Raw genomic sequence first — 57,671 nt, forward strand, 5'->3', positions numbered from 1 at the left:
CGATCTGCAGATTCACCGAGGGTTGCTGTCGATTTCCGGTGAGCGCCGGCCGGCGCGCAGCGCACAGGAGGGCAATTGCTCGGTGTACGCCAACGAGCGTTTTTCCGGACGGTTCAAGCGTACCGTGAGCCTCAATGATCAGGTCGATACCGACAAGGTCGAAGCTCACTGTTGCGACGGTGTTCTGCGCATTTCGCTACCGCGGCGCGAAGCGCTGCAGCCCAAGCGCATAGCCATTCAGTAACAGCAACGGTTTGAAGGAGGAATCACCATGAACGACAAGCAAGCGGTCGTGCGCGGCGAAACTGAAACCCAAACACTGCTGCCGCGTGTCGATGTATTTGAAGACGAAAACGGAATCCAACTGTTTGCGGACCTACCGGGCGTGCCCAAGGACCATCTCGTGGTCAATGTGGACGGTGACACGCTTGTGCTGGAAGGGGAGATCATGCCGCAGTTGAGCGAACAGTTGGAGGCCGTCTACGCAGAGGTCCAGCTGTCGCGATTCAGGCGAGCCTTCACCTTGAGCTCCGAACTGGACACGACCCGGATCGACGCTGAGCTACGGGACGGCGTGCTGAACGTGCGCGTTCCCAAACATGCACATGCCCAGCCGCGCAAGATCGTCGTGAAAAGCGAGTAGGGCCTTGAGCGTGTGGAGGGCGACCCATGGACAAACTAGCTGAACTCAAACATGGCCTGGAGGAAACCTGGCATTCGCTGGGCGAGGGCTGGCGTCAGCTTCGCGATCGCACCAGCGAGGCCCTGACGCGCTTCACGCCTGTCAACCGGAGCAGGAACGTCTCGGAGGATGCTACTTCAGCACCGGCACTTGCCTCGAACTGGGGATTGCTGGCCGGCGATCTTTACGAGGATGGCGACCAGGTCGTCATTCGCCTCGAGGTGCCCGGAATGGTGAAGGAGGATCTGAATCTGGAAGTGCGGGGCGATGCCTTGATCATTCGCGGTGAAAAACGCATCGAGCAGGAGCAGGGCAATGGGCGTTATCGCGTCCGGCAGTGCACCTTCGGCAGTTTCCGCCGCGCCTTCCAGCTTCCCGCTCCGGTCATTGCCGAGAAGGCCAGAGCCATATGCAGCAACGGTGTGCTGCGTGTCGAACTGCCCAAGGAAGAGCGTGCGCGTGGCCGGCGCATCGAGGTTCGCTCGGGTTGATACTGCCACTGCATGTTCTTTGCGCAGACAAGGTACAACCCTCGTCGCCTGAACTACCCGCCCGCGAAAACCTCGCGGGCGGGTAGTACTTCGGTTGCTCAACGGGAAGAACGGTAGCCGCTCCCCCCTGCAATGGACATTGCACTTCTCTGTCGAGCTGAGGCGCCCAGCGATAATTCATCCGGATTTTTTCCCATAACCGGTCCTGCCAGGGCTGAAGGTCGAGACTATGTCCGCTGAAGGCAACGCAGGACTTTTGTTGGGTGTTATCACTTTGCTCACCGCCGCCGTGGTGGCCGTGCCGCTGCTCAAGCGCATCGGGTTCGGCTCAGTGATGGGCTACCTGTTGGCAGGGATGATGATCGGACCCTTCGGGCTGCAACTGATCAATGACCCCCACACCATCATTGATGTGGGCGAGTTGGGTGTGGTGATGTTTCTTTTCGTGATTGGCCTGGAGCTCAAACCCTCGCATCTATGGGACCTGCGTGGGCAGATCTTTGGGCTGGGCAGCCTGCAGGTGGTGATCTGTGCCGTTCTGCTCACCGTCGTCGGCAAGGCCTTTGGTTTCCCTTGGCAGGTGTCATTCGTCTGCGCGGCCGGTTTTGTGCTCACATCCACGGCGATTGTCATGCAAGTTCTCTCGGAGCGGGGTGACTTGAACGAGCCGAGGGGCCAACGCATCGTCTCCATTCTGCTGTTTGAAGACCTGTTGATAGTGCCGTTGCTGGCGGTGGTGGCATTTCTGGCACCTACTGCATCGGTGCCCGAATCCAGCTCCCCCCTGTGGCAGCGCATGGCGACCGCAGCGCTGTCCCTGAGCGCACTGGTGGTCATCGGGTTGTGGTTGCTCAACCCTCTGTTTCGGGTATTGGCCCAAGCCAGGGCGCGCGAGGTGATGACTGCTGCCGCGCTGCTGGTGGTGCTGGGAGCAGCGCTGCTGATGGAAATCGGCGGCCTGTCAATGGCGATGGGCGCGTTCGTTGCCGGTGTGCTGCTGTCGGAGTCCACCTTCCGCCACCAGCTTGAGGCTGACATAGAACCGTTTCGCGGGTTGTTGCTGGGGCTGTTTTTCCTCGGCGTCGGCATGGCGCTGGATCTGCACGTGGTGGCCGCGAACTGGCTGCTGATCACCTCTGGCGTGCTGGCGCTGATGATGGTCAAGGCGCTGTGTATCTATGGGGTCGCGCGCCTCGCGAAAAGCCAGCATGGTGATGCGCTGGACCGCGCCGTGCTGATGGCGCAGGGTGGTGAATTTGCGTTCGTGCTGTTTGCCGAAGCGCTGAAACTCAAGGTCGTCAGTGCCGAAATCAACGCCAACATGACGGCTATCGTGGTGTTGTCCATGGCCGTTACGCCGGTCAACCTTCTATTGTACAAGCGCTTCGCGCGGCCCCGGGCGGTTTCCATGGCCGGTGTGGAGCCGGCACAGAATCTCCAAGGCCATATCCTGATCATAGGGTTTGGTCGTGTCGGCCAGATCGCTTGCCAGGCACCACTCGCTCATGGCGCCAAGCTTTCGATCATCGACATGGACCCGGAGGTGATCCGCGCCGTCGAGCCTTATGGTTTCAAGGTCTATTACGGTGATGGTGCCCGGCACGACCTGTTGCATGCTGCCGGGGCCCATCACGCCCGTACCATCATTGTGTGCGTGAATGACAAGAAGGCCGCGACACGCATCGTCGAAAGCACGCGGCACTATTGCCCGCAGGTGAAGGTGCTGGTGCGCGCCTTTGACCGCGAGCACGCGTTGGAGCTGGTCAAGCACGACGCCGACTACATCGTGCGGGAAACCTTTGAATCCGCCTTGCTGCTTGGCCACCAGGCCGTGCTGACCCTGGGTGCCTCAGCGCACGAAGCCGACGCGGTGACCGACGAGGTGCGCACCCGCGATGCTGAACGTTTTGCCCTGGAAACATCCGGGGGGCTATTTGCCGGGCGAGCGTTGGTCCTGGGAAATATCGATCGCATTGATCCGCCGAAGCCTGAAGCACGGGATGCTCATTGAGCATGAAAACCTGACGGCAATACGCAAACTCACGCTATCGCAGGCACGCACACAACTGCGGGCGATTATTTTCTGCCGCTTCGTGGGCGATGTGTAGTTTCCTGGATGGCGAGACAGATTAAATCTTCATGGGATGCGGGGATTGCACATTAAACATTGCCCTTGCCCTGGTGATTATCAATGGCCTCGATGAAATTCTTGATCAACGGCGACTGCTGATTTTTTCGCCAGACGAAATAGATATCGCTTGAATCCAAGCTCGGCACATGATCGGCCTGAAAGGTATCTGCCTGGCTCGCGAAACGGTCGATATAACTCTCTGGCACGCAAGCAAAGCCAATTTCCTGTGCGATGCAGGCAAAAATACTGGGATACGATTCGATTTCCAGTATCGCCCGAGGCTGGATGCCGCTGCGTTCTAGCCAGTTATCGACCTGTTGCCTGTAGTGACAGGTGCGACCGAATACATACAGTTCGAGCCCAGCCAGGTCTTCCGGGGTGGGCGAGGAAAAGGCCTTCGGTACAACTCTCAACAAGCGCTCACGGAACGCTAAGCGGCTTTCAAGCAAAGGATGCTCGATGGGGCCATCAGTGAGGATCAAATCAAGCTCGCCATCCATCAACAGCCGCTCCAGGAGTAGCGAGTGCTCCGGACGGATGTGCAGTTCTACCCCCGGCGCCTCAAGGCGGTACCGTACCAGAAGCGGAGGGAGATGATTGGCCAGCGCTACGTCAAGCGCCCCAACGCGAAGCACGCCAGGCATGGAATCGGTTGAAAACAGCGAGCGTGTTTCAGCTGCCAGGTCGAGGAGCTGTTTGGCTTTGCGGTAGACCAGCCTACCTTCGGGGGTGACAAGTAACCGGTTATTTTCGCGGTTGAACAAGACGACGCCGAGCTGAGTTTCTAGTTCTCGCAGTCTTGCTGTGATGTTCGAGGGCACGCAATGCAGCTGTGCAGCTGCTGCGGCTATCGTACCGTGCTCTACGACAGCGCAAAAAAAACCAAGCTGTGAAAGCTTCAAGATGCTCTCCTTTTGTGATGGTATAGCTCACATCTGATCACTTTTAGTGATGCGTGTGTCAGCTTAACATTGCCCGGGCAAACGCATCCAATCACCTCGACAGCCTAGCCTCATGGGCTTGCGGTGGTAGGGCCTGGATGCACGGACTTTCGTCGTTGTCGGGGAAAGCCTTCTAGGAAATGTTGGCCTTGCGAAGGGCTGAAGCTGCAGCGGAGAATCGATGCGCATACTACATACCATGCTACGTGTGGTGGATCTGGATAAAACCATTCACTTCTACACTAAAGTGCTCGGCATGAGCCTCTTGAGACGCAAAGACTATCCGGAGGGCAAATTCACCCTTGCTTTCCTCGGATATGGCCTGGAGACAGAAACTGCTGTTCTGGAGCTGACGCGAAATTGGGGACAAGATAGCTATGAGATTGGCGATGCTTACGGGCATGTAGCTATCGAGGTTGAGGATGCAGAAGCTGTGTGCAGCCGTGCTGCTATCATGGGATATCGTGTTCCTCGACCAGCAGGTCTCATGAAACATGGACGCACAATAATCGCGTTCATTGAAGATCCCAACGGGTACAAGGTCGAGCTGATACAAAAAGGCACGCAATTCGACTGATCAAGCGAGGGAAGGCGCGAGGCAGGGCCTGGAGTGGCGAAAGTGCTTTTGTGCTCTTTACCGAAGCTCGGTCTTCAAGGCCCTGAACTCATCATAGCTGTTGGCCGTACAGGTCGGATTGCTTGTCCGGCGCCGCTCGCACAGGGAGCTAAACTTTAGAATATCGATGTAAATCCGCAACTGATTCGCACCGTGGAGCCCTCTGGTCTCAAGGTCCATCACGGTGATGGTGACCGCTCTGACACATTGAGCGGTTCATACACGATGCCGACTACCTAGGGCGGGAAACCTTTAATCCGCACTGTAGCTCGACCGTCAAGCCGTGCTGACGCTGGGCGCGTTGGGGGTCGAAACCGACGCGGTGCGCATACGCGATACCTAATGAAGTGGCGAAGGTGTCCGTTGTCATAGGACAAACCCAGGTATCTTTCAGCACCCTCATCCAGGTTCTGATGTAAGTAGGAGGGCGCATGTTCACTCCGAGTTCCATTCCCTATCAGCGACAACCGGGCTTTCAGCGCACTTACCGTCAAGGTCGGTTGAGCCTGGGCCTTTTCCTCCCCCTCGAAGCCTTTAGCGGTGATATGCCGAGTATGGCTGGCCAGGTGAGCCTGGCCCAAAGAGCCGAAAAGCTAGGTTTCGCTGCCCTTTGGTTTCGCGATGTACCGTTACGTGACCCTAGTTTCGGTGATACCGGTCAGGTCTTCGATCCTTGGGTCTACCTGGGTTTCATGGCGGCACACACGCATTCGATTGCGCTGGGTACCGCCTCGGTCATCCTGCCAATCCGCAACCCTCTTCACACCGCGAAGGCGGCCACCAGTGTAGATCAACTCAGTGGTGGCCGCCTGTTATTAGGCGTGGCTTCCGGGGACCGACCTGTAGAGTTTCCCGCATTCGGTGTAGATCCGGAGCAGCGTGACAGAATGTTCCGCGAATACCTAGAGGTATTTCGCCAGGTTCAGCGCAGCAGTTTCGTGCCTTTGACCTGGTCCGGCGGCACGCTTGAGGGCTGCGATCTGATTCCCAAGCCGACCACAGCGGAAATTCCATTCTTCGTCACCGGTCATAGCCGCCAGACGCTGGATTGGATTGCCCGCTGCAGTCATGGCTGGATCAGTTATCCGCGTGCGCCGAAGACTCAGCAACTGATTGTCGAGAACTGGCGCACTGCAGTGCATACCGAATGTGGTGAGCTGTTCAAACCCTTCACCCAGTCGCTATACATCGACTTGACGGACAACTCGCAGATACCCCCTCGACCGATCCACCTCGGCTATCAATTAGGGCGATATCATCTGATCTCACTGCTGCAACACTTACAGGAGATCGGCGTCAACCATGTGATCATCAACTTGAAGTACGGGCAACGCCCCGCTGGCGAGGTCCTCGAGGAGCTCGGTCAGTTCGTTCTGCCTGACTTCATCCTGTCTACGTGAGGCGGCACGGGGCACGAATGCTACGCCCCGAGCTTTCTATCCGGTCACCGCGCCGGGCGCGAGACGGCGATATGGCCGCCGCCACACCCGGTGACCAATACCTAGTGAAAGAAGGCCAGGGTACGAACTTCGATACTTTCGCGTGGCGGGGCTCCCGGCGGCGTATGGGGGAGCTGGAAGGCGGCATGGGGGGTGAAGCGGGCACGGCCGTCGTGACGCGAGTCATAACCCTTGATCAGCAAGACTTCGTCACGGCGCATCTCCGGAAAATAGTACCAGCGCTGGTGAGTATTGTAGGCGAGGTGATAAATTTCCCCGATGCGATCCGGATAGACCAAGTCGGTAGCCAGCAGATCATTGGGGTCGAGCGTCGAGGCGTCCAGCACCGCCAACGGCGAGCGCTTGACAGGGCCGCTTATCGGGCGCCAGACGTTGATCTGAGCGACTGACATCGCTGCCATTGCGGCGGCTTGTTCCGCGCCCAGTACTTCCCGGATACGCTCAGGCCCCGAGTGTTCGGTGTAGTCATTGTGCACACGGCTGGCTGGGCCGCGAAAATCCCGCCGTTCGGCGTCACTGCGCCTGGTGTGGTCGAAGATCACGACCCGGCTCGCGCCCGTCAATTGCTTGATCAAGGCCTTTATCTCGTCATAGTAGACCTTTACTACCGAGGTATCGTCGTAGAGATCGTCTACCACCGTCTCTCGCCGGTGGAGTTCAAACCCCTGCTTGTCCAGTGAAAGGCTGTCGGCTAACGGACGTCCGTTTTGTATCTTGACTTCGCGCTCCTCCTGCTCGGCAAAGTAGTGAGCCTCACTGTCACCGGTCAAAGCCTCGGTATGTATATAGGGCTTTGCATTTTGCCTGACCAGGTAGGTGAGTTTCGTGAGAACGCTATCGGGCATATCAATTGTGCATTTCAAGTAATACCTCCCGTTCTGCTGGCCGTACTCGGCGTGGTGGCGCTGTGGCGGCGATGTGGCTGGCATGTAGGCTCGCTCTCAATCATATGCCCTCGAACAGACGCATTAAATGCCCTCCAGGCGCAAGCCCTCCAAGAGTGACAAGTGGCTATCCACAACTTTGCTGTCAGCAGGAGAAAGCTTGGAATCTGCAAGAGGCGGATACTTGCCCAGGCCTTCCCCCGTTTCGTGAGTCGAAAGGATGGCACCACTGCTGTTCACGTACATGCCGTGTAGCATGACCTGCGTGTCTGCGGCGGAAGCTTCGTTAGCACCCATTTTCAATGGTTTGCCCAATTGACAGCGCGTGTTCCAGTCAGGTGCGTGCTGATTAGCCCCGGCCCTGCAAATGGTGGATCTCACCATGAACGACATATGCCGCCATGGGGGGGGCCGTCGAGCACCAGCAGGTCGGCCTGCTTACCTGGCTCGAGCGTGCAGACTGGTATGGGTGCCAGCGGTGCAGTAGATCACTGGGGCAGGGATCAAAGCTGCAATGGCGCTCGGCGCCTGCGGTGCGCAGCTTGGCACAGCCTTTATCCTCTGCCCTGAGACATCCGCAAACGCTGCCTACCGGGAAGCAATGAAAAGCCATCGCGCCTATCACACCCAGGTTACCAGTGTGATTTCTGGGCGACCTGCCCGGGGCATGGTCAATCGGAACTTCACGGATCTACCTTCGGATCACGCCTCTATACCGGCATAGGCATCACTTTCGAATCCTTATCGAGGCGAGATAAATGAACTGCTTAACAAGGGACTATAGCGGCATATTGCTCTGCTGACCCGCCAGAGCGAAGAAGAAGCCCAGACGAACCGGACCTGTGGCATTAGAACGGGGCTGCCTAATGGATGCCATACCAGACTGGGGGAACAGGGCACACGTGGTTTCCCGATGACACGTCATCCTCTCTCTCGAATTCTGCTGGAAGCGGGGAGCGGTGCAGTTTGGTGCGAGAGTCTAGGCAAAGTGAAAAAAATCTCAGGGTAAGTGAAAAGCCACGGACTTTCTTTCCGACGCTGGCTTCCCGGCTCCGGTTCCCTGATTTAATATACTCGACAGTATAAATATTCGATGCGCTCGTCGCGAAAGGATTCATCATGTTGCGTCATGCCTTGTGCCTCGCTCTGCCTGCCGCTGCCGCGTTGTTGCTGGCCGCCTGCGGGCAGCAAGCCGCCCCGCCCACTGCCCCTCGCCCTGCGCTGGTGGTCCAGCCGCAGCCGGCCCAAGCCTCAGCCGACAGCTACCCTGGCGAGGTGCGAGCGCGTTTCGAGCCGGAGCTGGCGTTCCGCATCGCTGGCAAGGTCAGCAAACGCCTGGTCGAGGAGGGGCAGCGGGTAAAGGCCGATCAGCCACTGGCAGAGCTCGACCCCCAGGATGTGCGCCTGCAACTTGAGGCCAACCGCGCCCAGTTGGCGGCCGCCGAGGCAAACCTGGCGCTGGTCCGCGCCGAGCGTGACCGCTACCGCACGTTGCTGGATCGGCAGATGGTCAGCCATTCCCTGTACGACAACGCCGAGAACCTCTACCGGGCCGGGCTCGCGCGCCTCAAGCAGGCCAAAGCCGAATTCGACGTGGCTGGCAACCAGGCCGGCTACGCCGTGTTGCGGGCGCCCCAGGCCGGCGTGATCGCCAAGCGTCAGGTCGAGGTCGGCCAGGTGGTGGCTGCCGGGCAGACGGTGTTCACACTGGCGGCCGACGGTGAGCGCGAAGTCGTCATCGGCGTGCCGGAGCAGCAGTTCGCCCGCTTCGCCGTTGGCCAGCAGGTCAGTGTCGAGCTGTGGTCGCGGGGCAATGAGCGCTTTGAGGGCCGTATCCGGGAGTTGTCGCCTGCAGCCGACCCCCGTTCACGTACCTTCGCCGCACGCATCGCCTTCAACTCGGCCAAGGTGCCTGCCGACCTTGGGCAGAGCGCACGGGTATTCATTGCCCATGACGGGCTGATCCCACTGGCTGTACCTCTCTCGGCGGTCACCGCGGAAAACGGCCAGGCGTACGTCTGGCGGGTCAACCAGGACCGTCGCCTGGAGCGTGCCGCCGTGCGCCTGGGGCCTTATGGCAGTGACACTGTTCCCGTACTCGAAGGCCTGAACCCTGGCGACTGGGTGGTGGCCGCCGGCGGCCACGTGCTGCGCGAGGGGCAGGAGGTGCGGCCGGTAGACCGTACCAACCGTGTGGTGAACCTGACGGCCAAGGAGTAAGTCCCGATGGGTTTCAACCTTTCCGCCTGGGCGCTGCGCAATCGCCAGATCGTACTGTTCCTGATGATCCTGCTGGCTGCCATTGGCGCCATGTCTTACACCAAGCTGGGGCAGAGCGAGGATCCGCCCTTTACTTTCAAGGCCATGGTCATCCGTACCCTGTGGCCGGGGGCAACGGCCGAGGAAGTGTCGCGCCAGGTGACCGAGCGCATCGAGAAGAAGCTGATGGAAACCGGCGAGTACGAGAGGATCGTCTCGTTCTCGCGCCCCGGCGAATCGCAAGTGACCTTCATGGCCCGGGACTCGCTGCATTCCAAGGACATCCCCGAACTGTGGTACCAGATCCGCAAGAAGGTCGCGGATATCCGCCACACTCTGCCCCCGGAAATCCAGGGGCCGTTCTTCAATGACGAGTTCGGTACCACCTTCGGCAATATTTATGCGCTCACCGGTAGCGGCTTCGACTACGCCGTGCTCAAGGACTATGCAGATCGCATCCAGATCCAGTTGCAACGTGTCAAGGACGTGGGCAAGGTCGAACTGATCGGCCTGCAGGACGAGAAAATCTGGATCGAGCTGTCCAACCTCAAGCTGGCCACTCTGGGCGTGCCGCTGGAGGCCGTACAGCAAGCGCTGCGCGAGCAGAACGCGGTGAGCACCGCCGGCTTTTTCGAAACCCCCAGCGAGCGTCTGCAACTGCGCGTCAGTGGGCAGTTCGACAGTGTCGAGCAGATTCGTCAGTTCCCCATCCGGGTAGGGGATCGCACCTTCCGTATCGGCGATGTCGCCGAGGTGTACCGGGGCTTCAATGACCCTCCCGCGCCGCGCATGCGCTTCATGGGTGAAGACGCGATCGGCCTGGCCGTGTCGATGAAGGATGGCGGCGACATCCTGGTGCTGGGCAAGGCACTGGAAGGTGAGTTCGAACGCTTGGCGCGCAACCTGCCGGCCGGCATGCAGCTGCGCAAAGTCTCCGATCAGCCGGCTGCGGTCAAGGCGGGCGTGGGCGAGTTCGTCCAGGTGCTGGTCGAGGCGCTGGTCATCGTGCTGTTGGTGAGCTTCTTCTCGCTTGGGCTGCGTACCGGCTTGGTGGTGGCCCTGGCTATACCCCTGGTGCTGGCGATGACGTTTGCCGCCATGCACTATTTCGGTATCGGCCTGCACAAGATCTCGCTGGGCGCGCTGGTGCTGGCCCTGGGCCTGCTGGTGGACGACGCGATCATTGCCGTGGAAATGATGGCGATCAAGATGGAGCAGGGCTTCGACCGGTTCAAGGCTGCCAGTTACGCCTGGACCAGCACGGCTTTTCCGATGCTGACCGGTACGCTGATTACCGCTGCCGGCTTTCTGCCGATTGCCACCGCAGCGTCCAGTACGGGTGAGTACACCCGCTCTATCTTCCAGGTGGTGACCATTGCGCTGCTCACCTCGTGGGTGGTGGCCGTGGTGTTCGTGCCTTACCTGGGCGAACGGTTGCTGCCGGACCTGGCCAAGCTGCATGCCGCCCGTCATGACGGTAACGGGCATGCGCCGGACCCCTATGCCACGCCGTTCTACCAGCGTGTGCGACGTGTAGTGGAGTGGTGCGTGCGGCGGCGCAAGACGGTGATCCTGCTGACCATCGCAGCCTTTTTCGGCAGCATTGCGTTGTTCCGCTTCGTGCCGCAGCAGTTCTTCCCGGCGTCCGGCCGCCCAGAACTGATGGTCGACCTCAAACTGGCCGAGGGCGCGTCGCTGAGCAATACCACCGAGCGGGTCAAGCAGCTCGAGGCCCTGCTCAAACAGCAGGATGGCATCGACAACTATGTGGCCTACGTAGGCACCGGGTCGCCGCGTTTTTATCTGCCATTGGACCAGCAACTGCCCGCCGCCAGCTTCGCCCAGTTCGTCGTGCTGGCCACGTCCCTGGAGGAGCGCGAGCGCTTGCGCAGTTGGCTGATCGACACGGTGGACCAGCAATTCCCCGACCTGCGCGCCCGCGTCACCCGCCTGGAGAACGGCCCGCCCGTGGGCTACCCGGTGCAGTTCAGGGTCACGGGCGAGCATATCGAGAAGGTGCGCGCCCTGGCCCGCGAGGTGGCGGACAAAGTGCGTGAAAACCCCCATGTGGTGAACGTGCACCTGGACTGGGAAGAGCCAAGCAAGGCGGTGTTCCTGGCGATCGACCAGGACCGTGCGCGTGCACTTGGCGTAAGTACCGCGCACCTGTCGAGCTTTTTGCGCAGCTCGCTCACCGGCACCACGGTGAGCCAGTACCGGGAGGACAACGAGCTGATCGAGATTCTCCTGCGTGGCACGCAGAAGGAGCGTGGCGAACTGGGCAACCTCGGCAGCCTGGCGTTGCCCACCGACAACGGCCAGAGCGTGGCGCTGTCGCAGGTAGCGACCCTGGATTATGGCTTCGAGGAAGGCATCATCTGGCACCGTAACCGCTTGCCGACGGTGACGGTACGCGGCGACATCTATGACAAGGAGCAGCCGGCGACCCTGGTCAAGCAGATTGCTCCGACCTTGCAGGCAATCAAGGACAAGCTGCCGGATGGCTACCTGCTGGAAGTGGGCGGCACCGTCGAGGACTCCGAGCGCGGGCAGAAGTCGGTGAACGCTGGCATGCCGCTGTTCATCGTCGTGGTGCTCAGCTTGTTGATGATCCAGCTGCGCAGCTTCTCGCGCACGGTGATGGTGTTCCTCACGGCACCACTGGGGCTGATCGGCGTGACCTTGTTCCTGCTGGTGTTCCGCCAGCCGTTCGGCTTCGTCGCCATGCTTGGCACCATTGCCCTGGCGGGCATGATCATGCGCAACTCGGTGATCCTGGTGGACCAGATCGAACAGGACATCGCTTCGGGACTGGACCGTTGGCAGGCCATCATCGAGGCCACGGTGCGGCGCTTCCGGCCGATCGTGCTGACGGCGCTGGCGGCAGTGCTGGCGATGATCCCGCTGTCGCGCAGCGTGTTCTACGGGCCGATGGCGGTGGCGATCATGGGCGGGTTGATCGTTGCCACGGTGCTGACCCTGTTGTTCCTGCCGGCACTGTATGCGGCGTGGTTCAGGGTGAAGAAGGGCTGAAGGCTGCGGGGGAGGGCATAGCCCTCCCTTCGCAGGTCACAGGGCGCCAAATACCTTCTTGGCCAGGCTGGTAGCTGCCTGTGCGGGGTTCTGGCGAATGCTCTGTTCTTGTTTGGCGATCATTTCGAACAGGCCGTCGAGGGCTTTTTCGGTCACATAGCTCTCGACATTGGCACTCTTGGCATCGCCCAGGCCCAGGGCTGACGCCTGGCCGGCAAAGGCGTTGTACTGTTGAACCACGCCCACCTTGTCGGTCGCGGCCTTGACGATGGGCAGGAACTTGGCGCGGATCTTCTCGCGGCTGCTCTTGTTCAGGTATTGGGTGGCTGAATCATCGCCCCCGCTGAGGATGCCCTTGGCATCGGTCACGCTCATGTTCTTCACCGCATCGACCAGGATCGCCTGGGCTTGCGGCACCGCCGCTTCCGCGGCCTTGTTCATGCTGTCTTCCAGGGCCGTGACCTGGTCACCTTTGCCGAACATCTTCATGGCCTTGGCGGCCTTGCCGAGGTTGCCTGGCAGTTCGATGCGCACATCCGGGTTGTTGCTGAAACCACCTGGGGTGCTCAATTGCTTGACGGCGACCTGTGCACCTTGGGTGAGCGCATCTTTCAGGCCGCCGGTGGCGTCCTTCTGGGTCAGGTCGCCCAGTGACAGGGCCAGGGCGCTGGCGGACAGCAGCAGGCCGGCGCACAGGACGGTGAAGCGCAGGGAGGAGCGAATCATGAAAGGGTCCCTTTCAACAGAAGTAGGCGGATATCAGCGTACGGGATCGACTTTGATCCGTACCGGCTGGGCGTCGCTGCCATCGAGCTCGACGCCGTGGTGTTCGGTGTTGATGAACAGCAGCTTGCCGCCCAGTTCGATGCGCGCGCTGACCGCGTAGCGGTGGCCGGGCTTGACTTGGGCGGGGTCGTAGGTGAGGTGGAACGGCAGCGGTACGTTGCCTTTGACCGGGCCGGCCTGGCGCGCCAGGGTGACGGCGGGGGCGTCCATCAGCGATACATCCTGCAGTTCCACGCTCAAGGTGGCGGCGGGCGGCAGGGCGATGCGCTGAAGGTAGAAGACTTCGCCATCCAGGCTGGCCTGGGGCGGCGGGGTGTGGGTGGAACAGGCTGCGAGCAGGGATGCGCACCACAGCATTACGAGCTTTTTCATGGAATCTCCGTAGTCCTTGGGGTTGGCTTGTGGCCAACCCCAAGGACTTTAACGGATTTTCCCGGGCAGGTGGTCAACCCATGAGGTTGCCGCCGTGGAGACCTTCAGTGACCGAATGGACCTTCTCGACCTCAACCTGATAGGTGCCTACGCCTGGTTTCAGCATGTAGTTCGTGGTGTTGATGTACACCAGTTGCCCATCATTCTCGATGCGCGCTTCGATGGCATATTCGTGTTTCTGGTTGATCTGGCTCCAGTCAAAGGGCAGCGGCAGGGTGATCGGAAAGCCGCTTCCCCAGCGCAGATCGAGTTCGGTAACAGGGGTGGACGGCGCATCTGCTCGCGAAACATCAGCCAAGCTCAATTTGACGAGGGCTGCTGCCGGCGGGGTGGTGGAGTCCGAGCAGGTGATTTCGACAGTCAACGATTTGATCTGAGGCATATTGATAGTCCTTGAAAGGGATGTGGGGTGCAGCGAATCGATGTTGATCCCTTTCAAGGACCGGGCGCAGGCTGAAAATCTACCCCTGCACGATGTCCACCGGCTCATCACGGTGCAGCGCCACCTGGCGGATCGACAGGCGCAGCTCGGCTGACAGCACGCGCTTGGCCACGCCCTCGGCCAGCTCTCCCAGCTTGTCGTGATAGCCCAGTTTGCCATTGCCGTCCGGGCGCAACACGCCCTGCTCGACCAGGGTCTGGATGAAGTGGCGGAACAGGGTCTTGTCGAAGAACTCCGGGGCATTGAGACCGTGCAGGATCGACAGGCGTTGAGCCATCATCACGCACAGGTCTTCGAGTTCTTCCGCGCTGAGGGTGTTCTGCCCACTGTTGAGCAGCAGCGAAGTGGCCATGTAGAAGCGTTGCAAGGTCTGGGTGATGGAGCGGGCCAGCAGGGTCAGCAGGACGAATTGGCGCGAACTCGGCGCAGGGCGAATGTAGCTGTCTTGCTCCTGGCGTAGCAGCCCCTGTTCGACCAACGCGGCCAGCCACTGGTCGATCACCTCGTCCAGTTGCTCGGGTGACCAGCGCAGGAACAGCTCGGCCTGCAGGTACGGATACAACGCGTGTACATACTGCCCGAGCAGGTCACGGTTCATCCGTGAGCTGCTGTGGAAGAAGCTTGCCAGTAACGCCGGCAAGGCAAAGATGTGCAGGACGTTGTTGCGGTAATAAGTCATCAGCACCGCATTGGCTTCATCCAGGTAGAGGATGCGGCCCAGGGCGTCTTTCTGCTCCGCCAGCAGGTTCATGCCCCTGACGTGCTCGATCAGCGCCTGGCCGTCACCCTCGGGCAGGGTGGTGTGCTGCGAATAGGGGACCTTGCGCAACAGGGCCAGGTACAGGTCCAGCACCCGGGTCAGGGCACTTTCGTCCAGTGCCAGGCGGCTGGTGGAGAGCAACGCCAGGGCCACCAGGTTGACCGGGTTGACCGCTGCAGCCTCGTTGAGGTGGCGGGCCACGGTTTCACCCAGGCGGGTGGTGGTCTCGTTCAGCCAGGCGGGACGGAACTGCGGGCCAAGTGCCTGCTCACGCCAGCCGGGTTGCTGTTGGTCGAGAAAGCCGGCCAGGCGAATGGGTTCGCCGAAGTTCACGTAGACCTGACCGAAACGCTGCTTCAGCGCGCCGATGACCTTGAAGATGTCGAAGATCGACTCCTTCTTCTTGCTGGCGCCACGCAGCTCACCCAGGTAGGTGCGGCCTTCCAGGACCCGTTCGTAGCCGATGTACACCGGCACGAAGACGATCGGTGTGCGCGATGAGCGCAGGAAGCTGCGCAAGGTGATCGCCAGCATCCCCGTGCGTGGTTGCAGCATGCGCCCGGTGCGCGAGCGCCCGCCCTCGACGAAGTACTCGACCGGGAACCCCTTGGTGAACAGGGTGTGCAGGTATTCGTTGAACACTGCGGTGTACAGCGGGTTGCCCTTGAAGGTGCGGCGCATGAAGAAGGCGCCGCCGCGGCGTAGCAAGCCGCCGATCACTGGCATGTTGAGGTTGATGCCGGCCGCGATGTGCGGTGGCGTCAGGCCGTTGCGAAACAGCAGGTACGACAGCAGCAGGTAGTCGATGTGGCTGCGATGGCAGGGTACATAGATGACTTCGTGGCCCGGTGCGATGCCCTGCACCTGCTCGATGTGGTTGACCTTGATACCGTCGTAGATCTTGTTCCAGAACCAGCTGAGCACCACTTCCAGAAAGCGGATCGCGGTGTAGGTGTAGTCCGAGGCGATCTCGTTGCCGTAGCGCAGGGCCTGTGCTTCAGCCTTGGCCAGGGGAATGTTTTCCCGTTGGGCTTGTTCGCTGATGGCCTGGCGTACCAGTGGCGCGTGGACCAGGCCTTTGACCAGATTGCGCCGGTGCGAGATGTCCGGGCCGATCACCGCAGTCTTGAGGTTGCGAAAGTGCACGCGCATCAGGCGTTGGGCCATGCGCACGGTGCGTTCATGGCCTTTGTTGTGCTGCACCAGCTCACGCACCTGGATAGGCGCCGAGAACTGCACGCGGGTCTTGCGCCCCAGTATCAGGATGGTCAGCAGCCGGCGCAGGCGCCCGGTTACCGCCCAACTGTCAGCGAAGAGCAATTTCCACGGGCTCGATTCGCTGGCAGGCGTCTGGCCCCAGAACACACTGACCGGGATGATCTGTGCGTCTTCTTCGGCATGCTGGCTGACTGCTGCAATCACCCGCTCAAGGGTGGGGGGCGCGCCGCGCTTGTCGTGGCGGCCGAGCCAGTCCGGGTCGGGCGTGAGGTAGAAGAACCCGGCCGGCTCGTGCAGCGTGCCCACCGCTACCGGCAGTACCGGGCGCGGCAGCCCCGCCTTGGTGCACTCATGGTCGAGTACGGCCAGGTCGGTGAGCGATGGCGAGGGCAGGGCATAGAACACCGGGCGGCTGCGGTCGAGCTGCAGGCTCATGGCGGACTGGTTGATGGTCTCGGAGCGCACCCACAGGTACAACAGGCGACGCAGAGCGCCGAAGATCAGGCGGCGCAGGGGAGAACGGGTCATGGGGTGTGTGCCCTGGGTGTGATGTTCAGTGAATGTGCAAACGGTTAGTCTGCCGTATCTGCGTAAGTTCAGCAAAATCCTGCAAAGGGCGCGGCGGTCATGAAAATTATTTGTTCTGTGGCATATACTCGGCCTGCCACTTGCAGGATATTTCGGCAAGCGGCGTCGGCACGGGGAGGAAACCCTGTGTCTACAAGGCGATCTTCACAATAAAAATCCGGAGTAGTTCAGATGTCGTCTCGTGAGACTGGGAATGTAAAGTGGTTCAACGATGCCAAGGGCTTTGGCTTCATTCAGCGCGAAGGTGGTGCGGATGTATTCGTCCATTATCGGGCGATCCGCGGTGAGGGGCATCGTACCCTGGTCGAAGGGCAGCGGGTCGAGTACTCCTGCGTGCAGGGCCAGAAAGGCCTGCAAGCCGAGGACGTCGTAGGGCTCTGAGTCCTGCGCTTCGAGCCTCAAGCTTCAAGCTTCAAGCTGCAAGTTGACCGTGTAACTTGCAGCCTGATGCGAACCCTTTTGTAGCGTGCTGCTCACGAGGTACGCCAGGTGATCTCCTCTTCACCGTCGGCGCTGATGCGGATCCAGCGATCGGCATCTTCCTCGCCATCTTCCTCGACCCAGCCACCTGGCGCGCAGCGCACTTCCACGCCCAGTGCGGCGAATGCGGCGCGGGCGCAGGCGACGTCATCGTCCCATGGCGTCTGGTCGCTTTCCAGGTAAAGGCTGTTCCATTTCCCTACAGCCTTGGGTAACCAGGTGACCGGAATGTTACCGGCCTTGCATTTGAAGGTCTGGCCTTTCTGCTGCCATTCGCTGCAGGGGCCAATGGCTTCGCCGAGCCATTGGGCAATCTGCTTGTGGTCGACGTCAGCGTCCTTCAGGTAGATCTCGATATCAGGTTGGCGCATAAGGGCTCCAGGTGTGCTCAGTCTTGGCGCACGAAATAGTCATAACGCATCGAAACCGTGACGTCGAAGGGCTCGGGCTGGTCTATCACCCGCGCACGTTTCTCGGCACTGGCGCGCCAGCCGTGTGGGGTCATGGCCAGCAGGTCGGCACGGGCCTTGGGGGCCGCCAGGCTCAGCCGGAACTCAAGGGTTTCGCTGTGGGTATGGGCCATGCCCTGGGGGGCCAGGGCCAGGTGTTTGTCGTCGGCATAAGGGCGTACTTCATCGTAGAGCACTTCGCGCAATTCCATCAGGTGGCCGCTGGTCGGGCCCACCCGCATCAGGCCGCCACCCGGGCTCAGCAGGCGCTGGGCCTCGGCCCAGTCCAGCGGGCTGAACACGCTGGCGATGAACTGGCAACTGGCATCGGCCATGGGGACGCGGGCCATGCTGGCGACCATCCAGGTGACCGAAGGGTCGCGGCGGCAGGCACGTTTGACGGCCTCCCGCGAGATGTCCAGGGCGTAGCCGCCAGCCTGTGGCAGAGCCTGGGCGAGTTGCGCGGTGTAATAGCCTTCGCCGCAGCCGATGTCCAGCCAGACGCCGGGCTGGCGCTCGGCGGCCAGTTCAGCCAGGCGACGGGCCACGGGCGCGTAATGGCCAGCATCGAGGAAGTCCCGGCGCGCTTCGACCATGGCCTGATTGTCGCCAGGGTCACGGCTGTTCTTGTGCTGCACAGGCAGCAGGTTCAGGTAACCCTGGCGGGCACGGTCGAAGCGGTGGCCGGCCGGGCACACCACACCGTTGTCGAGCCGCGTCAGTGACGCCTGGCAAATAGGGCAGGCGAGCATCAGGCGAGCAACCGCACCAGGGTCTGGTAGTAGATCTCGGTCAGCAGGTCGAGGTCGCTGGCCAGGATGCGTTCGTCGACCTGGTGGATGGTTGCATTGACCGGGCCCAGTTCGACGACCTGGGTGCCCATGGTGGCGATGAACCGGCCATCGGACGTGCCCCCGCTGGTGGACGGCTGAGTATCACGGCCGGTGACCCCCTTGATGCTGGCCGAAACGGCATCGAGCAGTTCACCGGGCTCGGTGAGGAATGGCAGGCCCGAAAGCGCCCAGTCGATCGACCAGTCCAGTTCATGCTTGTCGAGGATTGCCGAGACTCGCGCCTGCAGGCCTTCGACCGTCGACTCGGTGGAGAAGCGGAAATTGAACAGCGCGGTCAGATCACCCGGCACCACATTGGTGGCGCCGGTACCGGAATTGAGGTTGGAGATCTGGAAACTGGTCGGTGGGAAGAACGCGTTGCCTTCATCCCAGTGTTCGGCGGCCAGCTCCGCCAGTGCTGGTGCGGCCAGGTGGATCGGGTTGCGTGCCAGGTGCGGGTAGGCCACATGGCCTTGTTTGCCGCGCACGGTCAGTTTGGCGCCAAGCGAGCCACGACGGCCGTTCTTGACCACGTCACCGAGCAGGCTGGTGCTCGACGGCTCGCCGACGATGCACCAGTCCAGGCGCTCGTTGCGCGCGATCAGGCGCTCGACCACAGCCTTGGTGCCATGGTGTGCCGGGCCCTCTTCATCGCTGGTGATCAGGAACGCGACCCTGCCGCGGTGGTTCGGGTAGTCCTGCACGAACCGCTCACTGGCGACCACCATGGAGGCCAGGCTGCCCTTCATGTCGGCAGCGCCACGCCCGCAGAGCATGCCATCGGCATCGATCAGTGCCTCGAACGGCTCATGCTGCCACTGCTGTACCGGGCCGGTAGGGACCACATCGGTGTGGCCGGCGAAGCACAGCACCGGCCCGTCCTGGTGACCATGGGTGGCCCAGAAGTTGTCGACGTCTTCGATGCGCATCGGTTCGAGCTGGAAGCCCACGGCGCCCAAGCGGTTCATCATCTGCGCCTGGCAATCGGCGTCGACAGGGGTGACCGAGGGACGACGGATCAGGTCGCAGGCCAGTTGGAGGGTGGGCGAGAGCTCGGCTGGGGCCGTCATGGGGAACTCCGGGGCAAGGCAAGGCGGAAAAACGAGGGGCGTTATCTTATATCAAACAAGGTTTGTCGGCACGGTGCTTTGGGCCGCTGCGCGGCCCCGCGATGCTCAAGCCTCTTGAGGCTCGGCCATTGTGTGCTCGGGCTTGGGCAGCGACGACAGCAGTGCCATTACCAGCGCCGCCAGGTAGGGCAGTGACTGCACCAGCAGCATCGCGACCCAGAAGCGCATGTCCGAGCTCGGCAACCCTTGCACCAGGTAGATCCCGGCTGCCGCTCCCCACAGCAGCAGCATGATGAACAGTTCTTCGCGCGCTTCGGAAATCGCGACCAGCAGCCCATGGCTGTCGGCATTCTTCGGCGTGCGGAAGAACGGCATGCTGCTGGTGAAGAACCCGTACAGCACCGCCTTGGCGATGGTGTGCGACAGTGCCAGCCCCGCCAGGGCCGCTGCGAATGCGTCCTTGAGGTTGACCCCGACCGCCCGGCGGTAAAGGAAGATGATTTTGGCGACCTTGAAGAAGAACAGCGCCAGTGGCGGGATGGCGAAGATCATCAGGGGGGGATCGACCCGGTGCGGCACGATGATCATCGCCGCCGACCAGAGCAGGGCACCGACCGTGAAGAAGATGTTCATGCCATCGGCGACCCAGGGTAGCCAGCCGGCCAGGAAATGATAGCGCTGGCCACGGGTCAGCTCGCTGCCCTTGCCGCGCAGCAGGGCGGCGGCGTGGTGCTTGATGATCTGGATGGCGCCATAGGCCCAGCGGAAACGCTGCTTCTTGAAGTCGATGAAGGTGTCGGGCATCAGGCCCTTGCCATAGCTGTTGTGGGCGTAGGCAGCCGACAGGCCTTTCTCGAACACCCGCAGGCCCAGTTCGGCGTCTTCGCAGATGCACCATTCGGCCCAGCCCAGTTCTTCCAGCACGGTGCGCCGGGTCATGGTCATGGTGCCGTGCTGAATGATCGCGTCACGGTCGTTACGGGTGACCATGCCAATGTGGAAGAAGCCTTTGTACTCGCTGTAGCAAAGCTTCTTGAAAGCGCTCTCATGCTGGTCGCGGTAGTCCTGGGGCGACTGCACTACGGCGATCTTCGGGTCGGCGAAATGCGGCACCATGTGCTTGAGCCAGTTGCGGTCCACGCAGTAGTCCGAGTCGATCACTGCGATCACTTCGGCATCCTTGGCGGTGTGCGGCAGCAGGTAGTTCAGCGCACCGCCCTTGAACCCGGCCAACGGCGCGACGTGGAAGAACTTGAAGCGCTCGCCGAGCTTTTCGCAATGGGCCTTGAGCGGCTCCCAAACGGCTGGATCCTTGGTGTTGTTATCGATCACCAGCACTTCGTAGTCCGGGTAATCCAGGGCGGCCAGGGCGTCGAGCGTCTGTTTGACCATCTCGGGCGGTTCGTTGTAGCACGGTACATGCACCGAGACCTTGGGCCGGTAGGCGCTGTCGCCCTGCACCGGCAGAAACTCCCGGCGACGTTTGTGAATCCACACCGCCTCGGCCAACTCGTGCGCCTCGGTCAATAGCACGATGAACACGCCGAGCGCGCCCAGCGCCAGCAGCACGCCGACAGTCAGGCTGAACCAGGTGCTGTATTGCTGGCTGTAGTCGTAACCGATCCACACCAGCACTGACCCACAGAGGAAGGTGATGAAGGTGAGGAACGTTCGCCCGCGTTGGCGCAAGGCCGAGCCGTCGATCAGCAATATGGTCAGGGCGATCATCGCCAACACCACCGAGGCGACCGCCAGCGCACGCCATTGCGGTATCGCCACCACCGGCCCTTCAAAATTGAATTTTTGCTGGCGTTGGGCATTGAATACGCCCCAGTAGGCGCCCACCGAGCCCTCGTCACTGGCTTTCCAGGGTTGGTCGTAGGCTTCGATGACGAAATAGTTGTAGCCGCGGCGGTTGAGGGTGTTGACCAGCGTGCGCAGGTAGATGGCCTGGTCGGCCTGGGTAGCGTCGGCGCCGCCGCGCATGCGGCCGTTGCTCGGCCAGCCGACTTCCGAGAGCAGCAATGGCTTGCGCGGGAATTGTTGTTTCAGCTCACGGGCCCGATCCAGGACGAACTCCACGGAATCCTTCATGGGCACGAACTCCCAGTAGGGCAGGATGTGCGCGGCGATCAGGTCGACATGCTTGGCCAGTTCCGGGTGTTCCTTCCAGATGTGCCACTGTTCACTGGTGGTGACCGGCACCTTGACTGCGGCTCGCACCCGGTCGAGGTACTGGATCAAGGCTTCGGGCGTGACTTCTTCGCGAAACAGCGCTTCGTTGCCGACCACCACGCGAACCACACTGCGCGAGGTGTTGGCCAGTTCGATGGCGGTGGCGATCTCTCGCTCGTTGCGCTCCAGGTCCGGGCTGATCCAGATGCCCAGGGTGACGCGCAGCCCAAGCTCTTCAGCCAGGCGCGGGATATCGGCCTGGGTGCCTTCGACGGTATAGATACGGATGCTGTCGGTCAGCTTGCTCATCTGCTCCAGGTCTTGGCGCAGCTCGGCGTCGCTTGGGTATTGGCCTTTTTGCGGGCTTTCCCCCAGGCGAAATGGCGAGTACGAGAAACCTGATATCTGCTCAGGCCAGGCCGGCGCAGAAACCGGCCGATTGACCAGCGCCCAGAACCCGGTGAACAGTGCGGCGATGGCCAGGACAATCACCAGGTTCAAGCCGAATTTGCGAGATGACATTGTCGTCCATATCTGTCGAGGTAGTAGGACATTAAAGCAGGATCAGTAGGTGTTTTCCTAACGATAGAGGTCATCGGCGCTGCTGGCCTATAATGCGCGCCGTTTTGGCGGTATGAGCTTCGGGGTACGAACATGAGCACAGAAGATCCACGCTTTGCCGGCGTTGGCCGGCTGTACGGCGACGAAGGGCTGCAACGCCTGAACCAGGCCCACGTGGCGGTCGTCGGTATCGGCGGGGTGGGCTCCTGGGTGGCCGAGGCGCTGGCGCGCAGTGGCGTGGGTGAGATCACCTTGTTCGATCTGGATGATGTCTGTGTCAGCAACACCAACCGCCAGGCCCATGCCCTGGAAGGGCAGGTGGGGCGCCCCAAGGTCGAGGTGATGGCCGAGCGTCTGCGTGCGATCAACCCGGCCTGCACAGTGCATGCGGTGGCTGACTTCGTCACCCGCGACACCATGGCTGAGTACATCACCGAGCAGCTCGATTGCGTCGTCGACTGCATTGACAGCGTGATGGCCAAGGCGGCGCTCATTGCCTGGTGCCGGCGGCGCAAGATCGCGATCGTCACCACCGGTGGCGCAGGTGGGCAGATCGACCCCACACAGATTCAGATCGGCGACCTCAACAAGACCTTCAACGACCCGCTGGCATCGCGGGTACGTTCGACCCTGCGGCGTGACTACAACTTTTCGCGCAACGTCAGCCGCAATTACGGGGTGCCGTGTGTGTTCTCCAGCGAACAGCTGCGCTACCCCAAGGGCGATGGCAGCGTGTGCCTGCAGAAGAGTTTCGTGGGGGAGGGTGTGCGCCTTGACTGCGCCGGGGGCTTTGGCGCGGTGATGATGGTGACGGCGACCTTTGGCATGGTGGCGGCGAGCAAGGCCGTGGAAAAGCTGGTGGCTGGCGCCCGGCGCCCGTCAGAGCGGGTCAAGGCCGAGTGAGGCGCACGGCCGAGCTGGGTTCAGTGGTCTGAAACCAGCTCGGCCATGCGCAGCAACACTGCATGCAGGCCATTGCTGCGCGATGGCGACAACTGCCGCTCCAACCCCAATTGGGTAAACCATGCGCGCAGGTCAAGCGCTGCCAGTTCGCGGCTGTCCAGGCCTTGCACCCGCACCAGCAGCACTGCCAGCAGGCCACGCAACAGTCGCGCATCACTGCTCGCCTTGAACTGCCACTGGCCGTCGTGCTGTTCAGCTACCAGCCATACCAGGCTTTCACAGCCGTGCACGCGGTTGTCCTCGCCTTTTTGCGTATCGCTCAGCGGTTCCAGTTGCTCACCCATCTGCATCAGAAGCCGGGCACGCTGCTCCCAGCCGCGGGCCTGCTCGAAACGCTCCAATACTGCCTGGGCGCGTACTGGCAGGCTCATCGCAACAGCTCCAGGCCTTGATCGAGGGCATCGAAGAAACGTTGCAGGTCATCGCTGTCGTTGTACATGCCCAGCGATACCCGAATCGCGCCTTCGAGCCCCAGCCCCTTGAGCAGTGGCATGGCGCAGTGATGGCCGGCACGTACGGCAATGCCTTGCTCTGTCAGCAGGTGGGCGATGTCGGCATTGTGCACGCCTTCGATGACAAAGCTGGCCAAGGCAGCCTGTGGCGCGCCCAGCACCCGCACCCCATCACGGTCGGCCAGCCCGCGCAGCAGGTGATGATGAAGGTGGGTCTCGTGGTTCTCGACGGCCTGGCCATCGAGGCTGGCCAGGTAATCGAGCGTCGCCCCCAGGCCGATCACCCCGGCGATCGGCGGGGTGCCAGCCTCGAAGCCCAGCGGTGCGGGGCGGAAGCTGGCACTCTGGTAGTCAGCCAGCTGTACCATTTCACCGCCGAACTGCCAGTGGCGCAGCAGTTCCAACGCCTGCGCACGGCCATAAAGTACGCCGACCCCTTCCGGGCCATACAGTTTGTGGCTGGAGAATACGTAGAAATCACAGCCCAGTTGCTGAACATCGTGGCGGCCATGCACCACACCCTGGGCGCCATCGACCACCGTCAGCGCCCCTTGGGCCCGTGCATGGGCGAGTAACGCTGGCAGCGGCTGCCAAGTGCCGAGCACGTTGGACAACTGGCTGACCGCAAGCACGCGGGTACGCGGGCCAATCAACTGCAGCGCCTGCTCAAGGTCGATGCGGCCATGCTCATCCAGTGGCAGCACCACCAGGCGCAGGTTGCGCCGCCGCGCCAGTTGCTGCCAGGGCAGCAGGTTGGCATGGTGCTCCAGCGCGCTCACCGCGATTTCGTCGCCTGCCTCGAAACGGTGTTCCAGGCCATAGGCCAACAGGTTCAGGGCCGACGTGGCGCCGTGGGTGAAGATGACCTGCCGCGATTGCGCAGCGTTGAGCCAGGCGGCGACCTTGTCGCGGCTGGTTTCGAACGCCTGGGTCGCCAGTGCGCCCGGCAGGTGCTGGGCACGGTGCACATTGGCTGCGCCGTGGCCGTAATAGTGGCTCAGGGCATCGAGCAGGGCCTGGGGCTTCTGGGTGGTGGCAGCGCTGTCCAGGTAGGTCTGGTGCTGGCGTTGCAGGGCGTCGATGGCGGGGAAATCGGCACGCCAGGGGGAGGGCTGGAACATGATCACGGGGCCTGGAATGAAAATCGGGTCTGGCGTGAGTGCGCCAGACCCGATCTTAACACTTCGAACCCTTGGGGAGTTCTCAGTTGTGGGCGTGCAGCGCCTCGTTCAGCTCGATCGCCGATTTGTGCGTCTTGCACTCGACGGCGCCGTTGAGCGAGTTGCGGCGGAACAGCAGGTCGGTCTGGCCAGCCAGGTCGCGCGCCTTGACCACTTTGACCAGCTCATTGTTTTCGTCGAGCAGGTTTACCTTGGTGCCGGCTGTGATGTACAGGCCAGCTTCGACGGTGTTGCGGTCGCCCAGCGGGATGCCGATGCCGGCGTTGGCGCCGATCAGGCAACCTTCACCGACCTTGATGACGATATTGCCACCACCGGACAGGGTGCCCATGGTCGAGCAGCCGCCGCCCAGGTCCGAACCCTTGCCGACGAATACACCGGCCGATACACGGCCTTCGATCATGCCCGGGCCTTCGGTGCCGGCATTAAAGTTGACGAAGCCTTCGTGCATGATGGTGGTGCCTTCGCCGATGTAGGCGCCCAGGCGCACACGGGCGGTGTCGGCGATACGCACGCCGGCCGGGACCACGTAGTCGGTCATCTTCGGGAACTTGTCCACCGAGAACACTTCCAGCAGCTCGCCTTTGAGGCGCGCCTCCAGTTGCAGTTCGGCCAGCTCTGCCAGGTCGACGGCGCCCTGGTTGGTCCAGGCGACGTTCGGCAGCAGCGGGAAGATGCCTGCCAGGCTCACGCCGTGCGGCTTGACCAGGCGGTGCGACAGCAGGTGCAGCTTCAGGTAGGCCTCTGGGGTCGATGCCAGGGCAGCGTCTTCGGCCAGCAGGGTGGCGACCAGCGGCTTGTGGCTTTCGGCCAGGCGGGTCAGCAGGGCTGCCTGAGCGGCATCGATGCCTTTGACGGCTTCGGCCAGTTGCGCGGCCTGGGCATTGCTGAAGGTGATGGCGTGGTTGCCACCTTCATAGCCGAGGATCGGCGCAACAGCGGCGACCAGCTCGGCGCTCGGCTTGAGCAGCGGCTGTGCGTAGAAGACTTCCAGCCAGGTGCCCTGGCGGTTCTGGGAGCCGACACCGAAGGCCAGGCTGAACAGGGTAGTGGACATATGATTACCTCGTGCGAAATAGGGGGCGATGCGTAGATGGACTCAGGCCAGCGCAGCGGCGTACAGGTCAGGTTTGAAACCGACCAGGGTGCGCGCGCCAAGGTCGAGCACCGGCCGCTTGATCATCGACGGCTGGGCCAGCATCAGCTCGACGGCCTTGGCCTGGTCGAGGTCGGCCTTGCTGGTATCGTCGAGCTTGCGGAACGTGGTGCCGGCACGGTTGAGGATCACTTCCCAGCCGTGCTCGTCGCACCAGCGGTTCAGGCTGTCACGGTCGATGCCTTGAGTCTTGTAGTCATGGAATTCGTAGGCGATGGCTTGATCTTCGAGCCAGGTGCGCGCTTTTTTCATGGTATCGCAGGCTTTGATGCCGTAGAGCGTGTAGGTCATTGTGTGCATTGGGGTCACAGGCTGCCCCAATCTCTCCATTTCCGAATGTCAGTCACGCGATTATGCGGGAACGATCCTCGGTGCGCCACGCCCGAGGCGCCCTGACGGCGGGTCAGGATGTGTCTTGAGCGACCAAACGGTGAACCGGCTGGATGATTTCATTGCCCTATTGCTGCCTGGCTGTGCGCAGTGGGTAGGTGCTCTGCAAGTTCAGCCAGCACTCGGGGGTAGGCGTATGCAAGTGCAGGATTTCATTGCAACTGTGGATGCAAGCGTCAGCACCACCTCGTTAGGCGGGTATCATCATGTTACATATTCATGCACCGCCTGCGACTTTCGTGCAGCGGCCCAGGGTTGCCACACAGCGCTAACATGTTGTTTCCATGGCGGTCTTTCGCCTGGATTGATTTCGGTTCACAAAGGAAGCTTTAACGGATGCAGTCCGCCTATACCGTCCTCATCCTGCTGACGCTGGTAAGCGTGTCGAAACTGGTCGGGCGGGTGATCCCGTTGCCGCTGCCGCTGGTGCAGATCGCTGCCGGTGCGCTGTTGGCCTGGCCGAGCCTGGGGCTGCATGTGGCCCTGGACCCTGAACTGTTCCTTTTCCTGTTCCTGCCGCCGTTGCTGTTTGCCGACGGCTGGCGCATCCCCAAACGCGAACTGTGGCGCATCCGCGGGCCGGTGGTGGCGCTGGCTGTAGGGCTGGTGCTGTTCACTGTGGTCGGTGCCGGCTACTTCATCCATTGGCTGCTGCCCAGCATCCCGCTGGCGGTCGCCTTTGCCCTGGCGGCCGTATTGTCGCCGACCGACGCCGTGGCCGTCTCGGCCATCACCCAGGACCGCCTCCCCACTCCCCTGATGCACATGCTTCAGGGGGAGGCGCTGATGAATGACGCCTCTGGCCTGGTGACCTTCAAGTTCGCGCTGGCAGCGGCGATCACCGGCGTATTTTCACTGGCCGATGCCAGTTTCAGTTTTGTCTTGGTCGCCATCGGCGGGCTGGCGGTGGGTGTGGCCCTGAGCTGGCTGATTGGCAGGCTGCGCGCCTGGATGATCGCCCGTGGCTGGGATGACCCGGCCACTCACGTGGTATTCATGCTGCTGCTGCCGTTTGCCGCCTATGTATTGGCCGAGCGCCTTGGGGTATCGGGCATCCTCTCGGCGGTCGCCGCCGGCATGATGCAGAGCTGGCTCGATCTGCTGCCGCGCCAGACCAGCACCCGCCTGCTCAACCGTAGTGTCTGGTCGCTGCTGGAATTCGCCTTCAATGGCCTGATCTTCCTCCTCTTGGGCCTGCAATTGCCGGACATCATCAAGGCAGTGGTCAGCCATGAGCCTACCCTCTGGCCGACACTGGCCTGGCGTTGCCTGGATGTGCTGGCGATCTTCGCGGCGCTGATCCTGCTGCGTTTCATCTGGGTGCAAAGCATCTGGCGGGCGGTTGGGGTCGTGCGTCGCTGGCGGGGCAAACCGGCACTGGTACTGATGCCCACCGCGCACTCATGCTGGCTGCTGACCCTAGGTGGGGTGCGCGGGGCCGTGACGCTGGCGGGTGTGATGTCGATACCGCTGCTGATCGGGCCTGGCCAGGATTTCCCAGAGCGCGACCTGCTGATTTTCATCGCGGCTGGCGTCATCTTGCTTTCGCTGGTCAGCGCCTGCGTGGCGCTGCCGTTTCTCTTGAAAGGCGTCACCCGCAGCCCGGACGAGCGGCTGCATCAGGAGGTGCAGGAAGCCTGGCGGCGCACGGCCGAGGCTGCCATTCATGCCCTGGAGGCCGAGGAAGTGATAGATGCCAGCGCGCCTCAGGATGCGGCGCAGGCGACCCTGGCCACGGAGCTCAAGGCACGGTTGATGGCCGAGTACCGCGATGAACTGGACAGTTACAACGACACGGCCGAGGCGAGGGCCTTGGCAGAGCAGATGGACTTGCTGGAGCGCCGCCTGCGCCTGCGGGCGCTCAGGGCGCAGCGCCTGGAGTTGTATAACCTGCATCGCCAGCACCTGGTAGGCGACGAGGTGGTACGGCAGGTGTTGGGTGAGCTGGACTTGAGCGAGGCGAACCTGGGGGCAGTCAAATAGACCGCTGTAGCTCAAGCGCCGGTAAGCCGGCGTTCGAGCTACAGTGCGGTACTCATTCGATCAACGGTTTTGCACGAACGCACGAATCCGCTCAGCCGCTTCGATGCACTCGGCCAACGGTGCGACCAGTGCCATGCGTACCCGCCCGGCCCCGGGATTGACGCCGTCCACTTCGCGCGACAGGTACGAACCAGGCACCACCGTCACATGCTGGGCTTCGAACAGGTCGCGGGTGAAGTCAGCATCGCACCCCGGCACCTTGGCCCACAGGTAGAAGCTGCCATCGGGCCGCTGTACGTCCAGCACGGGCTGCAGGATATCCAGCACGGCATCGTATTTGGCGCGGTACTGGTCGCGATTCTCGCGCACATGCGCTTCATCCTGCCAGGCGGCGATGCTGGCCAGTTGGGTCTGCACGGGCATGGCGCAGCCATGGTAGGTGCGGTAGAGCAGGAACGGCTTGATGATTTCCGCATCGCCGGCAACGAAGCCCGAACGCAGGCCCGGCAGGTTGGAGCGTTTGGACAGGCTGTGGAATACCACGCAACGCTTGAAATCACTGCGGCCCAGTTCGGCGCAGGCACTGAGAAGGCCCGGTGGTGGGGCGTCTTCGTCAAAGTAGAGCTCGCTGTAGCACTCGTCGGCGGCGATGACGAAATCATGCTCGTCGGCCAGTGCAATCAGCTTCTTCAGGGTGTCCATCGGTACCAGTGCGCCGGTGGGGTTTCCCGGTGAGCACAGGAACAGGATCTGGCAGCGCTTCCAGACCTCGGCGGGCACGGCATCGAAGTCCGGGTTGAAACCGTTGTTTTCCAGGCACGGCAGGTAATGCGGCGTGGCGCCGGCGAGCAGGGCCGCGCCTTCGTAGATCTGGTAGAACGGGTTGGGGCTGACCACCAGGCCATCATCGGCGCGGTTGACCACCGCCTGGGTGAAGGCGAACAGCGCTTCACGGGTGCCGTTGACCGGCAGCACATGGCGGTCTGCGTCCAGCCAGCCGGCCGGTACGCCGAAGCGGCGCTCGCACCACTGGGCAATGGCCTGGCGCAGCGCTGGCAGGCCGATGGTGCTGGGGTAGACCGCCAGCTTGTCGAGGTTGTCGGCCATGGCCTGGGCTACGAATGCCGGCGATTCGTGCTTCGGCTCACCGATCGACAGGGCGATGGCGCGCTTGTCCACCGCAGGCTTCACGCTGCCCAGCAGGGCGCGGAGTTTCTCGAACGGGTAGGGCTGAAGCTGGGTCAAGGCATGGTTCATCGGCGCAAGGTCTCGTCAATCGTCTAATCGTTAAAAGGTCACGCGGGCCGGGCTGGCATCGCTGGCCTGGCCGGCCTGCAGCTGTTGCACGATCGCTTCCTGCAGGCGGCTGCACAACTGCGGGTCGGACAGCGGTTGGTTGTCGGCGTCGGTAATGAAGAATACGTCTTCCACGCGTTCGCCGAGGGTGGCGATCTTGGCGTTCTGCAGTGACAGGTCGAACTCCAGGAAGATCCGCCCGATCCGCGCCAGCAGCCCGGGGCGGTCCGGCGCGGTGATCTCGAGGATGGTCACCGCCCGCTGGGCATCGTTGAGGATGGTCACCTGCGGTGGGAAGTTGAAATGCTTGAGCTGGCGGGGTACCCGACGCTGGATGATGGTCGGGTAGTCCTCGGGGTTGCGCAGCGCCTCGGTCAGGCCGTCGCGGATCTGCTTGACCCGTTGCGGGTTGTCACCGATGGAGCCGCCGTCATTGTCGAGCACGATGTAGGTGTCGAGCGTGAACTGGCTGCTCGAGGTGATGATGCGCGCGTCATGGATGTTCAGGTTGAGCTGCGACATGGCCGCTACGGTCACGGCAAAAAAGTCGTGCTGGTCGGGGGCATAGATGAAAATCTGCGTACCGCCCTCGAACTCACGCTGGGTGGTTTCCTTGATCAGTACCAGCGGCCCGCCGTCGGCAGGCTGCTGCAGGATCGCATCACTGTGCCAGGCCACATCAGCGGCGTTGTGCTTGAGGAAATAATCGTCGCCCAGTTGCGACCAGAGTTGCTCGACGTCGTCCGGGTCGGTGCCCTCTCTGACGAGGATGTCCAGCGCAGCGCTCTGTGTCTGGCGGATCTGCTCCTCGCGGTCCAGCGGGTTTTCCAGGCCGCGACGCAGGGCCCGTTTGGTCTCGCTGTACAGCTGGCGCAGCAGGCTGGCGCGCCAGGAGTTCCACAGGCTGGGGTTGGTGGCATTGATGTCGGCCACGGTCAGCACATACAGGTAGTCCAGGCGCGTCTCGTCGCCGACATGCAGGGCGAAGTCGTTGATCACCTGCGGGTCGGACAGGTCCTTGCGTTGCGCGGTGGTGGACATCACCAGGTGGTTCTGCACCAGCCAGACGATCAGCCGGCTGTCCCAGGCGGGCAACTGATGGCGCTCGCAAAACTTCTTCGCATCCACCGCGCCCAGCTCGGAGTGGTCGCCCTGGCGCCCTTTGCCGATGTCGTGGTACAGCCCGGCCAGGTAGATGAGCTCAGGTTTGGGCAGGCGGCCCATGAGCTTGCTGGCCAGCGGGAATTTTTCGGACACCGGCGTGTACTGCAGCTTGCGCAGGTGCTTGATGAGGTTGAGGGTGTGCGCGTCGACCGTATAGATGTGGAACAGGTCGTGCTGCATCTGCCCGACGATCAGGCCGAACTCTGGCAGGTAGCGGCCGAGGATGCCGTAGCGGTTCATCCGCCGCAGGTTGCGATGGATGCCGATTTCGCACTTGAACAGCTCGATGAACAGGCTGGTGTTGCGGATATCGTTGCGGAAGGTGTCGTCGATCAGGTGGCGGTGCTCACGCAGCAGGCGCACGGTGTCAGCGCGCACACCCTTGATTTCCGGGTGCTGCGCCATCAGCACGAAGATTTCCATCATGGCGAACGGCGTGCGCTTGAACACGTTGGCGCTGACCGCTTCGATATAGCCGTCGTGCAGGCGGAAGCGTGTGTTGAGCGGCTGGGTGGTGCCACTGTCATCGTCGGCGAGGATGACTTCCTCGAAGTGCTGGATGATCAGGTCGCACAACTGGCTGATGCTCATCACCACCCGGTAGTACTGCTGCATGAACTGTTCGATGGCGCGCTTGGGGTTTTCGTCGCTGTAACCCAGCAGTGCGGCGATGCTGCGCTGGTGGTCGAACAGCAGGCGGTCTTCGGCGCGGCCGGCGAGCATGTGCAGGGCGTAGCGCACCTTCCACAAAAAGTCCTGGGAGGAAGCCAGCAGTTCGTTTTCGCTTTCCAGCAGGAAGCCTTCGCCTGCGAGGGCGTGCAGGTTCAGGGTGCCGTACTGGCGACGGGCTACCCAAAGGACTGTCTGGATGTCGCGAAGGCCACCGGGCGAGCCTTTTACATTGGGCTCGAGGTTGTACTCGGTGTCGTTGTACTTGTGGTGGCGGGCCTTGAGCTCTGCGCGCTTGGCCAGGAAGAACTCCTTGCTCGGCCACATGTGCGCGGTGCTGGTGACCTCGAGCATGCGCTGACGCAGGGCTTCGGGGCCGGCGATGGTACGGCTTTCCATCATGTTGGTGATGACCGTCAGGTCGGCACGGGCCTGTTCGGCACACTCGTCGATGGTGCGCACGCTTTGGCCCACTTCCAGGCCGATGTCCCACAGCAGCGTAAGGAAGCGTTCGATGGCATCGCGGTACTGCTCGTGTTCGACGTCGCGCAGCAGGATCAGCAGGTCGATGTCCGAGTGCGGGTGCAGTTCACCGCGCCCGTAGCCCCCGACCGCCACCAGCGCGATGCCGTCAGCGTCGCCCCAGTCGAACTGCTTCCAGGCTTGTTGCAGGATGTTGTCGACGAGCCAGGCACGGTCCTCGATCAGCTGACGGATTTCACGGCCGTCACGGAAACGCTTGTCGAGCACCTCGCCGGCCTGGCGGATGGCCTTCTTGAAAGCGGCGATGGGGCTCGCCTTGAGGGCCAGTTCCGCCTGGAACTGGCCGCGGTCGAACAGCTCGGGATCCACCTGGGGCATGCATCGCGTTCCTGTCGTAGGGGCTTTGGCGTGAATTCAGGCCGAAGTGCGCGGGATGGTGTCGTCCTTGCGCAGGGTGAAGATCTCGTAGCCGGTGGCAGTCACCACCAGGGTGTGTTCCCACTGCGCCGAGAGCTTGCGGTCCTTGGTGATGGCAGTCCAGCCGTCGCCCAGTACCTTGGTGTCGGCCTTGCCCTGGTTGATCATCGGTTCGATGGTGAAGGTCATGCCCTCTTTGAGCTCCATGCCGGTGCCGGCACGGCCGTAGTGGAGGATCTGCGGCTCTTCGTGGAACACCTTGCCGATGCCGTGGCCGCAGAATTCACGCACCACCGAAAAACCGTTCTTTTCGGCGTGCTTCTGGATCACTTCACCGATATCGCCCAGGCGGCAGCCTGGCTTGACCAGTTCGATGGCCTTGTACATGCATTCCTGGGTGACCTTGGACAGGCGTTCGGCCCAGACCGGCACGGTGCCGACGTGGAACATGCGGCTGGTGTCGCCGTGGTAGCCATCCTTGATCACGGTGACATCGATGTTCAGCGTGTCGCCGTCCTTGAGTGGCTTGTCGTTGGGGATGCCGTGGCAGACCACGTGGTTGATCGAGGTGCAGATCGACTTCGGGTAGCCCTTGTAGTTGAGCGGTGCCGGAATGGCCTGCTGGACGTTGACGATATAGTCGTGGCACAGGCGGTCGAGCTCTTCGGTGGTAACACCGGGCTTGACGTGTTTTTCGATCATTTCCAGCACTTCGGCGGCCAGGCGGCCGGCGATGCGCATCTTCTCGATGTCTTCTGCGGTCTTGATGGTAACGGTCATTACAGGCTCTCTACGGCGCCGCAGGTGGCGCGAACAAACGGAAAAGGCCCTCATTCTATCAGAGGGCGGCTGTGAACCCAGCATCAAGCTTCGAGCTTCAAGCTGCAAGCCTCAAGCTGCAAGCTGCAAGCTGAGCGGCGTGGCTTGGGGGGGGGGCTGCGGTCGGCTTTCTCTTGCAGCTTGAAGCTTGCGGCTTGAAGCTTAAAGCTGCGGGTTCCGTTCGTTGGCGGTCTGTGGTATAACATGCGCCGCTTTCGGGGACGACCCCGTCAGCTCAAACCCACACACGTGTCGACACGATGACCTGGGTGCCCCGCATTCTCGAACTTCTCGTTCAGCTGCGTGGGTTGGTCATTGGGATACGTGGAGGCCCAACCCGACTTATCAAGGAACTATCATGTCCCAAGTCAACATGCGCGATATGCTGAAGGCCGGTGTGCACTTCGGCCACCAGACCCGTTACTGGAACCCGAAAATGGGCAAGTACATTTTCGGCGCGCGTAACAAGATCCACATCATCAACCTGGAAAAAACCCTGCCAATGTTCAACGACGCTCTGTCGTTCGTAGAGCGCCTGGCCCAGGGCAAGAACAAGATCATGTTCGTCGGCACCAAGCGTTCCGCCGGCAAGATCGTCGCCGAGCAAGCTGCTCGTTGCGGTTCGCCATACGTTGACCACCGCTGGTTGGGCGGCATGCTGACCAACTACAAAACCATCCGCGCTTCGATCAAGCGTCTGCGCGACCTGGAAACCCAGGCCGAAGACGGCACCTTTGCCAAGCTGACCAAGAAAGAAGCCCTGATGCGTTCGCGCGATCTGGAAAAGCTGGACCGCAGCCTGGGTGGTATCAAGGACATGGGCGGCCTGCCTGATGCCCTGTTCGTGATCGACGTTGACCACGAGCGCATTGCTATCACCGAAGCCAACAAGCTGGGCATCCCGGTTATCGGCGTTGTCGATACCAACAGCAGCCCGGAAGGTGTTGACTACATCATCCCAGGTAACGATGACGCCATTCGCGCTATCGAGCTGTACATGACTTCGATGGCTGACGCCGTCATCCGCGGCCGCAACAACGTTGCTGGCGGCACCGAAGTCTACGCTGAAGAAGCGGCTGCACCTGCTGCCGAGTAATAGACGCTAGCGTCTGCTTGGCACGCAAAAAGGGGGCTTTGCCCCCTTTTTGCCACCTTGAAATCCTGCTGTCAGCAAGCGCCCCGCATTATGGGCCGGCTGAGGTTGAAACAGCGGATTTGCAGAATTGAACGCCCGTGATGAGCGGGTGGAATGGTTGAAAAACTTTCCAAGAGGATTTTGAAATGGCAGCAATTACTGCAGCGCTGGTCAAAGAACTGCGCGAGCGTACCGGCGAAGGCATGATGGATTGCAAAAAGGCCCTGGAAAAGGCCGGCGGCGACATCGAAAAAGCCATTGACGACATGCGTGCCTCGGGCGCCATCAAGGCCGCCAAAAAGGCTGGCAACGTCGCTGCTGAAGGCGCGATCGCCGTCAAGACCGACGGTAAATCCGCCGTCCTGCTGGAAGTCAACTCGCAGACCGACTTCCTGGCCCTGCAAGATGACTTCAAGAACTTCGTCGCTGAAAGCCTTGAAGAAGCTTTCGCCCAGAAGCTGACCGACGCCGCTCCGCTGATCGCCTCGCGCGAAGCCGCTCGTGAAGCCCTGGTCGCCAAGTGCGGCGAGAACGTCAACATCCGTCGCCTGGTGCGCGTTGAGGGTGACGTTGTCGGTGCTTACCTGCACGGTAACAAGATCGGGGCTGTTGTCGTCCTCAAAGGCGGCGACGTCGAGCTGGCCAAGAACATTGCCATGCACGTTGCAGCTTCGAACCCAGAGTTCCTGGATGCGTCGGAAATCTCCGCCGAGGCCATCGAGCGCGAGAAGAACGTCTTCCTGCAGCTGAACGCTGACAAGATCGCCGGCAAGCCGGAAAACATCGTTGAGAACATGATCAACGGCCGTATCACCAAGTTCAAGGCAGAAGCCTCGCTGAAAGAGCAAGCCTTCGTCATGAACCCGGAAGTCAAAGTCGGCGAGCTGGCCAAGAAGGCCGGTGCTGAAATCGTTTCCTTCACCTACTTCAAAGTAGGCGAAGGCATCGAGAAGCCGGTCGACGACTTCGCTGCTGAAGTTGCCGCTCAGGTAGCTGCCGCCAAGCAGTAAGACAGGCTCGTCTGTCGCCCCAAAGAGGCTGCCCGCTCACGCGCGCAGCCTCTTTGTCAAAGCGGGAGCGGTTTTCAAGGCCGTTGCTCGCTGACGCAGTCGCTGCGTCACGTTAGAGTTACAGGCAGGCTCAAGCGCAAGCAGTCCGCCAGAATTTTACAAACGCCGCAGGAGAGATTCGCAATGGCTCAGCAGGGCAGTGGTTATCAGGCTCGCTATAAACGCATTCTACTCAAACTTAGCGGCGAGGCCCTGATGGGCTCGGAAGAGTTCGGGATCGACCCCAAGGTCCTGGATCGCATGGCCCTGGAAGTCGGCCAGTTGGTCGGCATCGGTGTCCAGGTCGGCCTGGTGATCGGCGGTGGCAACCTGTTCCGTGGTGCGGCGCTCAGTGCAGCCGGCATGGACCGTGTTACCGGTGACCACATGGGTATGCTGGCGACGGTAATGAACGGCCTGGCCATGCGCGACGCGCTGGAGCGGGCGAACATTACCGCTATCGTCATGTCGGCCATTTCCATGGTGGGTGTGACCGATCACTATGACCGCCGCAAAGCCATGCGCCACCTGAACGCCAAAGAAGTCGTAATCTTCGCTGCCGGTACTGGCAACCCGTTCTTCACCACCGACTCCGCCGCGTGCCTGCGTGCCATCGAAATCGATGCCGACGTGGTATTGAAGGCAACCAAGGTCGATGGTGTATACACTGCAGATCCATTCAAGGACCCGCATGCCGAGAAGTTCGATCATCTGACCTACGATGAAGTGCTGGATCGCAAGCTGGGTGTAATGGATCTCACGGCAATCTGCCTTTGCCGCGACCACAAGATGCCGCTGCGCGTCTTCAACATGAACAAACCCGGCGCCTTGCTGAACATCGTGCATGGCGGCGCGGAAGGAACTCTGATCGAGGAAGTTCAAAAATGATCAACGACATCAAGAAAGACGCTCAGGACCGCATGGGCAAGTCTATCGAGGCTTTGGGCCGCCACCTGGCGTCCATCCGCACCGGTCGCGCCCACCCAAGCATCCTGGACAGCGTCAAGGTCACGGCGTGGGGCAGCGAAATGCCGCTGAACCAGGTCGCTGCAATCACTGTTGAAGATGCGCGCACCCTGAAAATCGTCGCCCACGACAAAAACCTCAGCGCTGCCATCGAGAAGGCCATCCTGACTTCCGACCTTGGCCTGAACCCGTCCAGCGCCGGCACCACCATCCGTGTACCGATGCCGGCCCTGACCGAGGAAACCCGTAAGGGTTACACCAAGCAGGCCAGCGCCGTTGCCGAAGATGCCAAGGTTGCGGTGCGCAACGTGCGTCGTGATGCCCTGGCCGACCTGAAGAAGCTGACCAAGGACAAGGAAATCAGCGAAGACGAAGAGCGTCGTGCCGCTGACGAGATCCAGAAGCTGACCGACAAGTTCGTCGCCGAAATCGACGCTGCGTTCAAAGCCAAGGAAAAGGACCTGTTGGCCGTCTAAGGCCGAGGTTTTTTAATGGAAAAGACCAAGCTGGCGGCACCGTCTTCGGTGCCGCGACACGTCGCGATCATCATGGATGGCAATAATCGCTGGGCGAAGAAGCGCCTGTTGCCCGGCGTAGCCGGGCACAAGGCCGGCGTCGATGCCGTACGTGCGGTTATCGAGGTCTGCGCCAAGTCCGGTGTCGAGGTGCTGACGCTGTTCGCCTTCTCCAGTGAGAACTGGCAGCGCCCTGCCGAGGAAGTAGGGGCGTTGATGGAGCTGTTCTTCTCGGCGCTGCGCCGCGAGGCCAAACGCCTGAACGAGAACAATATCAGCCTGCGCATCATCGGCGACCGTTCGCGGTTCCATCCAGAGCTGCAGGCCGCCATGCGCGAGGCCGAGGCGCAGACCGCCGGCAATAACCGTTTCATCCTGCAGATCGCCGCCAACTACGGCGGGCAGTGGGATATCGCCCAGGCCGCCCAGCGGCTGGCGCGTGAGGTTCAGGCTGGCCATTTGCGTCCGGATGACATTACGCCCGGGCTTTTGCAAACCTGCCTAGCGACGGGCGACTTGCCGTTGCCGGACCTGTGCATCCGTACGGGTGGCGAGCACCGCATCAGCAACTTCCTGCTGTGGCAGTTGGCTTACGCCGAACTGTATTTCTCCGACCTGTACTGGCCGGACTTCAAACACGAGGCCATGCGCAATGCCCTGGCCGATTTCGCTTCGCGCCAGCGCCGCTTCGGTAAGACCAGCGAGCAGGTCGAGGCTGGAGCTCGTGCTTAATGCTTAAACAACGCATCATTACCGCGCTGATCCTGCTGCCGGTCGCGCTGGGTGGTTTCTTCCTGCTCAACGGCGGGGATTTCGCTCTGTTCATCGGCTTCGTGGTGACCCTGGCGGCCTGGGAATGGGCGCGCCTGGCCGGGTTGATGGCCCAGCCGCTACGCATTGCCTATGCCGCTGTCGTCGCTGGTGCGCTGATGCTGCTCTACCTGATGCCTGACCTGGCGCCCTGGGTGCTGGGTGCGTCGGTCATCTGGTGGGGCATGGCCACCTGGTTGGTACTGACCTATCCGCGAAGCAGTGAGCTGTGGGTCAGTGCTGCCTGTCGTCTGCTGATCGGTCTGCTGATCCTGCTACCTGCCTGGCAAGGGCTGGTGTTGCTCAAGCATTGGCCGCTGGGTAACTGGCTTATTCTCTCGGTCATGGTGCTGGTGTGGGCGGCCGATATCGGCGCTTACTTCTCGGGCCGTGCTTTCGGCAAGCGCAAGCTGGCCGCGCAAGTCAGCCCGGGCAAAAGCTGGGAAGGCGTCTATGGCGGCCTGGCGGTCAGCCTGGTGATTACGCTAGCGGTCGGCCTAACTCGCGATTGGGGTGTCGGCCAGATTCTGCTGGGGCTCCTGGGGGCTGCGCTGGTGGTCATGGCATCGGTGATTGGTGACCTGACCGAGAGCATGTTCAAGCGCCGCGCGGGTATCAAGGACAGCAGCAACCTGCTGCCCGGCCATGGCGGGGTGCTTGACCGCATCGACAGCCTGACTGCAGCCATCCCGTTGTTCGCAGTGTTGCTGTGGGCTGCCGAATGGGGTGTGATGTGACAGCGCTACAGCGTATTACCGTGCTGGGCGCCACCGGCTCCATCGGCCTCAGTACCCTGGATGTGATCGCCCGCCATCCCGAGCGCTACCAGGTATTTGCATTGAGCGGCTATTCGCGCATCGATCAACTGCTGGCCCTGTGCGTGCGGCATCGCCCGGCCTATGCCGTGGTGCCGAACGGCGAAGCCGCTGTGCGCTTGCGCGAAGGCCTGGCAGCTGCGGGCTGCGCCACCGAGGTGCTGGAAGGGGAGGCGGGCCTGTGCGAGGTCGCTGCCGCCCCCGAAGTGGATGCGGTGATGGCCGCCATCGTCGGCGCTGCGGGCCTGCGCCCGACGCTGGCCGCGGTCGAGGCGGGCAAGAAGGTGCTGTTGGCCAACAAAGAGGCGCTGGTGATGTCCGGCGCGCTGTTCATGGAAGCTGTGCGGCGCAGTGGTGCAGTGCTGCTGCCGATCGACAGCGAGCACAATGCCATCTTCCAGTGCCTGCCGGGTGACTATGACCGGGGTCTGAGCCAGGTGGGGGTGCGCCGAATCCTACTGACTGCCTCGGGCGGGCCGTTTCGCCAGACCCCTCTGGCCGACCTGGCCGATGTCACGCCAGAGCAGGCGTGTGCCCACCCGAACTGGTCCATGGGGCGCAAGATTTCCGTGGACTCGGCGAGCATGATGAACAAGGGCCTGGAGCTTATCGAGGCCTGCTGGTTGTTCGATGCGGCGCCAAGCAAGGTCGAAGTGGTGGTGCACCCGCAGAGCGTGATCCATTCCCTGGTGGACTACGTAGACGGTTCGGTGCTGGCCCAGCTGGGTAACCCGGACATGCGCACGCCCATTGCCAATGCCCTGGCCTGGCCAGAGCGCATCGATTCTGGTGTGGCCCCGCTGGACCTGTTCGCCATCGCTCGCCTTGATTTCCAGGCTCCCGACGAGCTGCGCTTTCCCTGCCTGCGCCTGGCACGGCAGGCTGCGGAGGCGGGCAATAGCGCGCCAGCGGTGCTCAATGCGGCCAACGAAGTTGCCGTGGATGCATTTCTTGAGCGGCGTATCCGCTTCCCGGAGATCGCGAGTATGATCGAACAGGTGCTGGCCCAGGAACCCGTGGTGCCTGTGCCTTCGCTGGAGGCGGTGTTTGCTGCCGATCAGCGCGCCCGAGAGTTGTCCCGCGAGTGGTTGAGGCGCCACGGCCGCTGATGCTGCCCGGCCCAGAGGATGTGCGAAAAGTCGTTCCGCTGAACGTCATTCGGAGAAAGACATGACTGCGCTGTACATGATTATCGGCACCCTGGTGGCCTTGGGTGTACTGGTCACTTTCCACGAATTCGGCCACTTCTGGGTGGCTCGGCGTTGCGGGGTCAAGGTGCTGCGCTTTTCCGTGGGCTTCGGCCCCGGGCTGTTGCGCTGGCATGACCGCCACGGTACCGAGTTCGTGGTGGCGGCCATTCCTTTGGGCGGTTACGTCAAGATGCTCGACGAGCGTGAAGGCGAAGTGCCGCCAGCGCTGGCCGACCAGTCCTTCAATCGCAAATCGGTTCGCCAGCGCATCGCCATCGTCGCCGCAGGCCCCATTGCCAACTTCCTGCTGGCCATCGTTTTCTTCTGGTTGCTGGCGATGCTCGGTACCCAGCAGATCCGCCCGGTCATCGGTGCGGTAGAGCCTGGTAGCCTGGCTGCATCGGCTGGCCTGGTTGCCGGCCAGGAAATTGTTTCCATCGATGGCAAGGCGACCAGTGGCTGGTCGGCCGTCAACCTGCAGCTGGTACGTCGCCTGGGCGAAAGCGGAACATTGCAGGTTGGCGTACGCGATGAGGGCGCCAGCGCCGAGCGTCAGTTGCAGGTCAAGCTCGATAGCTGGCTCAAGGGTGCAGACGAGCCTGACCCGATTCAGTCGCTCGGGCTGCGGCCTTGGCGGCCGGTCGTGGCGCCGGTGCTGGCCGAGATCGATCCAAAAGGTCCAGCGGCAGCTGCCGGCCTGAAACCCGGCGACAGGCTGCTGAGTCTCGATGGGGTGGCCTTGAGTGACTGGCAGCAGGTTGTCGATAGCGTACGCGCCCGCCCTGAAGCCAAGGTCGTGGTGCGTGTCGAGCGCGACGGTGCGGCGCTGGATGTGCCGGTAACCTTGGCTCGAAAAGGTGAGGGCGCTGCTGCCGCAGGGTACCTGGGCGCCGGGGTGAAAGGCGGCGAATGGCCAGCCGGCATGCTTCGTGAGGTCAGCTACGGTCCGCTGGACGCGGTAGGCGAGGGCCTTTCCCGGACGTGGAACATGAGCGTCCTGACCCTCGAATCCCTGAAGAAAATGCTGTTCGGTGAGCTCTCGGTAAAAAACTTGAGCGGACCGATAACCATTGCTAAAGTGGCGGGCGCTTCAGCCCAGTCCGGCGTGGGGGATTTCTTGAATTTCCTCGCCTACCTGAGCATTAGCCTGGGGGTTCTTAACCTGCTGCCCATTCCAGTGCTGGATGGGGGGCATTTGCTGTTTTACCTGGTCGAGTGGGCGCGCGGTCGTCCATTGTCGGATCGGGTTCAAGGTTGGGGGGTCCAGATCGGTATCAGTTTGGTCATAGGGGTGATGTTGCTCGCCCTGATCAACGATCTGGGTCGACTATAAAAGCTTCGCATTGCAAACCTGCCGCCAATTGCGGCAGGTTGTTTATTGCCAGTTGGAATAAAAGGACTTCATGAAACGTCTGCTGCTAACTGCGGTCCTCTCCGCATTGATGATCGCTGAAGTTCACGCCGAGTCCTTCACCATCTCCGATATTCGTGTCAACGGCCTGCAGCGGGTATCCGCCGGCAGCGTTTTCGGTGCCTTGCCCCTGAACGTGGGCGATCAGGCCGATGACCGGCGCCTGGTGGAGTCGACCCGGTCGCTGTTCAAGACCGGCTTCTTCCAGGACATTCAGCTGAACCGCGACGGCGATGTCCTGATCATCAACGTGGTCGAGCGCCCGTCGGTGTCGAGCATCGAGATCGAAGGCAACAAGGCGATCAGCACCGAAGACCTGATGAAGGGCCTGAAACAGTCGGGCCTGGCCGAAGGCGAGATTTTCCAGCGTGCCACCCTCGAAGGTGTGCGTAACGAGCTGCAGCGCCAGTACGTGGCCCAGGGCCGCTACTCGGCCGAGGTCGACGCCGAGGTGGTGCCGCAGCCGCGCAACCGGGTTGCCCTGAAGATCAAGATCAACGAAGGCACCGTCGCTGCCATCCAGCACATCAACGTCGTTGGCAACACCGTGTTCGACGATGACGAGCTGTCGCAGCTGTTCGAACTCAAGACCACCAACTGGCTGTCGTTCTTCAAGAACGACGACAAGTACGCCCGCGAAAAGCTTTCCGGTGACCTGGAGCGCCTGCGTTCCTACTACCTGGACCGCGGCTACATCAACATGGACATCGCTTCCACCCAGGTGTCGATCACCCCGGACAAGAAGCACGTCTATATCACCGTCAACGTCAACGAAGGCGAGAAGTACACCGTTCGTGACGTGAAGCTGTCGGGTGATCTGAAGGTGCCGGAAGATCAGGTCAAGTCGCTGCTGCTGGTGCAGCCGGGCCAGGTGTTCTCGCGCAAGGTGATGACCACCACGTCCGAGCTGATCACCCGCCGCCTGGGTAACGAAGGCTACACGTTCGCCAACGTCAACGGCGTGCCACAGCCCAATGACGAAGACCACACCGTCGACATCATGTTCGTGGTCGACCCGGGCAAGCGTGCCTACGTCAACCGCATCAACTACCGCGGCAACACCAAGACCGAAGACGAAGTGCTGCGCCGCGAAATGCGCCAGATGGAAGGCGGCTGGGCTTCGACCTACCTGATCGACCAGTCCAAGACCCGTCTGGAGCGCCTGGGCTTCTTCAAGGAAGTCAACGTCGAGACCCCGCCAGTGCCGGGTACCGACGATCAGGTCGACGTCAACTACAGCGTCGAAGAGCAGGCGTCCGGCTCGATCACTGCCAGCGTGGGCTTCGCCCAGAGCGCCGGCCTGATCCTGGGCGGTTCGATCAGCCAGACCAACTTCCTCGGTACGGGTAACAAAGTTTCCATCGGTTTGACCCGTTCGGAATACCAGACCCGCTACAACTTCGGTTTCGTTGATCCCTACTTCACTGCTGACGGCGTGAGCCTGGGTTACAACGCGTTCTATCGCAGCACCGACTACGACGACCTCGACGTTGACGTGGCCAGCTATGCGGTCGACAGCCTGGGTGCCGGTGTGAGCCTGGGCTACCCGATCAGCGAAACCTCGCGCCTGACCTACGGCCTCAGCGTGCAGCAGGACAAGATCAAGACCGGTCGCTATACCGTTGACGAGATCTTCGACTTCCTCGATGAAGAGGGTGATAACTTCCTGAACTTCAAGGCGTCAATCGGCTGGTCCGAGTCGACCCTGAACAAAGGCGTGCTGGCGACCCGTGGTCACTCCCAGAGCCTGACCCTGGAATCGACCATTCCAGGCAGTGATCTGTCGTTCTACAAGCTTGATTACCGCGGCCAGCTGTTCAAGCCGATCAACAACGAGTACACCCTGCGTCTGCACACCGAATTGGGCTATGGTGATGGTTTCGGTGGCACTTCGGGCCTGCCGTTCTACGAGAACTACTATGCGGGTGGCTTCAACTCCGTTCGCGGTTTCAAGGACAGCAGCCTGGGTCCACGTAGTACGCCCAGTAGAGGTCCAGATAATAGGCCAGGCACTGAGCTTGACCCGGATCAAGACCCGCTGCCGTTCGGTGGCAACGTCCTGGTGCAGGGTGGCGTAGAGCTGCTGTTCCCGCTGCCGTTCGTGAAGGACCAGCGCTCGCTGCGCACCTCCGTGTTCTGGGATGTGGGTAACGTGTTCGACACCAATTGCGGTTCCAAACCTGACTGCGCCAAGGTCGGTTTCTCGGACATGGCCAGCTCCGTTGGTTTGGGTGTGACCTGGATCACCGCATTGGGCCCGTTGAGCTTCAGCCTGGCGATGCCGGTCAAGAAGCCGGACGATGCCGACACCCAGGTGTTCCAATTCTCTCTGGGCCAGACCTTCTAAGGTCGGCCCTTGCTTAACGACAACGGTTTATCCAGGAGTGCATCGTGCGTAAGTTGACTCAACTGGCCATACTGGCCGCGGCGCTGGTCGCCACCCCGGCTTTCGCCGAAATGAAGGTTGCCGTGCTGAACTATCAGATGGCGTTGCTTGAATCCGATGCCGCCAAGAAGTACGCGGTGGATGCCGAGAAGAAGTTCGGCCCGCAGCTGACCAAGCTCAAGACCCTGGAAAGCAGTGCCAAAGGCATTCAGGACCGCTTGATCAAGGGCGGCGACAAGTTGGCCCAGCCAGAGCGCGAGCGCCTGGAGCTTGAGTTCAAGCAAAAGGCACGTGACTTCCAGTTCCAGTCCAAGGAGCTGAATGAAGCCAAAGCGGTCGCTGACCGCGACATGCTCAAGCAGCTCAAGCCCAAGCTCGACGGTGCTGTCGAAGAAGTGATCAAGAAAGGCGGTTACGACCTGGTCCTCGAGCGTGGCGCGGTCATTGATGTCAAGCCTCAGTACGACATCACCCGCCAAGTCATCGAGCGCATGAACCAAGCCCGTTGATATGACCGTGACCATGACGCTCGGCCAGTTGGCCGAGGCCCTCGGGGCCACTCTCAAAGGCTCCGAGGCGCTACAGATCACCGGGCTGGCCACCTTGCAGGAGGCCGGCCCCGGTCAGTTGAGCTTTCTCGCCAACAAGCAGTACCGCAAGTACCTGGATAACTGTCAGGCAGCAGCGGTATTGCTGCAGGCTGCAGATGCCGAAGGCTTCGCCGGCAATGCGCTGATCGTGGCGGACCCGTACCTGGCCTACGCGCGCATTTCCCACCTGTTCGATCCCAAACCCAAGGCTGTAGCGGGAATTCATCCCAGCGCCGTGGTCGCCGAGGATGCACAGGTGGATGCCAGTGCCAGCATCGGGCCGTTCGTGGTCATCGAGAGCGGCGCACGCATTGGCGCGAACGTCAGTATCGGTGCGCATTGCGTGATCGGTGCCCGTTGTGTGGTCGGTGAGGGTGGCTGGTTGGCACCTCGCGTCACGCTGTATCACGACGTGACCATTGGCAAGCGCGTGGTCATCCAGTCTGGTGCGGTGATCGGTGGTGAGGGCTTCGGGTTTGCCAACGAGAAGGGCGTATGGCGCAAGATTGCCCAGATCGGCGGTGTCACCCTGGGTGATGACGTCGAAATCGGCGTGAACACCGCGGTGGACAGGGGCGCATTGTCCGACACGCGGATCGCTGACGGCGTCAAGCTCGACAACCAGATCCAGATCGCCCACAACGTGCAGATCGGTGAGCACACGGCCATGGCTGCCTGCGTCGGGATTTCCGGCAGCACGCGCATTGGCAAGCACTGCACCATCGCTGGCGGCGTCGGCATGGTGGGGCACATCGATGTGTGCGACAACGTATTCGTTTCCGGGATGACCATGGTCACTCGTTCGATCACCGAACCGGGTGCCTATTCTTCCGGTACTGCCATGCAGCCACTGGCTGACTGGCGCAAGAGCGCTGCGCGTATCCGCCAACTGGATGACATGTCCAAACGTCTCCAGCAGCTGGAAAAACGTGTCGATACCGTGACCTCAGGTGGCCAGCCGACATCAGAAGGCTGATACCATTTCCTGAGCAAGAGTGAACAGTCGCTAGCTGGCTCCTCTTTGGATTGCAAAAGGAGCGTGTGGTCAGCACCTGCGCTCCCTATTCTTATTACAGGCTTCCCCCCGAAATGATGGACATCAACGAGATTCGCGAATACCTGCCTCACCGTTACCCGTTCCTGTTGGTGGATCGTGTAACGGATCTGGACTTCGAGGCCCAGAGCATTCGTGCCTACAAGAATGTCAGCATCAATGAGCCGTTCTTCAACGGGCATTTCCCGGAGCACCCGGTAATGCCAGGCGTGCTGATCATCGAAGCCATGGCACAGGCTGCAGGCATTCTCGGTTTCAAGATGCTCGATGCCAAGCCGGCCGACGGCACGCTCTATTACTTCGTTGGTTCCGACAAGCTGCGTTTCCGTCAGCCCGTCCTGCCGGGCGACCAGTTGGTGCTTGAGGCCAAGTTCATCGGCCGTAAGAAGACCATCTGGAAGTTCGAGTGCCGGGCTCTGGTCGATGGCAAGCCAGTGTGCTCGGCTGAGATCACCTGTGCGGAACGTGAGCTATGAATTCGATTGATCCACGGGCGATCATCGATCCGTCGGCCAAACTGGCCGATGGCGTCGAGGTCGGCCCGTGGTCGATCGTTGGCCCTGATGTTGAAATCGGGGAGGGTACCGTCATTGGTCCTCACGTGGTGCTCAAAGGTCCGACCCGGATCGGCAAGCACAATCGCATCTACCAGTTTTCCTCGATCGGCGAAGACACCCCGGACCTGAAGTACAAAGGTGAACCGACGCGTCTGGTGATCGGTGATCACAACGTGATTCGCGAGGGTGTGACCATTCACCGTGGCACGGTTCAGGATCGCGCTGAAACCACGCTGGGTGACCACAACCTGATCATGGCCTACGCCCACATCGGCCATGACAGTGTGATCGGAAACCATTGCATCCTGGTCAACAACACTGCGTTGGCCGGGCATGTGCATGTGGGTGACTGGGCGATCCTCTCCGGGTTCACCCTGGTGCACCAGTACTGCCACATCGGCGCGCATGCCTTCTCCGGCATGGGCACGGCGATCGGCAAAGACGTTCCGGCATACGTCACGGTATTCGGCAGCCCCGCCGAAGCCCGCAGCATGAACTTCGAAGGCATGCGCCGCCGCGGTTTCAGCGACGAGGTCATCCATGCCCTGCGTCGTTCCTACAAGATCGTCTACCGCCAGGGCCTGACCGTTGAAGAAGCGGTCAAGGAGCTGGATGAGCTGGCAGGCAAACACCCAGAGGTCGACTTGTTCCGTCAGTCGATCGTGAACTCTGCTCGCGGCATTACCCGCTGACATGGCGCAACTTTGCGTAGCCTTGGTCGCGGGTGAGGCCAGCGGCGATATTCTGGGTTCCGGTCTGATGCGCGCCTTGAAGGCGCGTCATCCCCAGGTGCGTTTCATCGGCGTTGGCGGTCCGCTGATGGAAGCCGAAGGCATGCAGTCGTATTTCCCGATGGAGCGTCTGGCGGTCATGGGCCTGGTCGAGGTGCTGGGGCGCCTGCGCGAGCTGCTCAAGCGGCGCAAGGCACTGATCCAGACCCTCATCGCTGAAAAGCCGGATGTGTTCATTGGCATCGATGCACCTGATTTCACCCTCAATATCGAATTGAAGCTGCGCCAGGCCGGTATCAAGACCGTGCATTACGTCAGCCCTTCGGTCTGGGCATGGCGGCAGAAGCGCGTGCTGAAGATTCGTGAAGGTTGCGATCTGATGCTGACGCTGCTGCCCTTCGAAGCACGCTTCTATGAAGAGCAGGGGGTGCCGGTAAGGTTCGTCGGCCATCCCTTGGCCGATACCATACCGTTGGCTGCGGATCGGCAGGCTGCACGCGGGGCGCTGGGGCTCGATGCAGGGCCGGTGGTTGCCCTGATGCCTGGTAGCCGTGGCGGGGAAGTCGGGCGCCTGGGGGCGTTGTTCCTGGATGCGGCGCAGCGCCTGCGCGAGCTGATACCCGGCGTGCAGTTTGTATTGCCGTGCGCCAATGGCGCGCGGCGCGCACAGCTCGAACAGATGCTGGAAGGTCGCGATTTGCCTTTGACGCTGCTCGATGGCCAGTCGCATCAGGCTCTCGCTGCCTGTGATGCGGTGCTGATCGCCTCGGGTACCGCCACCCTGGAGGCCATGCTGTACAAACGGCCCATGGTCGTTGCTTATCGCCTCGCGCCATTGACCTACTGGATTCTCAAGCGTCTGGTGAAAAGCCCCTATGTGTCTTTGCCCAACTTGCTCGCCCAGCGCGAGTTGGTGCCAGAGTTGCTGCAGGATGCCGCCACCAGCGAGGCCCTGGCGCAAACCCTGGCCCCCCTGGTGGCCGATGGCAGGCAGCAGACCGAGCGCTTCGACGAGATTCACCGCACCCTGCGCCGCGACGCCTCCAACCAGGCGGCCGACGCGGTGCTGGCTTTGCTCAAGGACCGCTGACATGCAGATAGGACTGGATTTCAACCTGGTCGAGGACCTGGTTGCCGGCGTCGACGAAGTCGGGCGCGGCCCGCTGTGCGGCGCCGTTGTCACAGCCGCGGTGATTCTTGACCCGGCGCGGCCGATCCTCGGCCTCAACGATTCGAAAAAACTCACCGAAGCCAAGCGCGAAGCGCTGTTCGACGAGATCTGTGCGAAAGCCCTGAGTTTTTGCATTGCCCGCGCCGAAGTGGAGGAAATCGACCGCCTCAATATTCTGCAAGCGACCATGCTGGCCATGCAGCGTGCGGTCGAAGGCCTGAGCGTTACTCCCAAGCTCGCTCTGATCGACGGTAACCGCTGCCCCAAACTGTCGGTGCCGGCTGCTCCGGTCATCAAGGGCGATAGCCAAGTGCCGGCCATCGCTGCAGCGTCGATCCTGGCCAAAGTGACCCGCGATCGCGAGATGAGCGCGTTCGAGCTGATTTATCCGGGGTACGGTATTGGCGGGCACAAGGGCTACCCGACGCCGGTACATCTGCAAGCCCTGGCCCGCCTCGGGCCCACCCCCATCCATCGGCGTTCCTTTGCGCCGGTACGGGCCGCTTGGGAAGCCCGTGAAGGCATTACCGATTCTCTGATCTAGCCTGTTGGGGGCGCCTTGAGTCCCCAACCCCCCCTCGCTTTTACGCTACAATCCCGCCTTTGTCGTTCAGCACTGCTACAGGATCTTCCATGTCGGTTCCCTTCGTTCACCTGCGCGTCCATTCCGAATTCTCGCTGGTCGACGGCCTGGTGCGGATCAAACCGCTGGCCAAGGCGCTGGCCGGGATGAACATGCCCGCGGTGGCGATCACCGACCAGAGCAACATGTGTGCGCTGGTGAAGTTCTACAAGACCGCCATGGGCGCGGGCATCAAGCCGATCTGCGGTGCTGACCTGTGGCTGGCCGGTGCCGACCCTGAAGCGCCGCTGTCGCGTATCTGCTTCCTGGCGATGAACCCCAAGGGTTACCGCAACCTTACCGAGCTGATCTCCCGAGGCTGGACTGACGGCCAACGCAATGGCCTGGTGATTCTTCAGCGTGAATGGGTCGCCTCGGCCAGCGAAGGCCTGATTGCCCTGTCTGCTGGCAAGGAGGGCGATATCGGCATGGCGCTGATGGCCGGCCGTGCCACTGAGGCCGAGGTGCTGCTACACGACTGGATGGGCATGTTCCCCGAGCGTTTTTACGTCGAGGTGCAGCGCACCAATCGTGCCGGTGACGAAGAGTACGTGCACGCTGCCGTGGCGCTGGCCGACAAGGTCGGCGCGCCGCTGGTGGCCACCAATGATGTGCGCTTTATCAAGCAATCGGACTTCGACGCCCACGAAAGCCGCGTGTGCATCGGTGAAGGCTGGACCCTGGACGACCCGCGTCGCCCGCGCATGTACAGCGACCAGCAGTACCTCAAAAGCGCGGATGAAATGGCCGAGCTGTTCAGCGACCTGCCCGACGCCATCGCCAACACCGTCGAGATCGCCAAGCGCTGCAACATACAGGTACAGCTGGGCAAGTACTTCCTGCCGGATTTCCCCACGCCCAATGGCATGGGGATCGACGACTACTTGCGCCATGTCTCGCACGAAGGCCTGGAGGAGCGCCTGGCAGTGCTCTGGCCCAAGGAGACCACGCCCAATTACGAAGAGAAGCGCCAGGTTTATCTGGACCGCCTGAAATTCGAACTGGACATCATCATCCAGATGGGTTTCCCGGGTTACTTCCTGATCGTTATGGACTTCATCAAGTGGGCCAAGAACAACGGCGTGCCGGTAGGCCCTGGCCGTGGTTCGGGTGCCGGCTCGCTGGTGGCCTACGTACTGAAGATCACCGACCTCGATCCTCTGGCCTATGACCTGCTGTTCGAACGTTTCCTGAACCCTGAACGTGTTTCCATGCCCGACTTCGACGTCGACTTCTGCATGGATGGCCGGGACCGGGTGATCGACTACGTGGCCGACGCCTACGGGCGCAACGCGGTCAGCCAGATCATCACCTTCGGGACCATGGCCGCCAAGGCGGTGGTACGCGACGTGGCGCGGGTGCAGGGTAAGTCCTATGGCCTGGCTGACCGTCTGTCGAAGATGATCCCGTTCGAAGTGGGCATGACCCTGGAGAAGGCCTACGAGCAGGAAGAGATCCTGCGCGACTTCCTCAAGGGCGACGAAGACGCCCGCGAAATCTGGGAAATGGCGCTCAAGCTCGAAGGTGTCACCCGTGGTACCGGCAAGCACGCCGGTGGTGTGGTCATCGCCCCGACCAAGCTCACCGATTTTTCGCCGATCGCCTGTGACGAAGAGGGCGGCGGCCTGGTTACCCAGTTCGACAAGGACGATGTCGAGGCCGCCGGCCTGGTCAAGTTCGACTTCCTTGGCCTGCGTACCCTGACCATCATCAAGTGGGCCATGGAGACGATCAACCGCGAGCAGGCCAAGAACAACCTGCCCGACGTCAACATCGACTTCATCCCGCTGGACGATCGCAAGACCTACGAGTTGCTGCAGAAGGCCGAAACCACGGCGGTGTTCCAGCTCGAGTCGCGGGGCATGAAAGAGCTGATCAAAAAGCTCAAGCCTGACTGCCTGGAAGACCTTATCGCACTGGTGGCGTTGTTCCGCCCAGGCCCCCTGCAATCGGGCATGGTGGACGACTTCATCAACCGCAAGCACGGCCGCGCCGAACTCGCCTACCCACACGCGGACTACCAGTACGAAGGCCTCAAGCCTGTTCTTGCGCCGACCTACGGCATCATCCTGTATCAGGAGCAGGTGATGCAGATTGCGCAGGTCATGGCGGGGTACACCCTGGGCGGCGCCGACATGCTGCGCCGCGCCATGGGTAAGAAAAAGCCTGAAGAAATGGCCAAGCAGCGCGGCGGTTTCATCGAGGGTTGTGTGGCCAACAACATCGATGCAGACCTTGCCGGCAACATCTTCGACCTGGTGGAAAAGTTTGCCGGTTACGGCTTCAACAAGTCCCACTCGGCGGCCTACGGCCTGGTGTCTTACCAGACCGCCTGGCTCAAGACTCATTACCCGGCGCCGTTCATGGCCGCGGTGTTGTCAGCGGACATGCACAACACCGACAAGGTGGTGGTGCTGATCGAAGAAGTGCGCAGCATGAAGCTGCGCCTCGACGCCCCGGACGTGAATGCCTCGGAGTTCAAGTTCACGGTCAATGACGACGGCCGCATCATCTATGGCCTTGGCGCTATCAAAGGCGTGGGTGAAGGCCCGGTGGAGGCGATTGTCGAGGCACGCGCCCAGGGTGGCCCGTTCAAGGATCTGTTCGACTTCTGTGAGCGGGTCGACCTCAAGCGGGTGAACAAACGTACACTCGATGCGCTGATCCGCAGTGGCGCCCTGGATCGGCTGGGCCCGCACTTCCATGATGAGATCAAGGCGTACCACGCCAGTATCGACATCAATCGCGCGACCTTGCTGTCGGCCCTCGAGGAGGCGATCAAGGCGGCAGAGCAGACCGCACGCACCGCTGATAGCGGCCACGTGGACCTGTTCGGTGGGCTGTTCGTCGAGGCGGACTCCGATGTCTACGCCAACCACCGCAAGGTGCGTGAACTGACGCTCAAGGAGCGCCTGAAGGGCGAGAAGGATACTCTTGGCGTGTACCTCACCGGCCACCCGATCGATGAATATGAAGGGGAAATCCGCCGGTTCGCCCGCCAGCGCATCATCGACCTGAAACCCTCCCGCGAAACGCAGACTATCGCCGGGATGATAATTGCGATGCGGGTGATGAAGAACAAGAAGGGCGACAAGATGGGGTTTGTCACCCTCGATGACCGCTCCGGGCGCATCGAAGCCTCATTGTTCGCCGATGCCTTCATGGGGGCTCAGGCGTTGTTGCAGAACGATGCCATGGTCGTGGTCGAGGGTGAGGTCAGCAACGACGACTTCTCCGGTGGCCTGCGCCTGCGCGTCAAGCAGGTGATGACCATGGAGGATGCCCGTACCAAGCTTGCCGAGAGCCTGCGGCTGAAGATCACCCACGAAGCCCTCAAGGGCGATCGCCTGAACTGGCTGGGCGAGCTGATCACCCGCCATCGCGGTGGTTGCCCGATCACCCTCGAGTACACCGGCAGCGACGCCAAGGCGATGCTGCAGTTCGGCGACCAGTGGTCGATCGACCCGGCCGATGGCTTGATTCAGGCGCTGCGTGACCAGTTCGGGCGTGAGAACGTCTTCCTGCAATATCGTTGAACCGACGAAATTTAATCTCGACCTGAATGCGCCTGATCCCTTAAGGTAGGGCGCCAAACGGATCAACCGGCCGGCCGCCTGGCCGTAGACCCAAGACGGATGACTATGAACCCGAATTTTCTCGATTTCGAACAGCCGATTGCCGACCTGCAAGCCAAGATCGAAGGGCTGCGTTTGGTGGGTAACGACAACTCGCTGAACATCAGCGATGAAATTGCCCGTCTGCAAGACAAGAGCAACACTCTGACCGAAAGCATCTTCGGCAACCTGACCAGCTGGCAGATCGCCCGCCTGGCCCGTCACCCGCGTCGTCCGTACACACTGGACTACCTGGAGCACATCTTCACCGAGTTCGAAGAGCTGCACGGTGACCGTCACTTCTCCGACGATGCCGCCATCGTCGGTGGTACCGCGCGCCTGGATGGCCGGCCGGTCATGGTCATCGGCCACCAGAAGGGCCGTGAAGTGCGCGAAAAGGTTCGCCGCAACTTCGGCATGCCGCGCCCTGAAGGCTACCGCAAGGCTTGCCGCCTGATGGAAATGGCCGAGCGCTTCAAGATGCCGATCCTGACCTTCATCGACACCCCGGGTGCATACCCAGGCATCGACGCAGAAGAACGCAACCAGAGCGAAGCGATCGCCTGGAACCTGCGTGTCATGGCACGGCTGAAGACGCCGATCATCGCCACCGTCATCGGTGAAGGTGGTTCCGGCGGTGCACTGGCCATCGGTGTGTGCGACCAGCTGAACATGCTGCAGTACTCCACGTACTCGGTGATCTCGCCGGAGGGTTGCGCCTCGATCCTGTGGAAAACCGCCGACAAGGCCGCCGACGCTGCCGAGGCCATGGGCATCACCGCCGAGCGCCTGAAAAGCCTGAACATCGTCGACAAGGTCATCGAGGAACCGCTGGGCGGTGCCCACCGTGACCCGGCGCAGATGTCCGAAAGCATTCGCGCTGACCTGGTTCAGCAGCTGGACATGCTCGGCAAGCTCGATAACGACACGCTGCTGGCCCGTCGTTATGAGCGCCTGATGAGCTACGGCCTCTGATGCACCACTGGGGGCGCCAAGCGCCCCCACGCTTTCAAGCCGCGTGAGGCGCCAATGATCAACCTCACCCCTTGGCTCAATGCCCCTGCCTGGTACATCGCTTTCTCCGGTGGCCTCGACTCCACGGTCCTTCTGCACTGGCTGGCCGACTACGCCAGCATCCATGCAACGCCTCCGCTGCATGCCATCCACATCCACCACGGCCTGCAACCCGCTGGCGATGCCTGGCCAAGCCATTGCACCGCAGTGTGCGAGCGGCTCGGGATCGAACTCACCGTCATCCACGTTCAGGTCGCTGCCGAGGCGAGCCTGGAGCAGGCTGCGCGCGATGCTCGGTATGCGGCATTCCAGACCGTTCTTGGCGCGGGCGACGTTCTTTTCACGGGGCAGCACTGTGATGACCAGGCCGAAACCTTGCTGTTCCGGCTTGTGCGTGGTGCCGGCCTGCGTGGCCTGGCGGCGATGCCGCAACAGCGTCCGTTGGGGCGCGGCCACCTGGTCAGGCCGCTGCTCAACGTTTCTCGCGCGCAGTTGCACGCGTATGCACAAAGCCATGGGCTGATCTGGGCCGAAGACCCATCCAACGCAGACAGGGCCTTTGCCCGCAATTTCTTGCGCGCTGAAGTGTTCCCGCTACTGCAGCAGCGTTGGCCGCAGGCCAGCCAGGCCCTGGCTCGCACCGCCGGGCACTTGGGGGAGGCGCTCGGGCTGCTCGATGAACTGGCCCAGGCTGACCTGGCCCTGGCCCAGGAGGGCGCGCCGGCCATGTGGTCTGCGGTGGACTCCCTTGACCTAGCGAGCCTGGCGGCGCTGTCGCCGGCCCGTCAGCGCAACGCCCTGCAGTATTGGTTGAGCTTGCGCACCCGTTTGCCCGACACCCGGCATTGGGCCGGGTGGGCGGCTCTGCGTGATGCGGCAGTCGATGCCCAACCTGCCTGGCAGCTGACCGATGGCAAACTCGAGCGCAGCCACGGACGGATCTGGTGGTTGTCTGGCGACTGGCTGCAGCCTGTGTGCGGAACGCTGCGCTGGGACAAGCCCGGTAGCCCGTTGCTGTTGCCTGGGAACGGCAGCGTCAGCCTGCAGGGCGCCCCGGAAGGCGATTTGCGCATCGCCTATCGCCAGGGCGGGGAAGTGCTGGACATACCAGGCCGTGGCAAGCGCGACCTCAAGCGCCTGCTCAACGAATCGCACGTCCCGCACTTCGTGCGACCGCGCCTGCCATTGCTGTATCGTGGCGAGCGCTTGCTGGCAGTGGCCAATCTGCCGCGACTGGCGCAGGCCGATTGCCAGCTTCACTGGCAGCCTCCGACGAACGCGCAAGGTTTGAGCTGAAGGGTACATTCCGGTAGACTACCCTCCCTTCTTGATACAACTTCTGTGCGTTCCTCGGAAACACGGCAGTTGCCGATTACCACGCAGTTTTTTGCTGGGCTGATTCTGGAAATGACGAGCGAACTCCATGCCGGGGATGACCCTGGTCTGTACAGGCGCGGCAGTTTTTCGAGATGCACTGTGATTGACGCAGGTGATCGGGGGCTTCGGCCTTCCTTCGCTTTCTCCGGCGGCGCTGGCCGCCTTAACGCAGACTTCTAGGGTTTTTCATGACGCGCTACATATTCGTCACGGGCGGTGTTGTTTCTTCATTGGGGAAAGGCATTGCCTCGGCTTCCCTGGCGGCCATCCTGGAAGCGCGGGGGCTAAAGGTCACCATGCTCAAGCTGGATCCGTACATCAACGTCGATCCTGGCACCATGAGTCCGTTCCAGCACGGTGAAGTATTCGTCACCCACGACGGCGCCGAGACCGACCTCGACCTGGGCCACTACGAGCGGTTCATCCGCACGACCATGACCCAGAACAACAACTTCACCACCGGCCGCATCTACGAGCACGTGCTGCGCAAAGAGCGTCGTGGTGATTACCTTGGCGCGACCATCCAGGTCATCCCGCATATCACCGACGAGATCAAGCGCCGCATCATCAAGGGCGCCGGCGATGCCGATGTGGCCCTGGTGGAAATCGGTGGCACCGTGGGCGACATCGAGTCGCAACCGTTCCTCGAGGCGATCCGCCAGTTGCGTTTCGAAGTCGGCGCCAAGCGCGCGATGCTGATGCACCTGACGCTGGTGCCGTACATCGCCACCGCTGGTGAGACCAAGACCAAGCCGACTCAGCACTCGGTCAAGGAGCTGCGCTCCATCGGCCTGCAGCCTGATGTACTGGTCTGCCGCTCCGACCACCCGATCGACAGCTCGTCGCGCCGCAAGATCGCCCAGTTCACCAACGTTGAAGAGCGTGCGGTGATTGCCCTTGAAGACGCCGACACCATCTACAAGATCCCAGGCATTCTGCATGCCCAGGGCCTGGACGATTTCGTCGTCGAGCGCTTCGGCCTGCAGTGCAGCAGCGCCGACCTGTCCGAGTGGGACAAGGTAGTCGACGCCAAGCTCAACCCTGAGCACGAAGTGACCATCGCCATGGTCGGCAAATACATGGAGCTGCTGGACGCGTACAAGTCGCTGATCGAAGCGATGAGCCACGCCGGCATCACCAACCGCACCAAGGTCAACCTGCGCTACATCGATTCCGAAGATATCGAGAACCAGGGCACCAGCCTGCTCGAAGGCGCAGACGCCATCCTGGTACCGGGCGGTTTCGGCCTGCGTGGCGTGGAAGGCAAGATCACCGCGGTGCAGTATGCCCGTGAGAACAAGGTGCCGTACCTGGGTATCTGCCTGGGCATGCAGGTTGCCGTGATCGAATTCGCCCGCAACGTGATGGGCTGGCAAGACGCCAACTCCACCGAGTTCGATCGCAACAGCGGCCACCCGGTCGTTGGCTTGATCACCGAGTGGGCCGATGCCACCGGCGCCGTCGAGACCCGTACCGAAGCCTCCGACCTGGGTGGCACCATGCGCCTGGGCGCGCAGGATTGCCAACTGGCAGCCGGCTCCAAGGTACATGACTGCTATGGCAAGGACGTGATCACCGAGCGCCATCGCCACCGCTACGAAGTGAACAACAACCTGCTGCCGCAACTGGTCGATGCCGGCCTGGTGGTCTCGGGTCGTTCCGAAGACGGTGCGCTGGTTGAAGTGGTCGAGTCCAAGGACCACCCGTGGTTCGTCGCCTGCCAGTTCCACCCGGAGTTCACCTCGACTCCGCGTGATGGCCACCCGCTGTTCAGTGGCTTCGTCAAGGCTGCCCTGGCACAGAAGAACAAGGCCTGAGCCCAGGCTTGGTGAGTTTTCCGACGGTATAAACCGCGCAACGCTCATTTCTCGGGTAAAGTACCGTCCGTTCTGCCCCTGACTCACAGGTCAGGGGCTGCTTCTGCCAGGCCTGCCTGCTGCATTTACGCCTGGTGCAAGGCAAGAATTTCCTAAAGCTGCGTTGTTTTCGTCAATTCTGGAGTGCTTACAACAATGGCAAAAATCGTCGACATCAAAGGTCGTGAAGTTCTCGATTCGCGTGGCAACCCCACCGTGGAAGCCGATGTACTGCTCGACAACGGCATCATCGGCAGCGCTTGCGCGCCGTCCGGTGCTTCCACCGGCTCGCGCGAAGCGCTGGAGCTGCGTGATGGCGACAAGAGCCGTTACATGGGCAAGGGCGTGCTGAAAGCTGTTGGCAACATCAACGGCCCGATCCGTGACCTGCTGCTGGGCAAGGACCCTTCGGACCAGAAGGCCCTGGACCGCGCCATGATCGAACTGGACGGTACCGAGAACAAGGCCAAGCTGGGCGCCAACGCCATCCTGGCGGTTTCCCTGGCTGCCGCGAAAGCTGCTGCCCAGGACCAGGACCTGCCGCTGTACGCGCACATCGCCAACCTGAACGGCACCCCAGGTCAGTACTCGATGCCGGTTCCGATGATGAACATCATCAACGGTGGCGAGCACGCCGACAACAACGTCGACATCCAGGAGTTCATGGTGCAGCCGGTTGGCGCCAAGACCTTCTCCGATGGCCTGCGCATGGGCACCGAGATCTTCCATCACCTCAAGGCTGTGCTCAAGGCCCGTGGCCTGAACACTGCAGTGGGTGACGAAGGTGGCTTCGCGCCGAACCTGGCTTCCAACGAAGACGCCCTGGGCGCTATCGCTGAAGCCGTGGAAAAAGCTGGTTACAAGCTGGGTACCGACGTGACCCTGGCCCTCGACTGCGCGGCCTCCGAATTCTACGAAGACGGCAAGTACAACCTGTCTGGCGAAGGCAAGTCGTTCGACGCCGAAGGCTTTGCCGACTACCTGAAAGGCCTCACCGAGCGCTTCCCGATCATCTCGATCGAAGACGGCCTGGATGAGTCCGATTGGGCGGGCTGGAAGATTCTCACCGACAAGATCGGCGAGAAGGTACAGCTTGTCGGTGACGACCTGTTCGTGACCAACACCAAGATCCTCAAGGAAGGCATCGAGAAGGGCATCGGTAATTCGATCCTGATCAAGTTCAACCAGATCGGTTCGCTGACCGAAACCCTGGAAGCCATCCAGATGGCCAAGGCCGCTGGCTACACCGCCGTGATCTCGCACCGCTCCGGTGAAACCGAAGACTCGACCATTGCCGACCTGGCTGTGGGTACCGCCGCTGGCCAGATCAAGACTGGCTCGCTGTGCCGTTCCGACCGCGTCTCCAAGTACAACCAGTTGCTGCGCATCGAAGAACAACTGGGCGCCAAAGCGGTTTACCGCGGTCGTGCCGAGTTTCGCGGCTAAGCAAGAGATGGTAAAAAGACAGCAACCGAAGCTGTCGGAACTTTCATACTGAAATTTCTGACACATGATGCGGGTTTCTGTCGACGAAGCCTGGCCTC

At 61.7% G+C, this 57,671-nt stretch carries 48 protein-coding genes and 1 pseudogene (1 of these 49 cut by a window edge); 32 read left to right on the forward strand and 17 right to left on the reverse strand.

What is annotated here, in order from left to right; all coding sequences use genetic code 11:
• The 4 genes from JNA92_RS09185 to JNA92_RS09200 all read left to right on the forward strand — a co-directional run.
• On the forward strand, window positions 1–244 hold the 3' portion of the coding sequence (locus JNA92_RS09185) for an Hsp20/alpha crystallin family protein (protein ID WP_021782314.1). Its footprint begins 212 nt before the window's first position; 244 of the gene's 456 nt are visible here — the last part of the coding sequence; the start codon falls outside the window, past its left edge; the stop codon is at window positions 242–244.
• A gap of 27 nt (window positions 245–271) precedes the next feature.
• Window positions 272–643: an Hsp20/alpha crystallin family protein gene (locus JNA92_RS09190; RefSeq protein ID WP_021782315.1), complete on the forward strand. Its 372-nt coding sequence runs from the start codon at window positions 272–274 to the stop codon at window positions 641–643.
• Window positions 644–669: 26 nt separating this feature from the next.
• Entirely contained in the window at window positions 670–1,173 is a 504-nt protein-coding gene (locus JNA92_RS09195; protein WP_103444534.1) for an Hsp20/alpha crystallin family protein, read from the forward strand.
• 229 nt (window positions 1,174–1,402) lie between these two features.
• Window positions 1,403–3,184 (forward strand): monovalent cation:proton antiporter-2 (CPA2) family protein, encoded by a 1,782-nt coding sequence (locus tag JNA92_RS09200; RefSeq protein ID WP_241804391.1) that lies wholly within the window; start codon window positions 1,403–1,405, stop codon window positions 3,182–3,184.
• 149 nt (window positions 3,185–3,333) lie between these two features.
• Here the strand turns inward: JNA92_RS09200 and JNA92_RS09205 are convergent, their stop codons facing one another.
• Entirely contained in the window at window positions 3,334–4,206 is an 873-nt protein-coding gene (locus tag JNA92_RS09205) for a LysR family transcriptional regulator (protein WP_021782318.1), read from the reverse strand.
• Between the two features lie 220 nt (window positions 4,207–4,426).
• Between JNA92_RS09205 and gloA the strand changes: the two genes are divergently transcribed.
• A complete protein-coding gene (gene gloA / locus JNA92_RS09210; RefSeq protein WP_021782319.1) occupies window positions 4,427–4,822 on the forward strand; it encodes a lactoylglutathione lyase in 396 nt (131 codons plus the stop codon).
• 470 nt (window positions 4,823–5,292) lie between these two features.
• Entirely contained in the window at window positions 5,293–6,261 is a 969-nt protein-coding gene (locus JNA92_RS09220) for an LLM class oxidoreductase (RefSeq protein WP_021782320.1), read from the forward strand.
• A gap of 101 nt (window positions 6,262–6,362) precedes the next feature.
• Here the strand turns inward: JNA92_RS09220 and JNA92_RS09225 are convergent, their stop codons facing one another.
• Window positions 6,363–7,184 carry a CmcJ/NvfI family oxidoreductase gene (locus JNA92_RS09225; RefSeq protein WP_241804392.1) on the reverse strand — a complete coding sequence of 274 codons (822 nt, stop codon included), beginning with the start codon at window positions 7,182–7,184 and terminating at the stop codon, window positions 6,363–6,365.
• A gap of 514 nt (window positions 7,185–7,698) precedes the next feature.
• Here JNA92_RS09225 and JNA92_RS09230 point away from each other — a divergent pair.
• The 3 genes and pseudogenes from JNA92_RS09230 to JNA92_RS09240 all read left to right on the forward strand — a co-directional run.
• A pseudogene (locus JNA92_RS09230) lies at window positions 7,699–7,923 on the forward strand (nitronate monooxygenase); the annotation flags it as partial.
• A 401-nt stretch (window positions 7,924–8,324) separates the two neighbouring features.
• On the forward strand, window positions 8,325–9,425 hold the full coding sequence (locus JNA92_RS09235; protein ID WP_241804393.1) for an efflux RND transporter periplasmic adaptor subunit: 1,101 nt from the start codon (window positions 8,325–8,327) through the stop codon (window positions 9,423–9,425).
• A 6-nt stretch (window positions 9,426–9,431) separates the two neighbouring features.
• Entirely contained in the window at window positions 9,432–12,497 is a 3,066-nt protein-coding gene (locus tag JNA92_RS09240) for an efflux RND transporter permease subunit (protein WP_241804394.1), read from the forward strand.
• A gap of 36 nt (window positions 12,498–12,533) precedes the next feature.
• Here JNA92_RS09240 and JNA92_RS09245 read toward each other — a convergent pair whose 3' ends face one another.
• The 4 genes from JNA92_RS09245 to plsB all read right to left on the reverse strand — a co-directional run bounded on the left by JNA92_RS09245 (window position 12,534) and on the right by plsB (window position 16,663).
• The gene (locus JNA92_RS09245) at window positions 12,534–13,223 is read right to left on the reverse strand and encodes a DUF4197 domain-containing protein (protein ID WP_241804395.1); all 690 of its coding nucleotides are present in this window, start codon (window positions 13,221–13,223) and stop codon (window positions 12,534–12,536) included.
• Between the two features lie 33 nt (window positions 13,224–13,256).
• Entirely contained in the window at window positions 13,257–13,655 is a 399-nt protein-coding gene (locus JNA92_RS09250; RefSeq protein ID WP_241804396.1) for a YbaY family lipoprotein, read from the reverse strand.
• A gap of 73 nt (window positions 13,656–13,728) precedes the next feature.
• A complete protein-coding gene (locus JNA92_RS09255; protein WP_241804397.1) occupies window positions 13,729–14,097 on the reverse strand; it encodes a YbaY family lipoprotein in 369 nt (122 codons plus the stop codon).
• Between the two features lie 79 nt (window positions 14,098–14,176).
• Window positions 14,177–16,663: a glycerol-3-phosphate 1-O-acyltransferase PlsB gene (plsB, locus tag JNA92_RS09260; RefSeq protein ID WP_241804398.1), complete on the reverse strand. Its 2,487-nt coding sequence runs from the start codon at window positions 16,661–16,663 to the stop codon at window positions 14,177–14,179.
• Window positions 16,664–16,894: 231 nt separating this feature from the next.
• Between plsB and JNA92_RS09265 the strand changes: the two genes are divergently transcribed.
• Window positions 16,895–17,104 carry a cold-shock protein gene (locus JNA92_RS09265; protein WP_012315914.1) on the forward strand — a complete coding sequence of 70 codons (210 nt, stop codon included), beginning with the start codon at window positions 16,895–16,897 and terminating at the stop codon, window positions 17,102–17,104.
• Window positions 17,105–17,196: 92 nt separating this feature from the next.
• Here the strand turns inward: JNA92_RS09265 and JNA92_RS09270 are convergent, their stop codons facing one another.
• The 4 genes from JNA92_RS09270 to JNA92_RS09285 form a co-directional block, all read right to left on the reverse strand.
• Window positions 17,197–17,574: a hypothetical protein gene (locus JNA92_RS09270; RefSeq protein ID WP_241804399.1), complete on the reverse strand. Its 378-nt coding sequence runs from the start codon at window positions 17,572–17,574 to the stop codon at window positions 17,197–17,199.
• 17 nt (window positions 17,575–17,591) lie between these two features.
• Entirely contained in the window at window positions 17,592–18,404 is an 813-nt protein-coding gene (locus JNA92_RS09275) for a putative RNA methyltransferase (protein ID WP_241804400.1), read from the reverse strand.
• Complete coding sequence (gene dapE / locus JNA92_RS09280; RefSeq protein ID WP_241804401.1) at window positions 18,404–19,555, reverse strand: succinyl-diaminopimelate desuccinylase; 1,152 nt, start codon at window positions 19,553–19,555, stop codon at window positions 18,404–18,406. The genes JNA92_RS09275 and dapE overlap by 1 nt, the downstream gene beginning before the upstream one ends.
• A 105-nt stretch (window positions 19,556–19,660) precedes the next feature.
• Entirely contained in the window at window positions 19,661–22,252 is a 2,592-nt protein-coding gene (locus JNA92_RS09285) for a glycosyltransferase (RefSeq protein ID WP_241804402.1), read from the reverse strand.
• A 132-nt stretch (window positions 22,253–22,384) separates the two neighbouring features.
• Here JNA92_RS09285 and tcdA point away from each other — a divergent pair, with 132 nt between their 5' ends.
• Window positions 22,385–23,194 carry a tRNA cyclic N6-threonylcarbamoyladenosine(37) synthase TcdA gene (gene tcdA / locus JNA92_RS09290; protein WP_241804403.1) on the forward strand — a complete coding sequence of 270 codons (810 nt, stop codon included), beginning with the start codon at window positions 22,385–22,387 and terminating at the stop codon, window positions 23,192–23,194.
• A 20-nt stretch (window positions 23,195–23,214) separates the two neighbouring features.
• Here tcdA and JNA92_RS09295 read toward each other — a convergent pair whose 3' ends face one another.
• The 4 genes from JNA92_RS09295 to JNA92_RS09310 all read right to left on the reverse strand — a co-directional run bounded on the left by JNA92_RS09295 (window position 23,215) and on the right by JNA92_RS09310 (window position 26,334).
• On the reverse strand, window positions 23,215–23,625 hold the full coding sequence (locus JNA92_RS09295; RefSeq protein WP_241804404.1) for a SufE family protein: 411 nt from the start codon (window positions 23,623–23,625) through the stop codon (window positions 23,215–23,217).
• A complete protein-coding gene (locus JNA92_RS09300; RefSeq protein ID WP_241804405.1) occupies window positions 23,622–24,827 on the reverse strand; it encodes a cysteine desulfurase in 1,206 nt (401 codons plus the stop codon). Before JNA92_RS09300 ends, JNA92_RS09295 begins: the two co-directional genes overlap by 4 nt.
• Window positions 24,828–24,909: 82 nt before the next feature.
• Window positions 24,910–25,944, reverse strand: a complete 1,035-nt coding sequence (gene dapD, locus JNA92_RS09305; RefSeq protein WP_241804406.1) for a 2,3,4,5-tetrahydropyridine-2,6-dicarboxylate N-succinyltransferase — start codon at window positions 25,942–25,944, stop codon at window positions 24,910–24,912.
• Window positions 25,945–25,986: 42 nt separating this feature from the next.
• Window positions 25,987–26,334: an ArsC family reductase gene (locus JNA92_RS09310; RefSeq protein WP_241804440.1), complete on the reverse strand. Its 348-nt coding sequence runs from the start codon at window positions 26,332–26,334 to the stop codon at window positions 25,987–25,989.
• 435 nt (window positions 26,335–26,769) lie between these two features.
• On the opposite strand from JNA92_RS09310, the gene JNA92_RS09315 reads away from it, so the two are divergent.
• Window positions 26,770–28,416 carry a Na+/H+ antiporter gene (locus JNA92_RS09315; RefSeq protein ID WP_241804407.1) on the forward strand — a complete coding sequence of 549 codons (1,647 nt, stop codon included), beginning with the start codon at window positions 26,770–26,772 and terminating at the stop codon, window positions 28,414–28,416.
• Window positions 28,417–28,476: 60 nt separating this feature from the next.
• Here JNA92_RS09315 and dapC read toward each other — a convergent pair whose 3' ends face one another.
• From dapC to map, 3 genes are read right to left on the reverse strand one after another with little or no spacing between them, the layout of a single operon-like run.
• The gene (dapC, locus tag JNA92_RS09320; protein ID WP_241804408.1) at window positions 28,477–29,673 is read right to left on the reverse strand and encodes a succinyldiaminopimelate transaminase; all 1,197 of its coding nucleotides are present in this window, start codon (window positions 29,671–29,673) and stop codon (window positions 28,477–28,479) included.
• Window positions 29,674–29,703: 30 nt separating this feature from the next.
• On the reverse strand, window positions 29,704–32,406 hold the full coding sequence (locus tag JNA92_RS09325) for a [protein-PII] uridylyltransferase (protein ID WP_241804409.1): 2,703 nt from the start codon (window positions 32,404–32,406) through the stop codon (window positions 29,704–29,706).
• A 36-nt stretch (window positions 32,407–32,442) separates the two neighbouring features.
• The gene (gene map / locus JNA92_RS09330; RefSeq protein WP_241804410.1) at window positions 32,443–33,225 is read right to left on the reverse strand and encodes a type I methionyl aminopeptidase; all 783 of its coding nucleotides are present in this window, start codon (window positions 33,223–33,225) and stop codon (window positions 32,443–32,445) included.
• 397 nt (window positions 33,226–33,622) lie between these two features.
• Between map and rpsB the strand changes: the two genes are divergently transcribed.
• The 20 genes from rpsB to eno all read left to right on the forward strand — a co-directional run bounded on the left by rpsB (window position 33,623) and on the right by eno (window position 57,573).
• The gene (gene rpsB / locus JNA92_RS09335) at window positions 33,623–34,360 is read left to right on the forward strand and encodes a 30S ribosomal protein S2 (protein ID WP_012315900.1); all 738 of its coding nucleotides are present in this window, start codon (window positions 33,623–33,625) and stop codon (window positions 34,358–34,360) included.
• Between the two features lie 185 nt (window positions 34,361–34,545).
• On the forward strand, window positions 34,546–35,409 hold the full coding sequence (tsf, locus tag JNA92_RS09340) for a translation elongation factor Ts (protein WP_008094914.1): 864 nt from the start codon (window positions 34,546–34,548) through the stop codon (window positions 35,407–35,409).
• A gap of 183 nt (window positions 35,410–35,592) precedes the next feature.
• Window positions 35,593–36,336 (forward strand): UMP kinase, encoded by a 744-nt coding sequence (gene pyrH / locus JNA92_RS09345; RefSeq protein ID WP_008094912.1) that lies wholly within the window; start codon window positions 35,593–35,595, stop codon window positions 36,334–36,336.
• Window positions 36,333–36,890 carry a ribosome recycling factor gene (frr, locus tag JNA92_RS09350; RefSeq protein ID WP_241804411.1) on the forward strand — a complete coding sequence of 186 codons (558 nt, stop codon included), beginning with the start codon at window positions 36,333–36,335 and terminating at the stop codon, window positions 36,888–36,890. The genes pyrH and frr overlap by 4 nt, the downstream gene beginning before the upstream one ends.
• A 15-nt stretch (window positions 36,891–36,905) precedes the next feature.
• Entirely contained in the window at window positions 36,906–37,661 is a 756-nt protein-coding gene (uppS, locus tag JNA92_RS09355; RefSeq protein WP_241804412.1) for a polyprenyl diphosphate synthase, read from the forward strand.
• Complete coding sequence (locus JNA92_RS09360) at window positions 37,661–38,476, forward strand: phosphatidate cytidylyltransferase (RefSeq protein ID WP_241804413.1); 816 nt, start codon at window positions 37,661–37,663, stop codon at window positions 38,474–38,476. Before uppS ends, JNA92_RS09360 begins: the two co-directional genes overlap by 1 nt.
• Window positions 38,461–39,663, forward strand: coding sequence for a 1-deoxy-D-xylulose-5-phosphate reductoisomerase (gene ispC / locus JNA92_RS09365; RefSeq protein ID WP_277818082.1), 1,203 nt, complete (start codon window positions 38,461–38,463; stop codon window positions 39,661–39,663). Before JNA92_RS09360 ends, ispC begins: the two co-directional genes overlap by 16 nt.
• A gap of 61 nt (window positions 39,664–39,724) precedes the next feature.
• On the forward strand, window positions 39,725–41,077 hold the full coding sequence (gene rseP / locus JNA92_RS09370) for an RIP metalloprotease RseP (RefSeq protein ID WP_241804415.1): 1,353 nt from the start codon (window positions 39,725–39,727) through the stop codon (window positions 41,075–41,077).
• 70 nt (window positions 41,078–41,147) lie between these two features.
• Window positions 41,148–43,502, forward strand: coding sequence for an outer membrane protein assembly factor BamA (bamA, locus tag JNA92_RS09375; protein WP_241804416.1), 2,355 nt, complete (start codon window positions 41,148–41,150; stop codon window positions 43,500–43,502).
• A 44-nt stretch (window positions 43,503–43,546) separates the two neighbouring features.
• Window positions 43,547–44,050 (forward strand): OmpH family outer membrane protein, encoded by a 504-nt coding sequence (locus JNA92_RS09380; RefSeq protein WP_241804417.1) that lies wholly within the window; start codon window positions 43,547–43,549, stop codon window positions 44,048–44,050.
• 1 nt (window position 44,051) lies between these two features.
• Window positions 44,052–45,107 (forward strand): UDP-3-O-(3-hydroxymyristoyl)glucosamine N-acyltransferase, encoded by a 1,056-nt coding sequence (gene lpxD / locus JNA92_RS09385; RefSeq protein ID WP_241804418.1) that lies wholly within the window; start codon window positions 44,052–44,054, stop codon window positions 45,105–45,107.
• A gap of 113 nt (window positions 45,108–45,220) precedes the next feature.
• A complete protein-coding gene (fabZ, locus tag JNA92_RS09390) occupies window positions 45,221–45,661 on the forward strand; it encodes a 3-hydroxyacyl-ACP dehydratase FabZ (protein WP_012315891.1) in 441 nt (146 codons plus the stop codon).
• Window positions 45,658–46,434, forward strand: coding sequence for an acyl-ACP--UDP-N-acetylglucosamine O-acyltransferase (gene lpxA, locus JNA92_RS09395; RefSeq protein WP_241804419.1), 777 nt, complete (start codon window positions 45,658–45,660; stop codon window positions 46,432–46,434). The genes fabZ and lpxA overlap by 4 nt, the downstream gene beginning before the upstream one ends.
• Before the next feature lies 1 nt (window position 46,435).
• Window positions 46,436–47,563, forward strand: coding sequence for a lipid-A-disaccharide synthase (gene lpxB / locus JNA92_RS09400; RefSeq protein ID WP_241804420.1), 1,128 nt, complete (start codon window positions 46,436–46,438; stop codon window positions 47,561–47,563).
• 1 nt (window position 47,564) lies between these two features.
• Complete coding sequence (gene rnhB, locus JNA92_RS09405) at window positions 47,565–48,188, forward strand: ribonuclease HII (RefSeq protein WP_241804421.1); 624 nt, start codon at window positions 47,565–47,567, stop codon at window positions 48,186–48,188.
• A gap of 89 nt (window positions 48,189–48,277) precedes the next feature.
• Window positions 48,278–51,802: a DNA polymerase III subunit alpha gene (gene dnaE / locus JNA92_RS09410; protein WP_241804422.1), complete on the forward strand. Its 3,525-nt coding sequence runs from the start codon at window positions 48,278–48,280 to the stop codon at window positions 51,800–51,802.
• A 105-nt stretch (window positions 51,803–51,907) separates the two neighbouring features.
• On the forward strand, window positions 51,908–52,855 hold the full coding sequence (gene accA, locus JNA92_RS09415; RefSeq protein WP_241804423.1) for an acetyl-CoA carboxylase carboxyl transferase subunit alpha: 948 nt from the start codon (window positions 51,908–51,910) through the stop codon (window positions 52,853–52,855).
• Between the two features lie 54 nt (window positions 52,856–52,909).
• Window positions 52,910–54,190: a tRNA lysidine(34) synthetase TilS gene (gene tilS, locus JNA92_RS09420; protein ID WP_241804424.1), complete on the forward strand. Its 1,281-nt coding sequence runs from the start codon at window positions 52,910–52,912 to the stop codon at window positions 54,188–54,190.
• 269 nt (window positions 54,191–54,459) lie between these two features.
• Window positions 54,460–56,088: a CTP synthase gene (locus JNA92_RS09425; RefSeq protein ID WP_241804425.1), complete on the forward strand. Its 1,629-nt coding sequence runs from the start codon at window positions 54,460–54,462 to the stop codon at window positions 56,086–56,088.
• A gap of 195 nt (window positions 56,089–56,283) precedes the next feature.
• Window positions 56,284–57,573 carry a phosphopyruvate hydratase gene (eno, locus tag JNA92_RS09430; protein WP_012315883.1) on the forward strand — a complete coding sequence of 430 codons (1,290 nt, stop codon included), beginning with the start codon at window positions 56,284–56,286 and terminating at the stop codon, window positions 57,571–57,573.
• Window positions 57,574–57,671 lie beyond the last annotated feature (98 nt).

The sequence above is a fragment of the Pseudomonas putida genome (genome assembly GCF_022627325.1).
Lineage (GTDB): Bacteria > Pseudomonadota > Gammaproteobacteria > Pseudomonadales > Pseudomonadaceae > Aquipseudomonas > Aquipseudomonas putida_X.

Coding starts and splice junctions, on each gene's coding strand:
- JNA92_RS09190 (WP_021782315.1), top strand. CDS start 272: ATGAACGACAAGCAAGCGGTCGTGCGCGGCGAAACTGAAACCCAAACA.
- JNA92_RS09195 (WP_103444534.1), top strand. CDS start 670: ATGGACAAACTAGCTGAACTCAAACATGGCCTGGAGGAAACCTGGCAT.
- JNA92_RS09200 (WP_241804391.1), top strand. CDS start 1,403: ATGTCCGCTGAAGGCAACGCAGGACTTTTGTTGGGTGTTATCACTTTG.
- gloA (WP_021782319.1), top strand. CDS start 4,427: ATGCGCATACTACATACCATGCTACGTGTGGTGGATCTGGATAAAACC.
- JNA92_RS09220 (WP_021782320.1), top strand. CDS start 5,293: ATGTTCACTCCGAGTTCCATTCCCTATCAGCGACAACCGGGCTTTCAG.
- JNA92_RS09235 (WP_241804393.1), top strand. CDS start 8,325: ATGTTGCGTCATGCCTTGTGCCTCGCTCTGCCTGCCGCTGCCGCGTTG.
- JNA92_RS09240 (WP_241804394.1), top strand. CDS start 9,432: ATGGGTTTCAACCTTTCCGCCTGGGCGCTGCGCAATCGCCAGATCGTA.
- JNA92_RS09245 (WP_241804395.1), bottom strand. CDS start 13,223: ATGATTCGCTCCTCCCTGCGCTTCACCGTCCTGTGCGCCGGCCTGCTG.
- JNA92_RS09250 (WP_241804396.1), bottom strand. CDS start 13,655: ATGAAAAAGCTCGTAATGCTGTGGTGCGCATCCCTGCTCGCAGCCTGT.
- JNA92_RS09255 (WP_241804397.1), bottom strand. CDS start 14,097: ATGCCTCAGATCAAATCGTTGACTGTCGAAATCACCTGCTCGGACTCC.
- plsB (WP_241804398.1), bottom strand. CDS start 16,663: ATGACCCGTTCTCCCCTGCGCCGCCTGATCTTCGGCGCTCTGCGTCGC.
- JNA92_RS09265 (WP_012315914.1), top strand. CDS start 16,895: ATGTCGTCTCGTGAGACTGGGAATGTAAAGTGGTTCAACGATGCCAAG.
- JNA92_RS09270 (WP_241804399.1), bottom strand. CDS start 17,574: ATGCGCCAACCTGATATCGAGATCTACCTGAAGGACGCTGACGTCGAC.
- JNA92_RS09275 (WP_241804400.1), bottom strand. CDS start 18,404: ATGCTCGCCTGCCCTATTTGCCAGGCGTCACTGACGCGGCTCGACAAC.
- dapE (WP_241804401.1), bottom strand. CDS start 19,555: ATGACGGCCCCAGCCGAGCTCTCGCCCACCCTCCAACTGGCCTGCGAC.
- JNA92_RS09285 (WP_241804402.1), bottom strand. CDS start 22,252: ATGTCATCTCGCAAATTCGGCTTGAACCTGGTGATTGTCCTGGCCATC.
- tcdA (WP_241804403.1), top strand. CDS start 22,385: ATGAGCACAGAAGATCCACGCTTTGCCGGCGTTGGCCGGCTGTACGGC.
- JNA92_RS09295 (WP_241804404.1), bottom strand. CDS start 23,625: ATGAGCCTGCCAGTACGCGCCCAGGCAGTATTGGAGCGTTTCGAGCAG.
- JNA92_RS09300 (WP_241804405.1), bottom strand. CDS start 24,827: ATGTTCCAGCCCTCCCCCTGGCGTGCCGATTTCCCCGCCATCGACGCC.
- dapD (WP_241804406.1), bottom strand. CDS start 25,944: ATGTCCACTACCCTGTTCAGCCTGGCCTTCGGTGTCGGCTCCCAGAAC.
- JNA92_RS09310 (WP_241804440.1), bottom strand. CDS start 26,334: ATGACCTACACGCTCTACGGCATCAAAGCCTGCGATACCATGAAAAAA.
- JNA92_RS09315 (WP_241804407.1), top strand. CDS start 26,770: ATGCAGTCCGCCTATACCGTCCTCATCCTGCTGACGCTGGTAAGCGTG.
- dapC (WP_241804408.1), bottom strand. CDS start 29,673: ATGAACCATGCCTTGACCCAGCTTCAGCCCTACCCGTTCGAGAAACTC.
- JNA92_RS09325 (WP_241804409.1), bottom strand. CDS start 32,406: ATGCCCCAGGTGGATCCCGAGCTGTTCGACCGCGGCCAGTTCCAGGCG.
- map (WP_241804410.1), bottom strand. CDS start 33,225: ATGACCGTTACCATCAAGACCGCAGAAGACATCGAGAAGATGCGCATC.
- rpsB (WP_012315900.1), top strand. CDS start 33,623: ATGTCCCAAGTCAACATGCGCGATATGCTGAAGGCCGGTGTGCACTTC.
- tsf (WP_008094914.1), top strand. CDS start 34,546: ATGGCAGCAATTACTGCAGCGCTGGTCAAAGAACTGCGCGAGCGTACC.
- pyrH (WP_008094912.1), top strand. CDS start 35,593: ATGGCTCAGCAGGGCAGTGGTTATCAGGCTCGCTATAAACGCATTCTA.
- frr (WP_241804411.1), top strand. CDS start 36,333: ATGATCAACGACATCAAGAAAGACGCTCAGGACCGCATGGGCAAGTCT.
- uppS (WP_241804412.1), top strand. CDS start 36,906: ATGGAAAAGACCAAGCTGGCGGCACCGTCTTCGGTGCCGCGACACGTC.
- JNA92_RS09360 (WP_241804413.1), top strand. CDS start 37,661: ATGCTTAAACAACGCATCATTACCGCGCTGATCCTGCTGCCGGTCGCG.
- ispC (WP_277818082.1), top strand. CDS start 38,461: ATGGGGTGTGATGTGACAGCGCTACAGCGTATTACCGTGCTGGGCGCC.
- rseP (WP_241804415.1), top strand. CDS start 39,725: ATGACTGCGCTGTACATGATTATCGGCACCCTGGTGGCCTTGGGTGTA.
- bamA (WP_241804416.1), top strand. CDS start 41,148: ATGAAACGTCTGCTGCTAACTGCGGTCCTCTCCGCATTGATGATCGCT.
- lpxD (WP_241804418.1), top strand. CDS start 44,052: ATGACCGTGACCATGACGCTCGGCCAGTTGGCCGAGGCCCTCGGGGCC.
- fabZ (WP_012315891.1), top strand. CDS start 45,221: ATGATGGACATCAACGAGATTCGCGAATACCTGCCTCACCGTTACCCG.
- lpxA (WP_241804419.1), top strand. CDS start 45,658: ATGAATTCGATTGATCCACGGGCGATCATCGATCCGTCGGCCAAACTG.
- lpxB (WP_241804420.1), top strand. CDS start 46,436: ATGGCGCAACTTTGCGTAGCCTTGGTCGCGGGTGAGGCCAGCGGCGAT.
- rnhB (WP_241804421.1), top strand. CDS start 47,565: ATGCAGATAGGACTGGATTTCAACCTGGTCGAGGACCTGGTTGCCGGC.
- dnaE (WP_241804422.1), top strand. CDS start 48,278: ATGTCGGTTCCCTTCGTTCACCTGCGCGTCCATTCCGAATTCTCGCTG.
- accA (WP_241804423.1), top strand. CDS start 51,908: ATGAACCCGAATTTTCTCGATTTCGAACAGCCGATTGCCGACCTGCAA.
- tilS (WP_241804424.1), top strand. CDS start 52,910: ATGATCAACCTCACCCCTTGGCTCAATGCCCCTGCCTGGTACATCGCT.
- JNA92_RS09425 (WP_241804425.1), top strand. CDS start 54,460: ATGACGCGCTACATATTCGTCACGGGCGGTGTTGTTTCTTCATTGGGG.
- eno (WP_012315883.1), top strand. CDS start 56,284: ATGGCAAAAATCGTCGACATCAAAGGTCGTGAAGTTCTCGATTCGCGT.